The 53,805-nt window shown below is 66.9% G+C and carries 61 protein-coding genes (2 of these 61 running past the window's edge); 38 read left to right on the top strand and 23 right to left on the bottom strand.

Annotated elements, in window-relative coordinates; all coding sequences use genetic code 11:
* The 5 genes from FHW58_RS11195 to FHW58_RS11175 all read left to right on the top strand — a co-directional run.
* Positions 1-477: the 3' portion of a bacterioferritin gene (locus FHW58_RS11195; protein WP_179673067.1), read on the top strand. 69 nt of this gene lie to the left of the window's left edge; the window shows 477 of its 546 coding nt (coding positions 70-546); its start codon lies beyond the left edge, outside the window; the stop codon is at positions 475-477.
* A gap of 61 nt (positions 478-538) precedes the next feature.
* Complete coding sequence (locus FHW58_RS11190; protein ID WP_155466996.1) at positions 539-841, top strand: YqjD family protein; 303 nt, start codon at positions 539-541, stop codon at positions 839-841.
* 6 nt (positions 842-847) lie between these two features.
* On the top strand, positions 848-1,231 hold the full coding sequence (locus tag FHW58_RS11185; protein ID WP_179673066.1) for a phage holin family protein: 384 nt from the start codon (positions 848-850) through the stop codon (positions 1,229-1,231).
* A 9-nt stretch (positions 1,232-1,240) separates the two neighbouring features.
* Entirely contained in the window at positions 1,241-1,648 is a 408-nt protein-coding gene (locus FHW58_RS11180; protein ID WP_179673065.1) for a hypothetical protein, read from the top strand.
* A 32-nt stretch (positions 1,649-1,680) separates the two neighbouring features.
* Positions 1,681-2,808 (top strand): patatin-like phospholipase family protein, encoded by a 1,128-nt coding sequence (locus FHW58_RS11175; protein WP_179673385.1) that lies wholly within the window; start codon positions 1,681-1,683, stop codon positions 2,806-2,808.
* A 15-nt stretch (positions 2,809-2,823) separates the two neighbouring features.
* On the opposite strand, the gene FHW58_RS11170 is transcribed toward FHW58_RS11175, so the two are convergent.
* Genes FHW58_RS11170 through FHW58_RS11160 form a run of 3 tightly spaced genes read right to left on the bottom strand, consistent with a single transcriptional unit; the run spans position 2,824 to position 3,813 of the window.
* Positions 2,824-3,156, bottom strand: a complete 333-nt coding sequence (locus tag FHW58_RS11170) for a hypothetical protein (RefSeq protein WP_179673064.1) — start codon at positions 3,154-3,156, stop codon at positions 2,824-2,826.
* A gap of 17 nt (positions 3,157-3,173) precedes the next feature.
* The gene (locus FHW58_RS11165) at positions 3,174-3,326 is read right to left on the bottom strand and encodes a DUF3309 domain-containing protein (RefSeq protein ID WP_090192273.1); all 153 of its coding nucleotides are present in this window, start codon (positions 3,324-3,326) and stop codon (positions 3,174-3,176) included.
* A 46-nt stretch (positions 3,327-3,372) separates the two neighbouring features.
* Positions 3,373-3,813: a glycine zipper 2TM domain-containing protein gene (locus FHW58_RS11160; RefSeq protein ID WP_179673063.1), complete on the bottom strand. Its 441-nt coding sequence runs from the start codon at positions 3,811-3,813 to the stop codon at positions 3,373-3,375.
* A 222-nt stretch (positions 3,814-4,035) separates the two neighbouring features.
* Here FHW58_RS11160 and FHW58_RS11155 point away from each other — a divergent pair, with 222 nt between their 5' ends.
* Together FHW58_RS11155 and FHW58_RS11150 are read left to right on the top strand one after the other, a co-directional pair.
* Positions 4,036-4,350, top strand: a complete 315-nt coding sequence (locus FHW58_RS11155) for a BON domain-containing protein (protein WP_179673062.1) — start codon at positions 4,036-4,038, stop codon at positions 4,348-4,350.
* A 54-nt stretch (positions 4,351-4,404) separates the two neighbouring features.
* Positions 4,405-5,577, top strand: coding sequence for an AI-2E family transporter (locus tag FHW58_RS11150; protein ID WP_179673061.1), 1,173 nt, complete (start codon positions 4,405-4,407; stop codon positions 5,575-5,577).
* Here FHW58_RS11150 and FHW58_RS11145 read toward each other — a convergent pair.
* Both FHW58_RS11145 and FHW58_RS11140 read right to left on the bottom strand, forming a co-directional pair.
* Positions 5,563-6,426: a YihY/virulence factor BrkB family protein gene (locus FHW58_RS11145; RefSeq protein ID WP_179673060.1), complete on the bottom strand. Its 864-nt coding sequence runs from the start codon at positions 6,424-6,426 to the stop codon at positions 5,563-5,565. The two genes, FHW58_RS11150 and FHW58_RS11145, sit on opposite strands and share 15 nt — an antisense overlap.
* 143 nt (positions 6,427-6,569) lie before the next feature.
* Positions 6,570-7,616, bottom strand: a complete 1,047-nt coding sequence (locus tag FHW58_RS11140) for an OmpA family protein (RefSeq protein ID WP_179673059.1) — start codon at positions 7,614-7,616, stop codon at positions 6,570-6,572.
* Between the two features lie 379 nt (positions 7,617-7,995).
* Between FHW58_RS11140 and FHW58_RS11135 the strand changes: the two genes are divergently transcribed.
* The gene (locus FHW58_RS11135; protein ID WP_373996671.1) at positions 7,996-8,532 is read left to right on the top strand and encodes a winged helix-turn-helix domain-containing protein; all 537 of its coding nucleotides are present in this window, start codon (positions 7,996-7,998) and stop codon (positions 8,530-8,532) included.
* A 116-nt stretch (positions 8,533-8,648) separates the two neighbouring features.
* Positions 8,649-9,518, top strand: coding sequence for a zinc-dependent peptidase (locus tag FHW58_RS11130; protein WP_179673058.1), 870 nt, complete (start codon positions 8,649-8,651; stop codon positions 9,516-9,518).
* On the opposite strand, the gene FHW58_RS11125 is transcribed toward FHW58_RS11130, so the two are convergent.
* From FHW58_RS11125 to FHW58_RS11110, 4 genes are read right to left on the bottom strand one after another with little or no spacing between them, the layout of a single operon-like run.
* Positions 9,519-10,019, bottom strand: a complete 501-nt coding sequence (locus tag FHW58_RS11125) for a response regulator (RefSeq protein ID WP_179673057.1) — start codon at positions 10,017-10,019, stop codon at positions 9,519-9,521.
* A complete protein-coding gene (locus FHW58_RS11120; RefSeq protein WP_179673056.1) occupies positions 10,016-11,392 on the bottom strand; it encodes an ATP-binding protein in 1,377 nt (458 codons plus the stop codon). Before FHW58_RS11120 ends, FHW58_RS11125 begins: the two co-directional genes overlap by 4 nt.
* Positions 11,389-12,216: an HDOD domain-containing protein gene (locus FHW58_RS11115; protein WP_179673055.1), complete on the bottom strand. Its 828-nt coding sequence runs from the start codon at positions 12,214-12,216 to the stop codon at positions 11,389-11,391. Before FHW58_RS11115 ends, FHW58_RS11120 begins: the two co-directional genes overlap by 4 nt.
* Positions 12,213-13,712 carry an EAL domain-containing protein gene (locus tag FHW58_RS11110; protein ID WP_179673054.1) on the bottom strand — a complete coding sequence of 500 codons (1,500 nt, stop codon included), beginning with the start codon at positions 13,710-13,712 and terminating at the stop codon, positions 12,213-12,215. Before FHW58_RS11110 ends, FHW58_RS11115 begins: the two co-directional genes overlap by 4 nt.
* 161 nt (positions 13,713-13,873) lie before the next feature.
* Here FHW58_RS11110 and FHW58_RS11105 point away from each other — a divergent pair, with 161 nt between their 5' ends.
* Both FHW58_RS11105 and FHW58_RS11100 read left to right on the top strand, forming a co-directional pair.
* Complete coding sequence (locus FHW58_RS11105) at positions 13,874-14,425, top strand: glycine zipper domain-containing protein (protein ID WP_179673053.1); 552 nt, start codon at positions 13,874-13,876, stop codon at positions 14,423-14,425.
* A gap of 130 nt (positions 14,426-14,555) precedes the next feature.
* Positions 14,556-14,918 carry a hypothetical protein gene (locus FHW58_RS11100; RefSeq protein WP_179673052.1) on the top strand — a complete coding sequence of 121 codons (363 nt, stop codon included), beginning with the start codon at positions 14,556-14,558 and terminating at the stop codon, positions 14,916-14,918.
* A gap of 141 nt (positions 14,919-15,059) precedes the next feature.
* Here the strand turns inward: FHW58_RS11100 and FHW58_RS11095 are convergent, their stop codons facing one another.
* From FHW58_RS11095 to FHW58_RS11070, 6 genes are all read right to left on the bottom strand, one after another.
* The gene (locus tag FHW58_RS11095; protein WP_179673051.1) at positions 15,060-15,434 is read right to left on the bottom strand and encodes a TraR/DksA C4-type zinc finger protein; all 375 of its coding nucleotides are present in this window, start codon (positions 15,432-15,434) and stop codon (positions 15,060-15,062) included.
* 45 nt (positions 15,435-15,479) lie between these two features.
* Positions 15,480-15,905, bottom strand: a complete 426-nt coding sequence (locus FHW58_RS11090) for a hypothetical protein (RefSeq protein ID WP_179673050.1) — start codon at positions 15,903-15,905, stop codon at positions 15,480-15,482.
* 9 nt (positions 15,906-15,914) lie between these two features.
* Positions 15,915-16,685: a hypothetical protein gene (locus tag FHW58_RS11085; RefSeq protein ID WP_179673049.1), complete on the bottom strand. Its 771-nt coding sequence runs from the start codon at positions 16,683-16,685 to the stop codon at positions 15,915-15,917.
* A 67-nt stretch (positions 16,686-16,752) separates the two neighbouring features.
* The gene (hyi, locus tag FHW58_RS11080; RefSeq protein ID WP_179673048.1) at positions 16,753-17,532 is read right to left on the bottom strand and encodes a hydroxypyruvate isomerase; all 780 of its coding nucleotides are present in this window, start codon (positions 17,530-17,532) and stop codon (positions 16,753-16,755) included.
* Positions 17,533-17,669: 137 nt separating this feature from the next.
* Positions 17,670-19,028, bottom strand: coding sequence for a DEAD/DEAH box helicase (locus tag FHW58_RS11075; protein WP_179673047.1), 1,359 nt, complete (start codon positions 19,026-19,028; stop codon positions 17,670-17,672).
* A 198-nt stretch (positions 19,029-19,226) separates the two neighbouring features.
* Positions 19,227-20,009, bottom strand: coding sequence for an inositol monophosphatase family protein (locus FHW58_RS11070; protein WP_179673383.1), 783 nt, complete (start codon positions 20,007-20,009; stop codon positions 19,227-19,229).
* 156 nt (positions 20,010-20,165) lie between these two features.
* On the opposite strand from FHW58_RS11070, the gene FHW58_RS11065 reads away from it, so the two are divergent.
* From FHW58_RS11065 to chrA, 13 genes are all read left to right on the top strand, one after another.
* Positions 20,166-20,963, top strand: coding sequence for an RNA methyltransferase (locus FHW58_RS11065; RefSeq protein WP_179673046.1), 798 nt, complete (start codon positions 20,166-20,168; stop codon positions 20,961-20,963).
* A complete protein-coding gene (locus FHW58_RS11060) occupies positions 20,960-21,394 on the top strand; it encodes a thioesterase family protein (RefSeq protein WP_179673045.1) in 435 nt (144 codons plus the stop codon). The genes FHW58_RS11065 and FHW58_RS11060 overlap by 4 nt, the downstream gene beginning before the upstream one ends.
* A gap of 81 nt (positions 21,395-21,475) precedes the next feature.
* Positions 21,476-22,003: a hypothetical protein gene (locus tag FHW58_RS11055; RefSeq protein WP_179673044.1), complete on the top strand. Its 528-nt coding sequence runs from the start codon at positions 21,476-21,478 to the stop codon at positions 22,001-22,003.
* Positions 22,000-23,619, top strand: coding sequence for a GMC family oxidoreductase (locus FHW58_RS11050; RefSeq protein ID WP_179673043.1), 1,620 nt, complete (start codon positions 22,000-22,002; stop codon positions 23,617-23,619). The genes FHW58_RS11055 and FHW58_RS11050 overlap by 4 nt, the downstream gene beginning before the upstream one ends.
* An 18-nt stretch (positions 23,620-23,637) precedes the next feature.
* Positions 23,638-24,582, top strand: a complete 945-nt coding sequence (locus tag FHW58_RS11045) for a triacylglycerol lipase (protein ID WP_179673042.1) — start codon at positions 23,638-23,640, stop codon at positions 24,580-24,582.
* A gap of 73 nt (positions 24,583-24,655) precedes the next feature.
* Positions 24,656-26,131: a PAS domain-containing sensor histidine kinase gene (locus FHW58_RS11040; protein ID WP_179673041.1), complete on the top strand. Its 1,476-nt coding sequence runs from the start codon at positions 24,656-24,658 to the stop codon at positions 26,129-26,131.
* A gap of 16 nt (positions 26,132-26,147) precedes the next feature.
* Positions 26,148-29,801 carry an EAL domain-containing protein gene (locus FHW58_RS11035; protein WP_179673040.1) on the top strand — a complete coding sequence of 1,218 codons (3,654 nt, stop codon included), beginning with the start codon at positions 26,148-26,150 and terminating at the stop codon, positions 29,799-29,801.
* Between the two features lie 79 nt (positions 29,802-29,880).
* Positions 29,881-31,764 carry a S9 family peptidase gene (locus FHW58_RS11030; protein ID WP_179673039.1) on the top strand — a complete coding sequence of 628 codons (1,884 nt, stop codon included), beginning with the start codon at positions 29,881-29,883 and terminating at the stop codon, positions 31,762-31,764.
* Positions 31,765-31,857: 93 nt separating this feature from the next.
* On the top strand, positions 31,858-32,220 hold the full coding sequence (locus FHW58_RS11025) for a phasin family protein (RefSeq protein ID WP_179673038.1): 363 nt from the start codon (positions 31,858-31,860) through the stop codon (positions 32,218-32,220).
* Positions 32,221-32,329: 109 nt separating this feature from the next.
* On the top strand, positions 32,330-32,995 hold the full coding sequence (locus FHW58_RS11020) for a TetR/AcrR family transcriptional regulator (protein WP_090192246.1): 666 nt from the start codon (positions 32,330-32,332) through the stop codon (positions 32,993-32,995).
* 16 nt (positions 32,996-33,011) lie between these two features.
* Positions 33,012-33,812, top strand: coding sequence for a hypothetical protein (locus FHW58_RS11015; RefSeq protein ID WP_179673037.1), 801 nt, complete (start codon positions 33,012-33,014; stop codon positions 33,810-33,812).
* A complete protein-coding gene (locus FHW58_RS11010) occupies positions 33,793-34,347 on the top strand; it encodes a TIGR00730 family Rossman fold protein (protein ID WP_373996654.1) in 555 nt (184 codons plus the stop codon). The genes FHW58_RS11015 and FHW58_RS11010 overlap by 20 nt, the downstream gene beginning before the upstream one ends.
* A gap of 3 nt (positions 34,348-34,350) precedes the next feature.
* Positions 34,351-35,535 carry a chromate efflux transporter gene (gene chrA / locus FHW58_RS11005; RefSeq protein WP_179673036.1) on the top strand — a complete coding sequence of 395 codons (1,185 nt, stop codon included), beginning with the start codon at positions 34,351-34,353 and terminating at the stop codon, positions 35,533-35,535.
* 213 nt (positions 35,536-35,748) lie between these two features.
* On the opposite strand, the gene FHW58_RS11000 is transcribed toward chrA, so the two are convergent.
* The 3 genes from FHW58_RS11000 to FHW58_RS10990 are packed head-to-tail and all read right to left on the bottom strand — an operon-like array spanning position 35,749 to position 37,703.
* Positions 35,749-36,258 carry a M48 family metallopeptidase gene (locus FHW58_RS11000; protein WP_179673035.1) on the bottom strand — a complete coding sequence of 170 codons (510 nt, stop codon included), beginning with the start codon at positions 36,256-36,258 and terminating at the stop codon, positions 35,749-35,751.
* 39 nt (positions 36,259-36,297) lie between these two features.
* Entirely contained in the window at positions 36,298-37,254 is a 957-nt protein-coding gene (locus FHW58_RS10995) for a retroviral-like aspartic protease family protein (RefSeq protein ID WP_179673034.1), read from the bottom strand.
* The gene (locus FHW58_RS10990; protein WP_179673033.1) at positions 37,254-37,703 is read right to left on the bottom strand and encodes a hypothetical protein; all 450 of its coding nucleotides are present in this window, start codon (positions 37,701-37,703) and stop codon (positions 37,254-37,256) included. The genes FHW58_RS10995 and FHW58_RS10990 overlap by 1 nt, the downstream gene beginning before the upstream one ends.
* A gap of 152 nt (positions 37,704-37,855) precedes the next feature.
* On the opposite strand from FHW58_RS10990, the gene modA reads away from it, so the two are divergent.
* Genes modA through FHW58_RS10970 form a run of 4 tightly spaced genes read left to right on the top strand, consistent with a single transcriptional unit; the run spans position 37,856 to position 40,763 of the window.
* Positions 37,856-38,599 carry a molybdate ABC transporter substrate-binding protein gene (gene modA / locus FHW58_RS10985; RefSeq protein WP_179673032.1) on the top strand — a complete coding sequence of 248 codons (744 nt, stop codon included), beginning with the start codon at positions 37,856-37,858 and terminating at the stop codon, positions 38,597-38,599.
* A gap of 3 nt (positions 38,600-38,602) precedes the next feature.
* Positions 38,603-39,283: a molybdate ABC transporter permease subunit gene (gene modB, locus FHW58_RS10980; RefSeq protein WP_179673031.1), complete on the top strand. Its 681-nt coding sequence runs from the start codon at positions 38,603-38,605 to the stop codon at positions 39,281-39,283.
* Positions 39,280-39,969 (top strand): ATP-binding cassette domain-containing protein, encoded by a 690-nt coding sequence (locus FHW58_RS10975; protein WP_179673030.1) that lies wholly within the window; start codon positions 39,280-39,282, stop codon positions 39,967-39,969. The genes modB and FHW58_RS10975 overlap by 4 nt, the downstream gene beginning before the upstream one ends.
* Before the next feature lie 2 nt (positions 39,970-39,971).
* Positions 39,972-40,763: a TOBE domain-containing protein gene (locus tag FHW58_RS10970; protein WP_179673381.1), complete on the top strand. Its 792-nt coding sequence runs from the start codon at positions 39,972-39,974 to the stop codon at positions 40,761-40,763.
* Here FHW58_RS10970 and FHW58_RS10965 read toward each other — a convergent pair.
* Positions 40,760-41,593 carry an oxidoreductase gene (locus FHW58_RS10965; protein WP_218892658.1) on the bottom strand — a complete coding sequence of 278 codons (834 nt, stop codon included), beginning with the start codon at positions 41,591-41,593 and terminating at the stop codon, positions 40,760-40,762. The genes FHW58_RS10970 and FHW58_RS10965 overlap by 4 nt on opposite strands.
* A 113-nt stretch (positions 41,594-41,706) precedes the next feature.
* Between FHW58_RS10965 and FHW58_RS10960 the strand changes: the two genes are divergently transcribed.
* On the top strand, positions 41,707-42,627 hold the full coding sequence (locus FHW58_RS10960) for an AraC family transcriptional regulator (RefSeq protein WP_179673028.1): 921 nt from the start codon (positions 41,707-41,709) through the stop codon (positions 42,625-42,627).
* A gap of 8 nt (positions 42,628-42,635) precedes the next feature.
* Here FHW58_RS10960 and FHW58_RS10955 read toward each other — a convergent pair whose 3' ends face one another.
* Positions 42,636-43,421 carry a helix-turn-helix domain-containing protein gene (locus FHW58_RS10955; protein WP_179673027.1) on the bottom strand — a complete coding sequence of 262 codons (786 nt, stop codon included), beginning with the start codon at positions 43,419-43,421 and terminating at the stop codon, positions 42,636-42,638.
* A gap of 97 nt (positions 43,422-43,518) precedes the next feature.
* Here FHW58_RS10955 and FHW58_RS10950 point away from each other — a divergent pair, with 97 nt between their 5' ends.
* On the top strand, positions 43,519-44,196 hold the full coding sequence (locus FHW58_RS10950) for an inositol monophosphatase family protein (RefSeq protein WP_179673026.1): 678 nt from the start codon (positions 43,519-43,521) through the stop codon (positions 44,194-44,196).
* 10 nt (positions 44,197-44,206) lie between these two features.
* On the opposite strand, the gene FHW58_RS10945 is transcribed toward FHW58_RS10950, so the two are convergent.
* The 3 genes from FHW58_RS10945 to FHW58_RS10935 all read right to left on the bottom strand — a co-directional run bounded on the left by FHW58_RS10945 (position 44,207) and on the right by FHW58_RS10935 (position 46,142).
* Complete coding sequence (locus FHW58_RS10945; RefSeq protein WP_179673025.1) at positions 44,207-44,527, bottom strand: KGG domain-containing protein; 321 nt, start codon at positions 44,525-44,527, stop codon at positions 44,207-44,209.
* 86 nt (positions 44,528-44,613) lie between these two features.
* The gene (locus tag FHW58_RS10940) at positions 44,614-45,057 is read right to left on the bottom strand and encodes a phasin family protein (protein WP_179673024.1); all 444 of its coding nucleotides are present in this window, start codon (positions 45,055-45,057) and stop codon (positions 44,614-44,616) included.
* A 65-nt stretch (positions 45,058-45,122) separates the two neighbouring features.
* Positions 45,123-46,142, bottom strand: coding sequence for an NADP-dependent oxidoreductase (locus FHW58_RS10935; protein WP_179673023.1), 1,020 nt, complete (start codon positions 46,140-46,142; stop codon positions 45,123-45,125).
* A gap of 157 nt (positions 46,143-46,299) precedes the next feature.
* Here FHW58_RS10935 and FHW58_RS10930 point away from each other — a divergent pair, with 157 nt between their 5' ends.
* The 8 genes in view from FHW58_RS10930 to FHW58_RS10895 are tightly spaced (at most 25 nt apart) and all read left to right on the top strand, a layout consistent with a single transcriptional unit that may run on beyond the window.
* Positions 46,300-47,145, top strand: coding sequence for an AraC family transcriptional regulator (locus FHW58_RS10930; RefSeq protein WP_179673022.1), 846 nt, complete (start codon positions 46,300-46,302; stop codon positions 47,143-47,145).
* Positions 47,146-47,170: 25 nt separating this feature from the next.
* Positions 47,171-47,734 carry a gluconate 2-dehydrogenase subunit 3 family protein gene (locus tag FHW58_RS10925; RefSeq protein ID WP_179673021.1) on the top strand — a complete coding sequence of 188 codons (564 nt, stop codon included), beginning with the start codon at positions 47,171-47,173 and terminating at the stop codon, positions 47,732-47,734.
* Position 47,735: 1 nt separating this feature from the next.
* Complete coding sequence (locus tag FHW58_RS10920; RefSeq protein WP_179673020.1) at positions 47,736-49,475, top strand: GMC oxidoreductase; 1,740 nt, start codon at positions 47,736-47,738, stop codon at positions 49,473-49,475.
* Positions 49,476-49,484: 9 nt separating this feature from the next.
* Positions 49,485-50,333: a sugar phosphate isomerase/epimerase gene (locus FHW58_RS10915; protein WP_218892657.1), complete on the top strand. Its 849-nt coding sequence runs from the start codon at positions 49,485-49,487 to the stop codon at positions 50,331-50,333.
* 4 nt (positions 50,334-50,337) lie between these two features.
* On the top strand, positions 50,338-51,828 hold the full coding sequence (locus FHW58_RS10910; RefSeq protein ID WP_179673018.1) for a sugar ABC transporter ATP-binding protein: 1,491 nt from the start codon (positions 50,338-50,340) through the stop codon (positions 51,826-51,828).
* On the top strand, positions 51,806-52,807 hold the full coding sequence (locus FHW58_RS10905; RefSeq protein WP_179673017.1) for an ABC transporter permease: 1,002 nt from the start codon (positions 51,806-51,808) through the stop codon (positions 52,805-52,807). Before FHW58_RS10910 ends, FHW58_RS10905 begins: the two co-directional genes overlap by 23 nt.
* A 25-nt stretch (positions 52,808-52,832) precedes the next feature.
* A complete protein-coding gene (locus tag FHW58_RS10900) occupies positions 52,833-53,783 on the top strand; it encodes a substrate-binding domain-containing protein (protein WP_179673016.1) in 951 nt (316 codons plus the stop codon).
* Positions 53,784-53,796: 13 nt separating this feature from the next.
* Positions 53,797-53,805 carry the 5' end (the start) of a sugar phosphate isomerase/epimerase gene (locus FHW58_RS10895; RefSeq protein WP_179673015.1) on the top strand. Its footprint extends 1,047 nt past the window's final position, so the window shows 9 of its 1,056 coding nt (coding positions 1-9); its start codon is at positions 53,797-53,799; its stop codon lies beyond the right edge, outside the window.

Below are 53,805 nucleotides of genomic sequence, written 5' to 3'. Positions count from 1 at the left end.
CTGGAAGACGGTCCGGTGACGGCCGGCTACCAGGGCGACCGCGAGGCGGTCATCAAGATGCTGAACGACGCGCTGGCGACCGAACTGGTGTGCATCAACCGCTACAAGCGCCACTACTACACGGTGAGCGGGCGCGAGAACGCGGCCATCAAGGCCGAGTTCCTGGAGCACGCGCAGGAGGAGCAGGAGCACGCCGACTGGCTGGCCGAGCGCATCGTCCAGCTGAACGGCGATCCTGATTTCAATCCAGCAACATTGCTTGAGCGCAGCCATGCCGAGTATGATGCGTCGGAAGACGTGCAGTCGATGGTGCGCGCCAACCTGGTGGCGGAGCGCGTGGCGATCGAGTCGTATCGTCAGATGATCCAGCAAATCGGCGACAGCGACCCGACCACGCGTCTTCTTTTGATCAAGATCATGGCGGTCGAAGAGGAGCACGCGGACGATATGCGTGACATGATGACCGAACACGGTTGACACGTGCTTTCGCGATTTGCTGTAAAGTTTTCACATCAACAACCAAAACAGGAGCTCCATCATGCTGGAACAAAACATCAGTACCGTGAACAATGACGTGAAAACGCTGGTGAAAGACGCCCAGGCACTGTTCACCGCGGCCACCGCGCTGACCGGTGAAAAGGCCGAGGAACTGCGCGGCCGCGGCATGCGCGCGCTGGACACCGCGCTGGCCAAGGCCCACGAAGCCCAGGTCAGCGCCGTGGCCGCCACCAAGGAAGCCGCCAAGCAGGCGGACGAGTACGTCAAGGAAAACCCTTGGCGTTCGATCGCTGCGGCGGCCGGCATCGGCCTGCTGATCGGCGTCATCATCGGCCGCAAGTAAGCCACCGTGACGCAAGAAGACGATCCACGTCCGCCAGGGCTGATCGCATCGCTGGGTCTGGTGACCCGCAATGCGATCGCCCTCGTGCTCAACCGGCTGGAGCTGGCCGCGCTGGAGCTGGCCGAGGTGCGCAACCATTTGCTGCAACTGGTGCTGGTGTTCGCGCTGGCTGTACTGCTGGGCGGCTTCGCCCTGATCTACGCTTCGGTCACGCTGGTGTACCTGGCGTGGGCGGCCATTGGCTGGGTCATCCTGCCGATCATCACCGTCGTGTTCCTGCTGGTGGCCATCGGTCTGATGCTGTATGCGCGCGCGCTGATCCGCAGCGGCAAGCTGGCGCTGCCGGCCACCATGGCGGAACTGAAGTCCGACCGCGACATGCTGTTGTAAGGAGAGGCCGTGAGCAAACATGAAGACGCGGCCGCGCTGGCGGCCGAGAAGCAAAGACTGATACGCGAAGGCGAACTGCTGCGCATCAAGGTGGTCCACGCCAAGGCCCTGACCGGCCAGGCGCTGCACCCGGAGGCGCTGATGCACGGCGCCATGGACCACGTGGTCGGCCTGGCGCAGGCGCGGCTGGGCGGGCTGCTGCACGGCGGCCCCGGCGGCGGCTTCAGCTTCAAAGCACTGGGGTCGCTGGCCTCGTTCGGCACGCTCAAGTCGCTGATGCCGTATGCGCTGACGGTGGGCTCGTTCATCGCCCGCAAGCGGCTGATCAAGCCGGCGCTGGCGCTGGCCACGGTGGCTGGTGTGGGCGCGGCCTGGCTGCTGCGCCGCAAACCCACGCAGCAACACGAATTGCCTTGAGCACGCCACCCCATCCGCTCAATCCCGCAGGCATGCGCGTCGTGCTGGTGCTGCAGGGAGGCGGCGCGTTGGGGGCGTACCAGGCCGGCGTGTTCCAGGCGCTGCACGAGCACCAGCTGGCGCCGGACTGGATCGTCGGCACCTCGATCGGCGCCATCAACGCCGCCATCCTGGCCGGCAATCCGTTTGAACAGCGGCTGACGCGGCTGCGCCAGTTCTGGCAGGGCATCGCCCACCGCGACAGCTACGACATGCGCCGCGTGCCGGACGCGCAGCGCCGCTCCAACATCGTGCTGCAAACCTGGGACACGCTGCTGCGCGGCGTGCCGGGCTTCTTCACGCCGCGCCTGTTCAACGCCTTTGCCACCGGCGCGCCGGTCGATCCGGAACTGGCCAGTTTCTACGACACCGCCGAGCTGCGCGACACGCTCAACGACCTGATCGATTTTGACTACCTCAACGCGCCGGGCGGCATCCGCCTGACCGTCAACGCCCTCAAGGTCACCTGCGGCACGCTGCGCAGCTTCGATAACCGCGAGCTGACCATCCACGCCGACCACATCCGCGCCAGCGGCGCGCTGCCGCCGGGCTTCCCGCCGGTGCGTATCGATGGCGACCTGTACTGGGACGGCGGGCTGTATTCGAACACGCCGCTGGAAACCGTGCTGGACGAGAGCAAGCAGGTCGACACGCTGTGCTTCATGGTCGACCTGTGGAGCGCCGACGGCGAGGAGCCGCGCACGCTGGACGAGGTGCAGACGCGGCAGAAAGACGTCACCTTCGCCTCGCGCTCGCGGCGCCACCTGGCCGACTATGTGGCCACCCACCAGCTGCGGCAAAAGCTGCGCGAGCTGTACTCGGCGTTGCCGGCGGACCAGCGCACGCCCGAGCAGACGCGCGAGCTGGAGGCGCTGGGCTGCGGCAGCACGCTGCACGTGGTGCGCCTGCCGTACGCCGGGCGCGACTGGAACATGGCGGCCAAGGACATCAATTTTTCCGAGGGATCGATCAACTGGCGCTGGGACCAGGGCTATCAGGACGCGCTGCGCGCCATCAAGGCGGCCGGCTGGCTGGGCGTGGTGTCGGAGGATACGCCGCTGGTGGTGCACGAATTGCCGCCGCTGGCGGTGCAGGGCGGCGACAGCGCGCGGGCCGCCTGAGCGGCCCGCCGGGCGTTACTTTGCCGCCACCAGCTGCGGCACTTTGGCCATGTCCTGCTGGTAGATGCGCTGCGCCTCTTGCATGCAGGCGCCGCGTTCGCTGGCCGGACCCTTCTGGCAACCCTGTTTGGCTTCCGCCAGTGCCGCGCCGATTTCCTTGCGCAGCGTGCGCGCGCGGTCGGCGGTGGTGACGTCGCCCTGGGTCCAGCGCGCCGGCTCGCCACGGGCGATTTCCTGGCGCTGCAGCGCGGCGTTCTGTGGTGGCGTGGTGTCGGTGACTTCCTGCGCCTGCGCGGCCAGCGCCGCGCAGGCCAGCATCACGCCGGTAACGATGCGATGATGAACCATGATGTCCTCCTCACGTTTTACAACCTGCCGGTCAGCAGCATGATCAGCAGGATCACCACGATCAGGCCAGTAATGCCGCTGGGCGCGTAGCCCCAGTTACGGCTGTGAGGCCAGGTCGGCAGCGCGCCGATCAGGGCCAGGACCAGGATGATCAGAATAATGGTACCCATGGCATTCTCCTTGTTATCAGTGGTGATGGTTAAATTTAGTTAAGACTTAGTAACGGTACAGGCGGCCGTCGATCAGACGCACGCGGTTGCCGACGCGCAGGTCATACACGCTGTCCTGCTGGATGATGCGGGTGTCGCCGTTATCCATGCGCACGGTGATCTGGTATTCCTCCTTGCCGGCGTTGCGGTTGCTCTCGACATTGTTGCCGACCACCGCGCCGCCAATGGCGCCGGCCGCCGTGGCCACCGCGCGGCCACCGCCGCCGCCCACCTGGTTGCCCAGCAGGCCGCCGATCAAACCGCCAGTGACCGCGCCGACGCCGGACGTGCCGCGCGGCTGCATGACGACGATCTGGTCGATGGTGCCGTAGGTGGACGAGTCATTGCTGATATAGCCGATCTGTTGCGGCTGCTGGTTGCTGGCGCAGCCGCTCAATGCGGCGACGCCGGACAGCACGGCGGCGGCAAGCATGGTTGAGCGTTTCATGTTGTTCTCCTGAAAAAGTGTGAGTCCAGCATAAACAGCGGGCCGGGCCGGGTCTGTGCGCTTACGCACCGTGTCGCGTGGTGGCGATTTTTGTACGCTACCGTACAGAGGCCGCGCGGGAAGCGGCGTTTAATGGCGACATCGGTAGCAGAGACGGCACATTCCAAAACGTCCCGCTGGCTGACAACCCATTGTTACTAATTACTCCAAGGAGAAATCGCCATGAAAATCGCACATAAAATCGCTACTGCCCTGTTCACCGTCTCGCTGCTGGGCGCCATGACCGGCTGCGCCTCCACCGCAAGCAAGGAAGGCACCGGCGAGTATGTTGACGATTCGGTCATCACCACCAAAGTCAAAGCCAGCATCTTCAACGAGCCGACCCTGAAGTCGACCGAGATCAACGTTGAGACCTTCAAGGGCACCGTGCAGCTGAGCGGCTTCGTGGCCCAGCCGCAAGACATCGCCAAGGCCGGTGAAGTGGCCCGCGGCGTCAAGGGCGTAACCGCAGTGAAGAACGACCTGCACGTCAAGTAATTCCCCCGGCCGGCGCGCACCTTGGCGCGCCGGCGCTTTACCCTGTGAGTCATCATGAACCAGCCTGTCGATCTTCCACGGACTCACGCACAGGCGGTTGCCGCCGATGGCGAGATTCCTCGCGAACCTTCCCGTATTCCAATTCATGTCAACGCGCGCGGCCTGGCGCTGGGTGTGATTGCGACCGTCGCTTTCATCTGGGCGCTGCAATGGTCGCGTAATTTCCTGGTCCCCTTATTGCTCGGCATCCTGATCACCTACACCCTGAGCCCGCTGGTGTGCTGGCTGGAGCGCATCCGTGTGCCGCGCGTGATCGGCGCCACGCTGATCACCGCCGCCATCCTCGGCGGCTCGGTGGTGGTGATCGAAAAGCTGCAGGGCGAGTTCCAGTCCATCATCGACGAATTGCCGACCGCCGGCCACAAGCTGTCCAAGCTGGTCGCCGAACACCTGCACAGCGGCGGCCCGAGCGCCTTGCAGCGCATCCAGGACGTCGCCACCGAGCTGCAGCAGGCCACCGCCGGCGCCCAGGAACGTCGCGCCGCGCGCCGTGCCGCCGCCGCCGCGCCGCCGGACACGCTGCCGGTGATGAACTGGGTGTGGGCCGGCTCGATGGGCGTGATGGGCTTTCTGAGCCAGGCGACGATGGTGATCTTCCTGGTGTTCTTCCTGCTGCTGTCGGGCGACACCTTCAAGCGCAAGCTGGTCAAGCTGACCGGGCCGTCGCTGACCAAGAAGAAAATCACCGTCCACATCCTGGAGGACATCAACAGCTCGATCCAGAAGTACATGCTGATGCTGCTGGTGACCAACAGCGCGCTGGCGCTGCTGATGTGGATCGCGCTGCGCTGGATCGGGCTGGAAAACGCCGGCGCCTGGGCCATCGTGGCCGGGCTGCTGCACCTGATGCCGTATTTCGGCCCGCTGCTGATCATGCTTGCCACCGGCGTGGTCGCCTTCCTGCAGTTTGAATCCCTGCAAATGAGCTTCCTGGTGATGGGCGCGTCGCTGGCCATCGCCACGCTGATCGGCACCGTGGTGGCGACCTGGATGACCGGCCGCTTCGCCCGCATGAACGCGGCGGCGGTGTTCGTCAGCCTGCTGTTCTGGGGCTGGTTGTGGGGCGTGTGGGGCTTGCTGCTCGGCGTCCCCGTGATCGTCATCATCAAGGTGGTCGCCGAGCGGGTGGAAGGGATGGAAGTGGTGGCCGAGCTACTCGGCGAGTGAACTCTTGCGCAAGCTGCCCAGCTGCAGCGCATATTGCCGCGCGAACTCGGCGCCGAGGAAGAAAATCTGCGCCGAGTAATACACCCACAGCAGCAGGGCGATCATTGAGCCGGCCGCGCCAAAGCTGCTGGCCACGCCGCTGTTGCCGATATACGCGCCGATCGCATATTTCCCCAGCGTGAACAGGGCCGCGGTGCCGATGGCGCCGATGGTCACGTCATGCCACGACAGCTTGACGCGCGGCAGCATCTTGAAGATCACGCCGAACAGCGCGGCGATCACCACGAAGCTGATCGCCATGTTGATGATGGTGAGGACGACGCCGGCGTCGCTCCAGTAATGGCCCCAGAATTTCTCCAGCAGCGTCAGTGCGGCGCTGACCACCAGCGACACCATCAGCAGGAAGGCCAGCACCAGCACCATGCCGAATGACAGCAGGCGGGTGCGGACGGTGTCCCACATGGTGCCCTTGGTCAGCGGCGGCACTTGCCAGATGGCGTCGAGGCTGGCCTTGAGTTCGGCGAACACGGTGGTGGCGCCGAACAGCAGCAGGGCGCCGGCTGCGATGGTGGCCAGCCGGCCTTCCTCCTTGTTCTTGGCGCCGGCCAGCACGGCCTGGATGGCCTCCGCGCCCTGGGTGCCGACCAGGCCGCGCAACTGGGCAAACAGCTCGCCCTGGGCCGCTTGCGGACCGTAGAACCAGCCGGCGATGGCCAGCACCAGGATCAGGATCGGGGCCAGCGAGAACAGCGTGTAAAACGCCAGCGCCGCGCCCATGCTGCTGCCGCGGTGTTCGAACCATTCGAGGACGGTGCATTTCAGCACCGAGAAGATGTTTTTGGATTTCATGATGTAGGCTTAAGCGGCACCTGTACACCCCGCAAACCGCTGCGCCAGGGTCTGACCCCGTACGGGGGCAGACCCTTCCGTTTGGGGGTGCTGCAAATAAAAAAGCCCCGCAACCAAGGTTGCGGGGCCCCCCATCAAGCCGCTTACTGCACGCGGCGTTCGATGGTGATCTGTTCCACTTCCACGCGGCGGTTCGGCTCCAGGCACTTGATCAGGTCGGCGCGTTTCTTGTCGTGGCATTCCACCACGGGATTCGCTTCACCCTTGCCCACGGCGTTCAGGCGGTTGGCCGAGATGCCCTTGCCCACCAGGTAGTCCTTGACCGCGTTGGCGCGGCGCTCGGACAGCTTCTGGTTGTACTTCTCGCTGCCCAGACGGTCGGCGTAGCCGGTGATGACCACGTTGTCGATGCCGCTGTTGGTGTTCAGCACGTTGGCGATGTCGTCCAGCTTAGGCTGGTTCGGGTTCAGCTTGGCGCTGTCGAACGCGAACAGTTCGGTGGCCGACATCGTCACTTTTTCGAAGCGCGCTGGCGGTGGTGGCGGCGGCGCTGGTGGGGCTGGTGGCGGTGGTGGCGGTTCGGCCACTGGCGGCGCTGGCGGCGGTGCCGGCGGGGCAGGGCGCGGTGGCGCGTCGAAGGCGATGTTCAGGCCCACGGTCAGCAGGTAGTTGTTGCTCTTGCTGCTAGGGAAGGTGTCGCCGCGCAGGAAACCGTGCACGTCGCGGATGTCGGCTTGCAGCGCGACACGCTCGCTCAGGTCGGCCTGGAAGCCCAGGCCGGCGCTCAGGTAGGGCGAGTTCTTGCGGCGCTCGACGTAGTTCGGCAGGTTGGCGGTATCGCGCTCGGCGCCGATACCGATCAGCAGGAACGGACGGAACGATTTACGCGAGAACATGTACAGGCCGTCCACGCCCAGCGTGTCCTGCTGGTAGCGGTAGACGCCATCCTTGGAGCGGCTGTAGGTGTAGCCCCCCTGCACGTCCCAGCTTGGGTTGATGGCTTTGCCGAATTTCAGGCCGGCGCCGTAGCCGTGCTTGTCGGTGGTGCCGAAGTCGGAATCCGGCTTGATGGCGTTGACGCTCGGCTGGATGTACCACGATGGGTTGATGACCGGATCTTGTTGGGCCATTGCGGAGAACGACGCGCAGAGAGCTGCGACGGCGAGGGCGATTTTCTTGGATTTATTCACAGGGTGGCTCCCGATGGTTTAAAAAATGTTTCACTGCCAGCAATGTTGTTGCATCGCTGTTGGACCGAAGATTAGGCGACAAGGTGCCGTTCTTCCGTTCGCTACCGCACCAAACTTTGTGCTGTATCAAATTTGTCACAAATCCCAGAACTTATGCGCCTCTCCTTTGTCCGATCGTAAAGCAATAGATGCATCAATAATGTTCGTTGCCGCACAGACTGAGGGCGCCGAAACGGGCATTCTTCATCCAAGCCGTACCACTTCAGGCATTGTTTAAAGGAGCGTTCTCATGCATGCAGTCAGCAAACAACAAACCATGGTCCAAAACGAGATGAAAGCCTCGCCGGAGATGCAGTCCACCACGGCTCGCCTGACCCTGATGGACCGCTCGACCCCGGCGCCGCTGGACCGCAAGCCGGCGCTGTCGATGGCCTCGATCGAGCGCGTGCGCTCCACCTCGGCCACCCTGCGCCGCATTGAAAACATGCAAAAGCTGATCGGCGAACTGTCGATGCACGAGATGCTGGCCGATGAAATCGCCTGGTTCCTGAAATTCTCGCCGTCCGGCGCCCGCAAATACATCCGCGACCTGCGCGAAGCCGGCGTGATCGAACTGGCGCGCTATGTCGAGGGCACCGCCACCTACCTGGGCAAGGCGGTTTACCAGCTGACCCCCGATCCGGAACGCATCGCCGCCTTCCTGGCCGCCATCGCCCAGCCGAAGCGCGAAGGCGCGCCGCCACGCAAGGAACGCCCAGGCCTGCGCGAGCAGGCGATGGCCGGCAGCGGCCGCCACTTCCACATCCTGGCCGACGACACCCATTACGCCATCCGCGTCAACCGCGGTCCGGTGATGCGCGACCCGCTGGTCGCCGCCCTGTTCGGCAGCGCGCCATCGCAGCAAAAAGCGGAATAAATCTTCCTGTAGGGGTATCATCAGACAGCCGGCGCTTGCGCCGGCTGTTTGCGTATTGAAATGTTGTTATCTCGCCCCATCTAGGCTGGCATGACATCTTACGGACCCCGCTGCCCATGGAAGCTTTGATCTGGATCGGCCTGACGGCGCTGGCGATCGCGCTGCCCTTCATCTACCCGCGCTGGCGGCTGCGGCGGGCGCTGGCCCGGCCGCTGCCGGCCGAGGCCGAGGCGGTCCTGCAGCGCAATATCTCGGTCTACCGGCACATGCCGGCCGAGCTGCAACAGCAGTTGCGGCAACTGGTGGTGCAGTTCCTGCATCAAAAAAAGTTTATCGGCTGCGCCGGGCTGGAAGTGACCGATGAAATGGCGGTCACCATCGCCGGCCAGGCCTGCCTGCTGCTGCTGAACCGGCCCAGCAAGGTGTATCCGGCGCTGCACACCATCCTGGTCTATCCGTCCGAATTCGTTGCCCAGCGCGCCGAGGTGGGGCCGGGCGGCGTCATCACGCCGGGCCGCCAGAGCATGCTGGGCGAGTCGTGGGACGATGGCCGGGTGGTGCTGTCGTGGGAGGATGTGCGGCGCGGCGCCGGCGACTGGACCGACGGCCACAACGTCGTGCTGCATGAATTCGCCCACCAGCTGGACAGCGAATCGGGCCGCGCCAACGGCGCGCCGTATCTCGGCGATCCGGCCAGCTACGCCGACTGGTCGGAAGTGCTGTCACGCCACTACGACAACCTGCGCATGCGCGCCATGTACCGCATGGAGACGGTGATGGACCCGTACGGCGCCACCAATCCGGCCGAGTTTTTTGCCGTGGCCACCGAAACCTTCTTTGAAAAACCGTACCAGATGGCCGAGCACCACGCCGAGCTGTACGCGGAATTCCTCAAGTACTACCGCGTCGACCCGCGCCAGTGGATGTCGCCGCCGCCACCGCCGGCGCCGCCCCAGCAGCCGGTGTCGTTCGCCTACGGCTGGTGATCACAGGATGATGGAGCCGTCGTCGCTGCGCCTGACGTGCAGCAGGCCGGGTTCCTCCTGCTCCAGCCGGCGCGCCTCCAGCTCCTGGGCCGTCGGCCGCTGCCCGGCCTCGGCCAGCAGGCGCTGACGTTCCTCCAGCCCTTGCAGGATATTCTGCTCCAGTTCCGCTTGCTGCCACGGCTTGCTGATGAAGCGGAACACGTGCGCCTCGTTAATCGCCGTCATCGCCGTCCTGAAGTCGTTGGAGGCGGTCAGCATGATGCGCACGGTGGTCGGCGCCACGTCCTTCAGCGCCTGCAGGAAGTCGCCGCCGGTCATTTCCGGCATCATGAAGTCGGACACCACCAGGTCGAATTCGCACACGCAGATGCGGTTCAGCGCGTCGAACGGGTTGGTGAAGGTTTCGATCTGGGCGCCGGCCAGCGCCTTGCTTTGCCGCAGCGCCCGCTGCAGCGCGCTCAGCATGTTGGGTTCGTCGTCCACCAGCAGTATGCGGCTCATGTTTGCTCCTCGTTGTGGCGGACCGGCAGCAGCACGCGGAAGCAGGTGCCGCGCCCCAGCTCGGTGTCGACCTCGATCCGCCCCTTGTGTTTCTGCACGATGCCGTAGGCCAGCGACAGCCCCAGCCCGGTGCCCTTGCCGACCGCCTTGGTGGTGAAGAAGGGATCGAAGATGCGCGACAGCGTGTCCGGCGCGATGCCGTTGCCGGTGTCCTCCACCTCCAGCTTGACGGTCTGCTGGTCGGCCATGCCGGTGCGCAGCGTGATGGTGCCGCGCTGCTCGCCCATGGCCTGGGCGGCGTTGACCACCAGGTTCAGCACCACCTGGTTGATCTGCAGCGGCAGGCAGTCGATCGGCGGGATGTCGCCGTAGGCCTTGACCACGTCGGCCCGGTACTTGACCTCGTTGGCGACGATATTCAGCGTCGAGTCGATGCCCTGGTGCAGGTCGGCGCGGCTCCATTCCTGGGTGCTGTCGGCGCGCGAGAAGTCCTTGAGGTCGTCGACGATGTGGCGCACCCGCACCAGGCCCTCGCCCGATTCGCGCATCAGCGCCGGAATGTCCTCGCGCAGGAAGTCGAGGTCGATGCGCTCGCGCATCGCGCGCAGCTGGCTGGTGACGGCCGGCTGGGCGATGCTGGCCTCGGCCGCCTGGTAGGCGTCCAGCATCTCGAACAGCTGCGCCAGGTAGTTCTGCAGCGTGCCGACGTTGGAGAAAATGTAGCCGATCGGGTTGTTGATCTCGTGCGCCACGCCGGCCGCCAGCTGGCCGATCGAGGCCATCTTCTCGGACTGCACCAGCTGCTGCTGGGCGGTCGACAGCAGGTCGTTCAGCTCGGTCAGCTGGCGGATGTCGTCTTCCAGCTTGTCGTTGGCCTGCGCCAGCTGGGCGGTGCGCTTTTCGACGATGTGCTCCAGGCTGTCGCGCGACTTGCGCAGCGCGTTCTCGGCCACGCGACGCTCGGTGACGTCGCGCAGGGTCTCGATGGCGCCCACCACATTGCCGTGGGCGTCGCGCAGCGGCGCGGCGGTGAAGTGCAGCCAGTGGCCGCTGGCGCCGATGTTGGGAAAGAAGTCCTCGGACTCGTAGGCGCCCGGGATCAGCGCCGACGGGTGGCTGTGCCCCGGATAGTGGGCGCTGATATTGGTGTCGCCGGCAACGATCAGGTCGCACAGCAGCGGCCGCTCCTTGATGTAGAACGGCTGCCACTGGTTGCGGGTGCCGACCATGCAGGCGCGGGTCCAGCCCAGCAGTTGCTCGCAGGCGCGGTTCCAGTGGGTGATGACGTGGTGGCGGTTGATGGCGAAGGTGGCCACCGGATGGCCGTCAAAGAATTCGTCCAGCGCCACTTCGGCTTGCGAGGGCAGTTTCATGGGGACTCCTGGTTGACGAGGATCTGGCACATGTCGCTGACCAGCCGCGGGCAGCTCTCGCTCAGTTGCTGGCGCTGCGCGTCGTCGACGGCGAGGGTGGTCCAGGCCTGCTCGCGCCGGGCGTCGCCGTCCGCCGCCGGCACGGCCAGCTGGTGCGCCAGGCCGACCGCCAGCGCCAGGCCGCTGGCGTTGGCGCGGTGCTGGTGGCAGATGGCGTCCTGGATCGTCGCCGGGAATTTCCAGTGCGCAGCCAGCGCGCCGCCAGCCTGGGCGTGGTCGACGCCGAACACGGCCAGCTCGGCCTCGGCCACGCTGGCGTCCACGTGCGCGGCGCGCCACTGCGGCACCGCCGCGTATTCCGCCGGGAAGCGGGTGGCCAGCACCAGCGTGCCGAGGTTGTGCAACAGGCCGGCGGTGAAAGCGGTGTCGGGACTCTGGCGCAGCTGGCGCGCCAGCGCCCGCGCCCACACCGCAGTGGCGATGGCGTGGCGCCAGAACTGGCCGAAGTCCAGCGCCGGCCCGGCCGCCGGCGGCACCGCGCCGATCACGCCGCAGGCGGTCACCATGGTGCGCACGCTGTGCAGGCCCAGCACCGACATCGCCTGCTGGATGCTGGTGACCCGGGACGGCATGCCGTAGAACGAGGAGTTGGCCAGCCGCAGCGTCTTGGCGGTCAGCGCCTGGTCGAGCGCGATGCGGCCGGCCAGGTAGCCGAGGTCGATGTCGTCGCGCTCCATGCAGCTGAGCAGCTCGGCCACCACCGCCGGCAGCGACGGCAGGTCGCGTACGTGGCGGATGACGTCGTCCAGCGCGATCTGGTTCATGATGCCTCCCGCGGGCTGAGCGTGATCAGGCTGCCGCGCGACGCCGAGTGCAGGCCCATCGGGTAGGCGGTGACGCTGTAGCGGCGGCTGCCGATGTCGGCATGGTGGCCGGCCGGCGGCAGGCAGTCGCCGCCGGGGAACAGCTGCGGCAGCACGGCGCAGGCGGCGTTGCCCAGCAGCGCGCCGGCGCCCTCGAACACGCGGCTGGCGGCGCCGTTGACGAAGGCGATCATGCCGTCGTCATCCATGCCGATCACCGGCAGCGGCAGCTGCTGCAGGATCTCGCGCGCCACGCCGAGGCTGATCTCGTCGCGGTCGATCTGGCGCTGCATCTGGTGCAGCAGCTGCTCCATGCGGCGGTTGGCACTGGCCAGCTCGTGGTTGGCGTTGCGCACCTCCATGTTCAGGCGCGCGTTGTCGTCGGCGATCTCCTTCAGGCGGAAGGCGTCGCGCAGGTGGGCGCGCAGCTGCTCGTCGTTCCATGGCTTGGTGAGGAATTTGTAGATTGCCCCCTCGTTGACGGCGTCGGTCACCGACTGCAGCTCGGTGTAGCCGGACAGCATGATGCGGATGGTGTCCGGCCGCAGCGTGCGTGCCTGGCGCAGGAAATCGGCGCCGTTCAGGCCCGGCATGCGCTGGTCGGAGATGATCACGTCCACCGGCTGCTGGGCCAGCAGTGCCAGCCCCTGCTCGCCGGAGTGGGCGGTCAGGATGTCGTAGCCGTCCGGGCGCAGCAGGCGCTTCAGCGCCGACACGATGTTGACCTCGTCATCGACCAGCAGCAGGCTGCGGCGCCGCGCCTGCACCCGCAGCAGGTGCGGCGGCAGGCGGCGGTCGTCGCGCAGCAGCGCGCCAAGCTGGTCCGGCGGCTGCGGCGCGGCGTACAGCTCGCCCTGGATCAGGTCGCACAGATTGTCACGCAGGAAGGCGCACTGCGCCTCGGTCTGGACGCCGTCGGCCGCCACCCGGATGCCGAGGTGCAGCGCCATCGCCATCAGCGCCTGGCACTGGGCGGCGGCGGCCTCGTTGTCGGTGACCGCGCGCACCACCGCGCTGTCGAGCTTGATGTAATCGAAGGGATAGCGCTGCAGGTTGCGCAGGCAGGCCGGGCCGGCGCCGAACTGGTCCAGCGTCAGGCACACGCCGAGTTGCTTGAGGAAGGCCAGCGTGCTGGCGCTGGCGGCCGGGTCGTGCAGCAGCGCCGCCTCCTCCAGCTCCAGCGTCAGCGCGGCCGGCGCGATCGCGTGCTGTTCCAGCAGCGCTGCCACGCCGGCGCCGAAGTGCGGATCGTGCAGCTGGCGCTGGGGCAGGTTGAGCGCCAGCTGGATGTTGTCGCCGTTCAGCACGCCACCGCGCCACAGCTGGCGGTCGGCGCAGCTGCGGCGCAGCAGGGCGAGGCTGTCGCCATCGGCCGACCACGCTTCGACGCCGGCCACCGCGCCGTTGCGCAGGTCGACCAGCGGCTGGTAGCGCGGTGGCGGCGGAGCGAATTTCATCAGGCGTTCCTATCGAAATGGAAGCTTGCTGCTCGAAAATACTATCGGCTGATTATTACGGATAAGCCCGTCGCGTTCAACCTTTTTCACGGTGCGCGCGCGAACGGAAGCCGCTGTCCATGCGGGTCACACTGGGGGCACGTTAATCCAGGAGAAGAACAATGAGCACGATTATTGCGGGCCATTTTCAATTGCAGGATGAAATTGCCGATGCGCGCCTGGCCCTGCTGGGCGCCGGTTTTGCGGCAGCGCGTATCAGTTCCTTTTACGTCAATCCGCCCGGACAGCACGATGTGCACGAACTGGGCGGCGACCACGACAAGTCGCCCGGCGCCAAGGAGAGCGACGAGGGCGTGGTCAAGGGCGGCGCCACCGGCGCCGTGGCCGGGGCGGTGGTCGGCAGCGCCACCATCCCGATTGCCGGGCCAGTGGGGCCGGTGGTGGGGGCGCTGGTCGGCGCCCACGTTGGTTCGCTGTACAGCCTGCACAAGATGAAGGAAGCCGGCGAGCCGGACGAGGATGGCAGCAATGTGCGGCCGCCGCGCAAGTCCGGCATGCTGATCGCGGTGGCGGTGGACGACGCCGCCCAGGCCGACCAGGCGGTCGCCATCCTGCGCCGCCTGAACGCGCACGACATCGAGCGTGCCGAGGGCAGCATCAGCGGCGGCGACTGGCGCGACTTTGATCCCAACTCGCTGCCGCTGTTGCTGTAAGCCCTGACCAGTGGGGCGGCCGCTGATCTGCCATTTGGCCGGCGCTGTTGCTTATCCGAGACTATCCCTGCGCGGAAGGCAATTTTCGGTATGATAGTCAGCACAGATCAACCGAAGAGCGGAGGCGGCAATGACACAGGCATGGCTGGTACTCACTCGTGCGGATGGGCGCGACGTGAGCGCGCCGTCCGAGGCCCAACTGGCGGCGGCGCTGGCCGACGTCTACGGCGGCAAGGCCGTGACGGCGGACGGCGCGCCCGGCAGCGCGGTGCTGCGCTTCGGCTATGACGACGGCCTGATGTACGAAATGGAAGTGTCGAGCGGCGGCGCGGTGCGCTTTGCCGAGTGGTCGGACCGCGATTGCGAGATCGCGCTGGCTTCGCCGCGCACCATGACCGTCAAGAAGCAGGCCGACGCGCTGCAACTGTGGCGCCTGATGGCGCAGCGCCAGGTGGCCAAGATCCGCAGCCAGCCCTGGCTCAGCGACGACTAGCGCCGCCCGTCGTCCCGGCGCAGGCCGGGACCCATGCTGAGCTGGCCATGGGATGCTCGGCATGGATTCCGGCCTGCGCCGGAATGACGAATGACGCGTGACGCATGACGCACGACGCGCGCGCGGGGCGGGGCGGGGCGCTCAGCGGACCTTTTGCTCCAGCCGCGTCTGGCAATTGATGCACAAGCGCGCCTCCGGCCGCGCGTTCAGCCGCGAATAACCGATCGCCTCGCCGCAGCGCTCGCACAAACCGTAACTGTGGTCGCCGAACTTGGCCAGCGCGTGGCGCACGATGTCCAGCTGGCGCGCGGTCAGCGTGGCCGCCTCGTGCACGGCAGCGTGCAGCGTGCGCTGGCTGGCGTTGTCGGCCGGCGAGGCTTCCGCCACGTGCGGCTGCGGCAGGCGCAGGTCGGTGCCGCGGTCCAGATCGTCCGCCAGCTGGCTCAGCAGCGCGGCGCGCGCGTGTTCCAGCCGCGTGCGCAGGGTCTGCCATTGATCCTCATCCAGTCCGTTCATGCCGCGCTCTCCTTACGGCTTGGACCCGGAAGCCGGCGAATCGTTCTACAGCGCTTCGATGTGCTGCTTGAGTTTTTCCAGCGGCTTCAGCACCTGGTCCGGCTTGCCGGTGGCCACCGCCGCGCCCAGCGTCAGCAGCTCGGCGGCCAGGTCGACCAGGTCCTTCAGGCGGTCGATGCGGTCGATCTTGTCCTGCGCGCGCGCGGTCAGGTCCAGCAGTTGCTGCTGCTGCGGACCGAGGCCGGCGGCCGCCAGCAGCGCTGCCTGCAAATAGAGGCTATTGGCGCGCTGGCGCAGCGCCACCTCGTCATCGAACAGCGCCTGCGCCGTCGCCTGCGTGATGCCGGGCAGGGCGCCGTCCGCGGCCGGCTGGCGCAGCGCGCGCATCAGGCGCCGGTGCAACGCGTCGGCACTGGCCGACAGATGATCGGCCAGCGCCTCGATCTGGGCTTGCTGAGTAGGGTTTGCCATGGCCACTCCTTACGGTTTGCTCGGGATCTGCGCGACCAGCGCGCGGTGCTGCCGCTCGATGGCGTCCAGGTTGTTGCGCGCCAGCGTAAAGCGCAGGCCGATCAGGCGGTACTCGGCCTGCTTCTCCTGCTGCCGCGACTTGGCGAGCGCCAGCAGCAGGCGGTCGCGTTTGGGATCGAGGAAGGGGAGCTCCGACTCCAGCATGCCGATGACGATTTTCTGCTCGTTGTCGCTGCTTTTATCGTACAGGCGCAACAGCGTGCGCATGGCGTCCAGTACCTCCTGCACCGGCTGCTGGCCATCGCGCAGGATGTCGTTGACGGCGTTTTCCTGCAGCGGCGCGGTGATGCCGCGCGCGACCAGCCGCGTCAGGCCGGCGAAGGCGTTGACGTGGCGCGGCTCCAGGCCGGAATCGGGCCATTCCTTGATGCCGCCGCTGACCGCCTTGATCTGGTCCTCCAGGTCGTAGCGGTTGTCGCCGGCCAGCTTGCCCAGCGTTTGCATGTAGGCCTGCAGACCGTACTGCAACTTGACGAAATCGTCGCAGGCCTGCTGGCGCTGGGCATCCAGCGCGCGCTCGCGGGCGTCGGCCTCGGGCGACAGGAAGGGCTGCTCGCGCTGGTAGGTATTGCGGTAGCGCTCGGTGAGTTCATGGTAGGCGCCCAGCTTGGGCGACTCGGCGGCGAAGGTGCGCACGTCCGCCATGCGCGGCGTGCTGCTGGCGCAGCCGGTGAGGATGGCCAGCATCCCCAGGATCAGGAACAAACGGGACAGTTTCATGGGCACTCCGCGGTTGGTGGGACGATTGTTGCCGGTGGTGGCTCTCTCCGTGTTGCGCGGGCGCAGACTATGTGGCCAGCGCCTGCCGCCAGGCCAAGCCGGCGATGGTGTCGCCGGCCGGCAGGTACTCGCAGCCGATCCAGCCGTCGTAGCCGAGCTGGTCGATGAAGGCGAACAGGTGGCGGTAATTGATCTCGCCGGTGCCGGGCTCGTGGCGGCCGGGCGTGTCGGCCGCCTGCATGTGGCGGATGAGCGGCAGGCTGGCGGCGATGGTGTTGGACAGCTCGCCCTCCATGCGCTGCATGTGGTAGATGTCGTACTGCAGGAACAGGTTGGGCTCGCCGGCCTCGGCGATGATCTGCAAGGCCTGGCTGCTGTGCTTGAGCAGGTAGCCGGGCATGTCGTAGTGGTTGATCGGTTCGATCAGCACGTCGATGCCGGCCGGCCGCAGCTGGCGGGCGGCGTAGCGCAGGTTGTCGAGGTAGGTGGCGCGGGCCAGGTCGGGCGCGATGTCGGCGGGCAGCTTGCCGGCCATGCAGTGCAGCCGGGGGACGCCGAGGGCGGTGGCATACGCCAGCGCGCTGGCGACGCCGTCGCGGAACTCGTGGACGCGGCGCGGATCGCAGGCCATGCCGCGGTCGCCGGCGGCCCAGTCGCCGGCCGGCAGGTTGAACAGCACCAGCGCCAGTTGATGGCGGTGCAGCTGGTCGGCGATCTGCGCGACGTCGTAAGAATAGGGAAAGAGGCATTCGACCGCGTCAAAGCCAGCCTGGCGGGCGAGGGCGAAGCGGTCGAGAAACGGCGCGTCGGTGAACAGCATCGACAAGTTGGCGGCGAACTTGGGCATGGGATAGCGGGGTGCGCGTTGACGAAGTTGCTATCCTAGCCCAAATGCCGGTGGGGCGGCGTTCGTTCACCCCGCACGGCGAACTGCCGGGGTCAGACCCCGTACGGGGTCTGACCCCTTGCTGCTGGGGGGGGCGCTTAGCGGCCGCGGCCGCCGGAGCGGTGTTGCGCGGCGGCGCGTGGCGCGCCGCCACCGCCATTACCGCCGCCGGCCGGACGCGGCTTGCCGCCGCCGTTGCCGCCGCCATTGCCCGGCTTGCGCGGCGCCCCGCCGGGACGGCCCGCGCCATTGCGATGCCCCGGTCCGCCGCTGCGCAGCTGGATCGGCTGCGGACGCGCGGTCGGATCCGGCTCAAAGCCCGGAATCACGTCGCGCGGCAAGGTCTGCTTGATCAGCTTCTCGATATCCTTCAGCATCTCGTGCTCGTCCACGCACACCAGCGACACCGCTTCGCCGGTGGCGCCGGCGCGGCCGGTGCGGCCGATGCGGTGCACATAATCCTCCGGCACATTCGGCAAATCGTAGTTGACCACGTGCGGCAGCTGGTCGATGTCGATGCCGCGCGCGGCGATGTCGGTGGCCACCAGCACCTGCAGCTTGTTGTCCTTGAACTCGGACAGCGCCTTGGTGCGCGCCGACTGGCTCTTGTTGCCGTGGATGGCCATGGCCTTGATGCCATCCTTGTCCAGCTGCTCGACCAGCTTGTTGGCGCCGTGCTTAGTGCGGGTGAACACCAGCACCTGGCTCCAGTTGTTGGACTTGATCAGGTGGGCCAGCATCGGGTGCTTCTTGTCGCGGTCGACCGGGTGGATCTTCTGCGCGATGATTTCCGAGGTCGAATTGCGGCGCGCCACCTCGATGGTGGCCGGCTTGTTCAGCAGGCCATCTGCCAGCGCCTTGATCTCGTCCGAGAAGGTGGCCGAGAACAGCAGGTTCTGGCGCTTCGGCGGCAGGCCGGCCAGCACCTTGCGGATGTCGCGGATGAAGCCCATGTCGAGCATGCGGTCGGCTTCGTCCAGCACCAGGATCTCGATCTTCGACAGGTCGACCGTGCCCTGGTCCATGTGGTCCAGCAGGCGGCCCGGCGTGGCCACCAGGATGTCGACGCCGTGCTTGAGCTGCTTGATCTGCGGGTTGATGCCGACGCCGCCAAAGATCACGGCCGAGTTCAGCCTGGTGTACTTGCCGTAGGTGCGCACGCTTTCCTCGACCTGCGCCGCCAGTTCGCGGGTCGGGGTCAGGATCAGCGCGCGGATCGCGCGCGGCGAGGTATTGCTGGTCAGCTTGGCGCCGACCGCGTCGGTCGACAGCCGGTGCAGCAGCGGCAGCGTGAAGCCGGCCGTCTTGCCGGTGCCGGTTTGTGCGCCCGCCAGCAGGTCGCCGCCGTTCAGCACGGCCGGGATGGCCTGCTGCTGGATCGGGGTGGGCGTGGTGTAGCCGGTGTCGGCAACTGCGCGCATCAGCGCGTCGGACAAACCGAGGGAGGAAAAGGACATATTAACTTTTTGTTATGATCCGCCTGTCGCCGCCAAGGGCGCCAGTCGCAGGCAATCGATTGTTCTTGGAGTGTGCGGCGCCGGGACTGGGCCAGGCCGCAGCTTTCAGTATAACAGCTTGGCCCAATTATTGTTGCGCGAAGGAAAGAAAAAGGGCGCCGTGGCGCCCTTAATTTTGTAACAAATTGTCTGACTGGCTTAAGCGAACGGCGTCAGCAGGCCCAGCATCTGGCCAAACACCTTCGGGCTGCCGGCGATGATGTCGCCCTTGTACAGGTAATCCGACTCGCCGTTGAACTCGGCGACAATGCCGCCCGCCTCGGTCACCAGCAGCGCGCCGGCGGCGATGTCCCACGGCTTCAGGCCTTTTTCGTAGAAGCCGTCGAGGCGGCCGCAGGCCACGTAGGCCAGGTCCAGCGCGGCGCTGCCGGCGCGGCGCACGCCCTGGGTGCGCTCGGCCATGATGCCGTACATCTCCAGGTACTGGTGCAGCGCTTTCGGGTTGCCGGTCTGGTAGCCGGTGGCCACCAGCGCATTGTTCAGGCGGTCCAGCTTGCCCACGCGGATGCGCTTTTCGTTGAGGTAGGCGCCGGCGCCCTTGGTGGCGGTGAACAGGTCGTTGTGGACCGGGTCGTAGATGATGGCCTGGGTGATCACGCCGCGGTGCGACAGGGCGATCGAGATGCAGTACTGCGGGAAGCCATGCATGAAGTTGGTGGTGCCATCGATCGGGTCGATGATCCAGGTGTATTCTGCCTCGTCGTGGGCGTTGGCGGAGGCGCCGGATTCCTCGCCCAGGAACGCGTGGTCCGGGTAGGCTTTCGACAGCACTTCGATGATGGCTTGCTCGGCGGCCTGGTCGACGTCGGTGACGAAGTCCTTGTTGTTCTTTTCGGTGACGATCAGGCGATCGAGGTCGAAGGAAGCGCGGTTGATGACGGCGGCGGCGCGGCGGGCGGCCTTCACGGCCGTGTTAATCATGGGAGATTGCATGGGCTATTCCGTAATAAAAATGCTAACGCCCACCGGGGGATTTCCAGCCCGGCGGCACGACAGGAGACAAAATGACAAAGAGCGGGGCGGCTCCGACAAGGTAAAATCCTCATGTCTTGAAACCGCGCAATTCCGCTATTTTAAATGAACCAGCCCCAAATCAACACCCATCTTTTCAAACATCTGCGATTTATTCTGGTGGAGACCAGCCGCGCCGGCAATATCGGGGCGGTGGCGCGGGCCATGAAGACCATGGGCTACAGCGACCTGGTGCTGGTGACGCCGCGTTTCGAGCAGGCGCTGCAGGACCCCGAGGCGGTGGCCTTCGCCAGCGGCGCCCAGGACATCCTGGCCGGCGCGCGCGTGGTCGGCAGCATGGCCGAGGCGCTGGAGGGGATCAATTTCGCCGCCGCCGTGTCGGCCCGGCTGCGCGAGTTTTCGCCGCCGGTGCTGTCGCCGCGCCAGATCGCCGGGCAGCTGGTGGCGCAGCCGGAGCTGCGCGCGGCGCTGATCTTCGGCAATGAGCGCTTCGGCCTGCCCAACGAGCTGGTGGAAAAATGTAATGTGTTGATCAACATTCCCGCCAATCCCGAGTATTCGTCGCTGAACCTGTCGCAGGCGGCCCAGGTGCTGGCCTACGAGTGCCGCATGGCGGTGCTGGAGGGGGCCGGCGTGATCCACACGCCGCGCCTGCCGGTCGGTGACGCCAGCGAGGTCGGCTTTCACGGCGAGGCCGCCAGCATCGAGCAGATCGAGGGCATGTACGCGCACCTGGAGCAGGCGCTGGTGGCGATCGGCTTCCTCGACGCCAGCAACCCGCGCAAGCTGATGCCGCGCCTGAAGCGCCTGTTCGCGCGCGCCCAGCTGGAGAAGGAGGAGGTCAACATCCTGCGCGGCATCGCCCGCCACATGCACGGCCGCGCCGGCAAGGACGGGCCATGAACTGGGACCATCCGCAGCCGTTCACCCTGGCACTGTCGCCCGCGGCCGCCGACATCGACGGGCTGGACCACACCAACAACGCCGTCTACGTGCAGTGGTGCGAAAAAGCCGGCTGGGCGCACTCGGAGGCGCTGGGCCTGTGCCTGGCCGACTACCGCCGGCTCGACCGGGCGATGGCGATCCGCCGCTCCGAATACGACTATCTGCTGCCGACCGCCGCCGGCGAGCAGCTGGTCCTCGGCACCTGGCTGTACAGCACCGACGGCAAGCTCAACATGGAACGCCGCTTTCAGTTGCTGCGCGCCAGCGACGGCGCCACCGTGCTGCGTGGCCGCTGGCAGCTGGTGTGCATCGAGATCAGCAGCGGCCGCGCGCGCCGCATGCCGCAGGAATTCTGCGACGGCTATCTGCCGGCGGTGGTGGCAACTTAGACGCGCTCCTCTATTTTTTGCCGGCAAGCGCGCAGGCGCTTTCGCTTACACTGCAAAAAACCATAAAAATGGACGGAGACAATGCAATCATCCCGCAGATCTTTCCTGAAGATCGGCGTGGCCGGCGCGTGTACGCTCGCAGCCGGCGGCGCCCTCTATCGCCTGGCCAACCCGGCCGCTTCGCCGCACCGCTTCGCCCTTGACGGCCCGGCCCTGGCGGTGCTGCACGCCATCATCCCGGTCATGCTGGGGCCGGTGCTGCCAGCCGCGGACGCGGCCCGCGCCGACGCGCTGCGCGCTGCCAGCCAGCGCGTGCGCGACGCCGTGCGCGGGCTGCCGCTGGCGACGCAGCAAGAGGTGCAGGACCTGTTCGGCCTGCTGGCGCTGGGGCCGGTGCGGCGGCTGCTGGCCGGCGTCGCCGGCGGCTGGGAGCAGGCCGATCCGCGCCAGGTGGCGGCCTTTCTCGACCACTGGCGCACGCACAGCCTGCAAACGCCGCAGGTGGCCTACCATGCGCTGCACGACCTGATCATCGGCGCCTGGTACGCCGATCCATCGACCTGGCCATCGATCGGCTATCCGGGACCGGTGAAGGAGCTGCTGGCATGAGCCTCATTCCCGATCCGATCGCGGCCGGCCTGGCGGCCGGCTGGCAGGTCAGCGACGGCGCGCGGCTGAGCGCCGACCAGACGCTGGAGGCGGACGTGGTCATCGTCGGCAGCGGCGCCGGCGGCGGCGTCAGCGCCGAGATCCTGGCGCTGTCCGGCCTGAAGGTCATCATCGTGGAGGAGGGCGCGCTGAAGTCGTCGCGCGATTTCAAGATGCGCGAGGCCGAGGCCTACCCGTCGCTGTACCAGGAATCGGCCGCGCGCAAGACCCGCGACAAGAGCATCACCATCCTGCAGGGCCGCACCGTCGGCGGCAGCACCACCGTCAACTGGACCAGCAGCTTCCGCACGCCGGACAGTACGCTGCGCTACTGGAATCAGCATTTCGGCTTGAGCGACTACACGCCGGAAGCGCTGGCGCCATGGTTCGGCATGATGGAACAGCGCCTGCACATCAGCGACTGGCCGACGCCGCCCAACGAGAACAACGACCTGCTGCGCCGTGGCGCCGCCGCGCTCGGCATTCCCACCGCGCTGATACGGCGCAACGTCAACGGCTGCTGGAACCTCGGCTACTGCGGCATGGGCTGCCCGACCAACGCCAAGCAGTCGATGCTGGTGACGACGATTCCGTCGGCCCTGCGGCACGGCGCGCGGCTGCTGACGCGCGTGCGCGCCGAGCGGCTGGTGATCCGCAACGACCGCGTGACCGAGCTGGCCTGCGTGGCGCTGGCCGAGGACGGGCTGAGCCCGAACGGCCAGCGCCTGACGCTGCGCGCGCGCCACTTCGTGCTGGCCGGCGGCGCCATCAACACGCCGGCGCTGCTGCTGCGCTCGACCGCGCCCGATCCGCACGGCCTGCTGGGCAAGCGCACCTTTCTGCATCCGACCGTGATCTCGGCCGCCGTCTTCGCGCAGCGCGTGGACGGCTACGTCGGCGCGCCGCAGACGGTGTACTCGGACCACTTCCTGCACACCGGGCGCATCGACGGCCCGATCGGCTACAAGCTGGAGGCGCCGCCGCTGCATCCGCTGCTGTTCTCGACCACGATGGCCGGCTTCGGCGCGCAGCACGCGCGCATGATGCAGCAGTTCCCGCACGTGCATGCCTTGCTGGCGCTGCTGCGCGACGGTTTTCACCCGGAGGCGCCGGGCGGCAGCGTGGCCTTGGCGCATGGCGCGCCGGTGCTCGACTATCCGTTCAGCGCGGCGCTGTGGGACGGCGTGCGGCGCGCGCTGCTGAGCATGGCAGAGATCCAGTTTGCCGCCGGCGCGCGCAGCGTGACGCCGGTGCACGAGCGCGCCGCAGCCTACGGCAGCTGGGCGCAGGCGCGCGCCGCCATCAACGCGCTGCCGCTGAAGCCGCTGCAAACGCGGGTGGTGTCGGCGCACGTGATGGGCGGCTGCGGCATGGCCGACGACGACCGGCTGGGCGTGACCAGCGCGCGCGGCCGCTATCACGGCCTGACGAACCTGTCAGTACACGACGGCTCGCTGTTCCCGACCGCGATCGGCGCCAATCCGCAGCTGTCGATCTACGGCATCGTTGCGCGGCTGGCCAGCGGCCTGGCGCAGGAACTGGGCGGGCGCCCGGCGGCGCGACCCACGGCCGCCTGATCTTGGTATCATGCGGTCATGATCAAACGACTGCTGATACTGCTGCTGGTGCTGCAAGCCGCCTGCATGGGGCTGCTGGCGACCGGTCTTTACTACTGGTGGCGCCCGGCGTGGGAAGCGCGCCTGAGCGCGCCGGCCACGGCGCTGTTCTACCTGGCCGGCGGCCTGCTGGCGGTGCTGCTGGTGCGGCTGCTGATCTCGGCCAACAACTTTTACCTGAGCTGGCGCGCCGGCAGCGCCACGCCGCCCGGCCACGCGCTCAACCTGCTGAGCGCGGCCAATCTGTTCTGGCACGAATTCCACGCGTCGATGCTGACCTCGTCGTACTACATGCTGCGGCCGATCGGCCTGCAGCTGCAGCCGCGCGATCAGCAGCAGGGCCTGCCGGTGCTGCTGATCCACGGCTACGCCTGCAACAGCGGTTACTGGATACCAATGAGCAAGCTACTGAAGCAGGCGCGCATCAGCCATTACGGCATCGACCTCGAACCGCCGGGCGCCTCAATCGACGACTTCGTGCCGCAGGTGCGGGCGGCGGTGGAACGGTTGCAACGCGAGACTGGCAGCGCGCAAGTCATCATCCTGGCGCACAGCATGGGCGGCCTGGTGGCGCGCGCTTATCTGCGCCGCCATCCGGACGCGCCGATCGCGCGCGTGGTCACGCTCGGCACGCCGCATCACGGCACCGCACTGGCCTCGTTCGGCCCCGGCAGCAACGCCGCGCAAATGCGGCGCGCCAGCGCGTGGCTGGACGCGCTGGCCGCATCTGAGGCAAATACGCAACGGAAGTTGTTCAGTTCCATTTACTCTGTCCATGACAACATCATCGCGCCGCAGGATTCCAGCGCGCTGCCGGGCGCCCGCAATCTGGTGTTCGGCGCCATAGGCCACGTGGCGCTGGGACGCCACCCGCGCATCCTGCGTTGTGTACTACAAGAGATCAGCGCCGCCACCCCCACGTGATTTTGTGTGAGGATGTTGCTGCCGCCTTGCTGTATGGTGAGTCCTATACGCATGGCAAGACTAAGGCGAGGCGATGACGACCGATTTCGGCACCCTGATACTGCAGCAGACGCCCGACGCCGTGGTGGTCACCACCACCGGCGGCGAAGTGGCGTGCTGGACCAACGGCGCCCAGGCCGTGTTCGGTTATACGAGCGAGGAGGCGGTGGGCCGCCAACTCGACGCGTTGATCGTGCCGCCCGGCGACGCTGCCGGTCCGGCGCGGCAGACGCTGGCGCGCGACCAGGGCAGCTACGAATCGATGCGCCAGGCCAAGGATGGCACGCTGATCTACGTCGACAGCTCATACAAGCTGATCCCCGGCGACGGCAGCCGTCCCGACTACATTTTGTGGAGTAAAAAAGACGTCACCGCGCTGAAGGTGCTGCGCGACGCCAAGCTGCTCGAGGCGCGCTACGATGGCATCCTGGAGTCGATGCCGGACGCCATCATCATCGCCAACGCCGCCGGCCGCATCGTGCTGGCCAACGGCCAGGCCGAGGCGCTGTTTGGCTATCCACGCCACGCGCTGCGCGGCATGGTGCTGGAAAACCTGATGCCGGCGCGTTACCGCAGCGCCCACCTGCACTACCGCGCCGGCTTTGCCGCGCAGCCGCTGGTGCGGCCAATGGGGCGCGGGCGCGAACTGTACGGGCTGCGCAGCGACGGCGTCGAGTTCCCGGTGGAGATCAGCCTCAGCCCGGTCGGCACCGAGGAGGGCACGCTGGTGATGAGCGCCATCCGCGACATCTCGGAACGTAAACAATTTGAATTGGCGCTGCAAGAAAAAAATGTCGAACTGGCAAAGGCGGTGGCCGCCAAGGACCGCTTCCTGGCCGGCATGTCGCACGAATTGCGCACGCCGTTGAACGCGATCATCGGTTTTACGGGTACTATGCTGATGAAATTGCCTGGACCCATCAATGATGAACAAGCGAAACAGCTGCGCATGGTGCAAAGCAGCGCCCGCCAGTTGCTGTCGCTGATCAATGACTTGCTGGAGCTAACCCGCATCGATTCGGGCAAGATCGAGCTGGACCGCGCGCCGCTGTCGTGCAAGCCACTGATCGACGAGGTGCTCAACTCGTTCAAGTCGCAGGCGCGCAGCAAGGGGCTGGCGCTGGAGTTCGAGCTGCCGCCGGAGGAGGTGACGGTGGCGGGCGACCGCCGGGCGGTGCAGCAGATCCTGATGAACCTGGTGCACAACGCCATCAAGTTCACCAACAACGGCAAGGTGCTGGTGCGGCTGGCGAAGTCGGTGGTGGGCGAGCGCGCGTGCGCCACCATCAGCGTGGCCGACACCGGCATCGGCATCGGCGACGAGCAGCGCGGCACGCTGTTCCAGGCGTTTTCCCAGCTGGACGGTAACGCCCTGCGCCAGTTCGAGGGCACCGGCCTGGGCCTGCATCTGAGCCGCAAGCTGGCGGCGCTGCTGCACGGTGAGATTTTGTTTGATAGCGAGTACGGCAAGGGCAGCGTGTTCACGCTGGCCCTGCCACTGGAAGAATAGGAAGGGGAGATCAAACGTGTCAGCACGGATCCTGATCATAGAAGACAACGCCACCAACATGGAGTTGATGGTGTATTTGCTGCACGCCTTCGGCTACGAGCCGCTGTCGGCCAGCGACGGCGAGGCCGGCGTGGCGGCGGCGCGCAAGGAGCAGCCGGACCTGATCATCTGCGACGTCCACCTGCCCAAGCTGGACGGCTACGGCGTGGTGGCCGCGCTCAAGGCCGATCCCGCGGTGCGCCACATCCCGGCGCTGGCGGTGACCGCGCTGGCCATGGTCGGCGACCGCGAACGCCTGCTCGAGGCCGGCTTCGACGGCTACATCGGCAAACCGATCGAGCCGGACACCTTCGTGGCGCAGATCGAGTCTTTCTTAAGCGGGGTAGTATCGTCCCCGAGTAACAAAAACGATACCGCCACGATCCTGATCGTGGACGATCATGTGCTCAACCGCGAATTCCTGATGACGCTGCTGAGCTACGGCGGCCACCGGCTGCTGGAGGCGTCGAACGGCGCCGAGGGCCTGAAGATGGTGCTGGCGGAAAAGCCGGACCTGGTCATCTCGGACATCCTGATGCCGAACATGGACGGCTACGAGTTCGTCACCCGCATGCACGCGCACGCCGAGACGGCCGACGTGCCGGTGATTTTCTACACCGCCACCTACCGCGAGCGCGAGGCGGTGGCGGTGGCGCAGTCGTGCGGCGTGCGCTGGGTGCTGCCCAAGCCGTCCGACCCGGAGGTGATCCTGCAGACGGTGCAGGAGGCGCTCGGCCTGGCCGACGCCGCCACGCCGGCCGAGCCGCTGCCGGCCTTCGCGCCCGCGCCGCCGGCCGAGGGCCGGCTGCACGACATCGACCACCAGGTGGCCGAGTACCTGGACGAGCTGGAATCGAGCAGCCAGCTGATGACGCTGCTGGCCAGCGACAGCATCGAGGCCTCGCCGGAAAACCTGTCCAACATGACGCAGCGGCTGTCGCACTCGCTGTCCAGCCTGCAGGCGGTGAGCCTGCGGCTGACCGCGCTGATCGAACTCGGCATCGAGCTCGGCGCCGAGCGCGACGCGCAGGCGTTGATGGACATCGGCTGCCGCGTGGCGCAGAACATCGGCGTGTCGAAATACGCCTGCATCGGCGTGCTGGAGCCGGGTGCCACCGAGCTGAGCTACTTTGCCAGCGCCGGCGCCGGCATGCCGCTGCGGCAGATCGCCCAGAGCCCGCGCGCCGGTGTGCTGCGCGGCCTGCTGGACCAGCGGCTGCCGTGCCGCATCAACGACCTCAACGGCGACCCCGGCACCATCGGCCTGCCGCCCACCCATCCGCCGGTGCATTCCTTCCTGGGCGTGCCGATCGCCTCGCGCGAGCGCACCCACGGCTGGCTGTACCTGGTCGACAAGCTGGGCGCCGACGGCTTCTCCGAGGTCGACGAGCGGGTCGCCGCCACGGTGGCGGCGCAGGTCGCGGTGGCGTTCGAGAACTTGCTGCTGTACGAGGAAATCAAGCGCCACCACGCGCAGCTGACGCTGGACATGAATGCCCGCATCCGGCTCGACGAGGACCTGCGCCGCTTCCGCCTGGCGATGGACGCCACCGCCGACGCCATCTTCCTGGTCGACCGCGCCGGCATGTGCTTTGTCGACGTCAACGCCACCGCCTGCCGCATGCTGGGCTTCGAGCGCGAGGACTTCCTGCAGGTCGGTCCCAACCGCTCGCTGGAAGGCGAGCTGCACAAGCTGGAAGAACTGTACGACAAGCTGCTGGCCGGCGACCAGAGCGGCGCCATGACCGAGCTGCTGTTGCACTGCAAGGACGGCACGCCGCTGGCGGTCGAGGTGCAGCGGCGCACGCTGCGCTCGGGATCGAGCTGGATCCTGGTGGCGGTGGCGCGCGACATCACCGAGCGCAAGGAGGCCGAGCAGCGCCTGCTCAAGCTGGCCCACTTCGACACCCTGACCGGCCTGCCCAACCGCAGCCAGTTCCACGACTCGCTGGTGCACTCGCTGCGCCAGGCGGCCGAGCACAAGTGGTCGCTGGCGGTGCTGTTCCTGGACGTTGACCGCTTCAAGAACGTCAACGACACGCTCGGCCACACCATCGGCGACGAGCTGCTGCGCCAGTTCTCCAGCCGGCTGGTCGACTGCCTGCGGGTGCGCGACACCATCGGCCGCTTCGGCGGCGACGAGTTTGCCGCCATCCTGATGCTGCCCGAGGGCGCGCAGAACGCGGTGGCGGTGGTCGACAAGATCCGCGACGCGCTGCGCCGGCCGTTCGACCTCAAGGGGCACGAGGTGACCGTCACGGCCAGCATCGGCATCGCCGTCTACCCGGACGACGGCGCCGCGCCGGACACGCTGATCCAGTACGCCGACACCGCCATGTACCGCGCCAAGGAAGCCGGGCGCGACGCCTTCCGCTTTTTCACCGCCGAGATGAACGCGCAGTCGCTGGCGCGGCTGGACCTGGAAAACGCGCTGCGCCGGGCCATCGAGAACGAGGAATTCGTGCTGCACTTCCAGCCCAAGGTGCACATCGGCAGCGGCCGCGTCAGCGGCGCCGAGGTGCTGATCCGCTGGCGGCGGCCGGGCCACGGCATGGTGTCGCCGGCGCTGTTCATCCCGCTGCTGGAGGAAACCGGGCTGATCGTGCGGGTCGGCACCTGGGTGATCCACGAGGCCTGCCGCAAGATCGCCCAGTGGCAGCGCGCCGAGGCCGGCGCCGTGCCGCTGTCGGTCAACGTCTCCGGCATCCAGTTCTTCGTTGGCGGACTGGAGGAGGAGGTGCTGAAGGCGATCCGCGAGCACGACATCGCGCCCGAGCTGCTGGAGCTGGAGCTGACCGAGAGCTCGCTGATGTCCAACGCCGAGGAAACCATTACCGTGCTGCAAAACCTGAAGGCGCTGGGGATCCAGATTTCCATCGACGACTTCGGCACCGGCTACTCGTCGCTGGCCTACCTGAAGCGCTTCCCGATCGACAAGCTGAAGATCGACATCGCCTTCGTGCGCGAGGTCACCAGCAATCCGGACGACGCCGCCATCGTGCTGGCCATCATCAACATGGCGCACAGCCTCAAGCTGAGCGTGGTGGCCGAGGGCGTGGAGAAGGAGGCGCAGCTGGCCTATCTGCACCGCCACAACTGCGACGAGATGCAGGGCTACTATTTCAGCCGGCCGCTGCCGGAGGACGAGTTCGAGGCCATGCTGCGCGAGGGGCGGCGGCTGCAGGCGCCGGCCGACGAGCGCGAGACCGACCAGCAGACCCTGCTGATCGTCGACGACGACGCCTTCATGCTGGACGTGCTGACCGACTTCCTGTCACAGGACGGCTACCGCATCCTGACCGCGCAGACCGCCGCCGAGGGCTTCGACATCCTGGCGCGGCACCGGGTGCAGGTGATCCTGTGCGACCAGTGCATGCCGCTGATGAGCGGCACCGAGTTCATGGAGCGGGTCAAGAACCTGTGTCCGGACACCTTCCGCATCATGCTGTCGGCCTACGCCGACCTGACGCCGATCATGGCCGCCATCAACCACGGCGCCATCGACCGCTTCTACACCAAGCCGTGGAAGGGCGCGATCTTGCGCGAAAACATCCGCGAAGGCTTCCGCCTGCACGCCCAGGCGCACGGGCCGCTGGCGGTGCGCAAGGAAGAGGCCAACATCGCCGAGTGAAGGGATAGCAAGGGAAAGCGTGACAGCGGAAGATGTCAAGTTTATAATTTCCCTGTTCCAACATTCCATTTCTTGCAAGATGCGATTTTTCTTCTGCCGCTGCGCGCTGCTGTGGGCGTGGGCCTGCACTGCGACGGCCGCGCCGTTGAGCGTCATCGAGGCCATCAATCCGCTCGGGGCCGTGAGCGCCAGCCTGGCGCCGGACGGCCGCCACGCCGCCATGATTTTCTTCGACGGTTTCACCTATGAATTGCAGGTCTACGACGTGGCGAGCCACGCCAGCAAGGTGCTGTACAGGAGCCAGCGGGTGGAAGAGGGTTACTGGCGCTTCACCAAGTCGCCCACCCGCGTCACCTGGGCCGGCAACGATTTGCTGGCGGTCGATTTCGGCATCGAGGCCGAGTCGATGGACCTGGACGGCAACAAGGTGGCCGACCTCGGCGAGGAGGTCATCGGTCGCGCCGAGGCAGGCAAGCCGGACTCGCCGTGGTTGCTGGTCTACACCGACGTCGAGGATGGCGACATCGCCCGCGTCAACGCCCGCACCGGGCAGCGCAAGAAGCTGCGCTACCCCAGCGGCAAGGTGACAAACTGGGCGTTTGACAGCCGCGGCGAACTGCTGGCCGTGACGCTGGTCAATTCGGCGTTCTGGCGCGATGTCTCGACCGTCAGCAACTGGTACCGGCCGAGCGCCGACGCCGAGTGGCAGAAACTGGCGGAGTTCGGCATCGGCGATGACTACTGGACGCCCGCCTTCGCGCCCGACGAACCGCACACCCTGGCGATCTGGTCGCGCCAGGGACGCGACACCTACGCCTTGTTCCGCTACGACACCGCGCGGCGCGAAATCGGCGAGCTGATGGCGGGCCATCCGACCCAGGACATCCTCAGCGCGGACGGCATCGACCCCTCGGCCTTCGAGCGGGTCACCACGCGCGGCATGCGCGTCGAGGAGGTGTGGTTCAATCCGGCGTGGGGCGGCGTGAAGACGGTGGTGGACCAGGCGCTGCCGAACCGCATCAACCGCCTCAGCGGCAATCCGCGCGGCATGGTGATGGTGTATTCCTACAGCGATGTCGAGCCCGGCGAATGGTATTTGCTCGACACCCCCAAGGGCGCGCTGCTGCGCCTGACCCGGCGCCGGCCGCTGCTGGACGAGGTGCCGATGCGGCCGATGGAAATCATGCAGTACCCGGCGGCGGACGGCCTGACGGTGCCGGCCTTCCTGACGCGGCCGGCCGACGGCGCCCACGGCGTGCCGCTGGTGGTGCTGATCCACGGCGGCCCGACCGCGCGCGACTATTGGGGCTGGAACGAGGAAGTGCAGCTGCTGGCGGCGCGCGGCTATGCCGTGTTCCAGCCGCAGTTCCGCGGCTCCAGCGGCTTTGGCAAGCGCTTCGAGCAGGCCGGCTACGGGCAGTGGGGCTTGTCGATGCAGGACGATGTCAGCGCCGGCGTGCGGCAGCTGATACGCCAGGGCGTGGCCGATCCGCAGCGCATCTGCATCGTCGGCGCCAGCTATGGCGGCTACGCGGCCTTGTGGGGGCTGGTGAAGACGCCGGAGCTGTACCGCTGCGGCGTCAGCTTCGCCGGCGTGACCGACATCGAATTCATGATGCACGACAGCTCCGACAGGGCCGGCAGCAAGGTCGCCCGCGAACTCATGCTGACGCGCATCGGCGACGCGCGCGTCAACCAGGAAAAATTCGATCAGGTCTCGCCGCTGAAGCAGGCCGCCCGCATCCAGGCGCCGGTGCTGCTGATGCACGGCGAGCAAGACCGGCGCGTGCCGATCGCCCACGGCGAAAAAATGAAGAAGGCACTGGAGGCGCAGGGCAAGCCGGTGCAGTGGCTGCAATTTCCCGAGGAGGGCCATGGCCTGCACTACCTGGCCAACGAGAAGAAGTACTACGACACGCTGCTCGAATTCCTCGACAACCACATCGGCGCGCCTGAGCGCTGAAGTTGGCCGACGTCGCGCCCTCCCATTAGTAAGCATTCTCTAGTCGGGCTGGCTTAGAATAAAATACCGGCAAACAGCACTGACAGGATGGAAATGGCTAAGAAGTTGAAGAAGAGCGACGACCAGCTGGCCGACGCGGTACGCATGTCGTCGCAGGAAATTTGGCAGGCCGGTCTGGCCGCCTTTGCCAAGGCGCAGGAAGAGGAGGGCAAGTTCTTCTCGATGCAGCTGTTCGAGGAACGCGTGCTGCGCGCGCTGAGCTCGATCGGCGTGCCGACCCGGCAGGAGGTCGACGCCCTGCGGCAGCGCATCGACGAGCTGACCCAACAGGTGGCGGCGCTGGGCGGCCAGCCGGCGGCGAAAAAGCGCGCGGCCAAGGCCGACAAGCCGGCCGCCGCCAAGCCGGCAGCCAAGAAAGCCGCCGCGAAAAAGCCTGCCGCCAAGAAAGCGAAATAGCTATCTGGCGGCATCTGGCCGTCATGTGCGCCTAACAGCAGCCGTGAGTGTTCCTCTGTGACGTGCATCGGTGTTATGCTTGCGCGAGAATAAACAGAGGTTCCTTGCTATGCTACAAAAAGCTCCCCGTCGCACCCGTGAACGCATCCTTGAACTGTCCTTGCGGCTGTTCAACGAGTTCGGCGAGCCCAACATCACTACCACGGTGATCGCCGAGGAGATGAACATCTCGCCGGGGAACCTGTACTACCATTTCCGTAACAAGGACGACATCGTCAACTCGATCTTCGTCCAGTTCGAGGCCGAGATCGAGCGCATCCTGACCGTGCCCAACGGCCGCCGCTCCAATATCGAGGACGTCTGGCTGTACCTGCACCTGATGTTCGAGCTGATCTGGCGCTACCGCTTCTTCTACCGCGACCTCAACGACCTGCTGTCGCGCAACCGCAAGCTGGAGCTGCACTTCAAGCAGATCCTGGCGCACAAGATCAAGGTCGCCAAGCAGCTGTGCGAGGACTTGCGCAGCGAAAAATCGCTGGAGGCCTCGGACACCGCCATCGACGCCATGGCCACCAACATGGTGGTGGTGGCAACCTATTGGCTGTCGTACGAGTACGTGCGCAATCCGCGCAAGTACAGCGAGCAGCAGTCGATGGCCGACGCGCTGGCGCGCGGCTGCTACCAGGTGCTGTCGCAGATCGGCCCGTATTTGCGCAACGAAACCGCGCTGCTGTTCCAGAAACTGTCCGAAGAATACCTGAAGAAACTCAAGTGAACTGAAGGAGGCCTTGATGGCGTGGACCGCTTTTCCGTACCCCGACCCGGCGTTTCGCTACACGCCGGAAACGCTGCAGGCGGCCTGGCCGCACTTGCACGGCGGCGACCGCGAAGCGTTCCCGAGCCATCCGGCGCTGGTGCAGGCGTGGATCGCCTTCCACGCCGGCGAGTTCGAGCGCGCCGCGCGGCTGGGGCTGGATGTCGGCGTCAACGGCTACGCGGTCGCCCACAAGGCCATCTGCATCTACACCACCTACCTGGAACCGAGCGACAAGCGGCGCCTGGCGACCTTTGAATGCGTGGCCGAGCGCTGCGAACGCCAGCAACTCGAGCAGCCCGGCAATCCGGCCGGCTACTACTGGCACGCCTACGCGCTCGGCCAGTATGCGCAGGGCATCTCGGTGGTCAAGGCGCTGGCGCAGGGGCTGGGCACGCGCATCAAGCGCAGCCTGGACATCGCCATCAAGCTGGAACCGCAGCGCGCCGACGCCCACATCGCGCTGGGCGTCTACCACGCCGAAATCCTGGACAAGGCCGGCGCCGTGCTGGCCGGCCTGACCTACGGCTGCCGCAAGGAAGAGGCCTACCGCCAGTTCGAGCTGGGCATGCAGCTGAATCCGGATTCGGCCATCGCCCGCATCCAGTACGCGCGCGCGCTGCTGATGCTGGACAAGAAAAACCGCCTGGCGCAAGCCCGGGATTTGTACGAGCAGGCCGCCTGCTGCAACGTCCGCGACGCAACCGAGCGGCTGGACCAGGAAGCGGCGCAACAAGCATTGGAAGAGGAAAAACTCGGTGGCTCAGTTGTTAAATAAAGCGATTTGCGTGTACTGCGGCGCCAACGCCGGCACGTCCCCCCGTTACGCCGAGGCCGCCCGCGCGCTGGGCCGGGCGCTGGTGGCGCGCAACCTGTCGCTGGTGTATGGCGGCGGCAAGGTCGGCCTGATGGGCATCATCGCCGACGAGGTGCTGCGGCTGGGCGGCGAGGTTACCGGCGTGATTCCCACCGCGCTGGTCGAGCGCGAGGTCGGCCACACCGGCCTGACGCGCCAGTTCATCGTCAAGGACATGCACGAGCGCAAGGCCATGATGGCGCAGCTGGCCGACGGCTTCATCGCCATGCCCGGCGGCATGGGCACGCTGGAGGAACTGTTCGAAATGCTGACCTGGTCGCAGCTGGGCATCCACGCCAAGCCGGTCGGGCTGCTGAACGTGGATGGCTTTTACGACAGCCTGATCGGCTTCATCCAGCACGCCAGCGAACAGGGCTTCATCCGCCCGCAGCACGTTGGACTGATGCAGGCCGACCGCGAACCGGAAGCGCTGCTCAGCCGCCTGGTCAGCCTCTGATCCATGGCCGAGCGCGCGCCGGCCTGGCACATCTTCCTGGTATTTCTGCGGCTGGGGCTGACGTCCTTCGGCGGCCCGATTGCCCATCTCGCCTATTTCCGCACCGAGTTCGTCGACCGCCGCCGCTGGCTGGGGGAAGGCGCCTACGCCGACCTGGTGGCGCTATGCCAGTTCCTGCCCGGCCCGGCCAGCAGCCAGGTCGGCATGGGCCTGGGGCTGATGCGCGGCGGCTACGCCGGCGCGCTGGCCGCCTGGGCCGGCTTTACGCTGCCGTCGGCGCTGCTGCTGACGCTGTTCGCACTGGGCATCGCCCACCACGCGGCCGCCGTGCCGGCCGGCGCACTGCACGGCCTCAAGGTGGTGGCGGTGGCGGTGGTGGCGCAAGCGGTGTGGGGCATGGCGCGCAACCTGTGCACCGACGTGCCGCGTGTCAGCGTCATGGCCGTGGCCACGTGCGCCGCGCTGATGCTGCCGGCCGCGCTGGCGCAGGTTGGCATCATCGCGCTGGCCGGCGTGGTCGGCCTGCTGCTGTTCCAGCCGCCGCCGGTGGCCGAGTACGCGCCGCTGGCGGTGCCGGTCGGGCGGCGCGCCGGCGTGGTGTGGCTGCTCGTCTTCTTTGGCTTGCTGGCCGCGCTGCCGGCGCTGCACGCGGCGCTGCCGTCGCAAGCGCTGGCGCTGGTCAACGCCTTCTATCGCGCCGGCGCGCTGGTGTTCGGCGGCGGCCACGTGGTGCTGCCGCTGTTACAGGCCGCCGTGGTCACGCCCGGCTGGGTCGACAACGACGCCTTCCTGGCCGGCTACGGCGCCGCGCAAGCGATCCCCGGTCCGCTGACCAGTTTCGCCGCCTTCCTCGGCGCCTCCCTCCACGGCGCGCCGACCGGCTGGAGCGGCGCCATGCTGTGCCTGGTGGTGATCTTCGCGCCGTCGTTCATGCTGGTGATGGGCGCCTTGCCGTTCTGGGAGCAGTTGCGCCGCCAGCGGCGCACCCGCGCGGCGCTGGCCGGCATCAACGCCGCCGTGGTCGGCCTGCTGCTGGCGGCCCTGTACCAGCCGGTCTGGACCAGCGCGGTGATGCGGCCGCGCGACTTCGGCATGGTGGTCATCGCGCTGGTGGCGCTGATGCACTGGCGCGTGCCGCCATGGCTGGTGGTGCTGGCCAGCGGCGTGGCCGGCTGGCTGCTGGCCTGACTGGTGCTGTGCGACGGCGCCGACGGTCCCGCCTGGGGCACCATGGATGTGGTGGAGCAGGTGGTGGCGCCACTGGTGCGTAATGTGCATCATCGGCCATCCGGTTGCCGCGCGGCGTGAGGCGGACTGTACGCCAAAGCAGGCTGCGGTGCTCGTTCCGCAAGTAGCGCTGCACGGCGCCCGCCCGTGCACCGACTCACCGACCGGTACTGTTTAGGCCCACAAGCGCTGGCCGCCGGCGTCGAGCGACGTCAGATACAAGCGCAGGTCGAATTCGTACTGGTGGTAGTTCGGTTCCATGTACGTGCACAGCTTGTAGAACGCCTTGTCGTGCTGCTTTTCCTTGATGTGCGCCAGCTCATGCACGGCGATCATGCGCAGGAATTCCAGCGGCACTTCCTTGAACATGGTGGCCACGCGGATCTCGTGCTTGGCCTTCAGCTTGCCGCCCTGGACGCGCGAGATCGCGGTGTGCAGTCCCAGCGCGTGGTTGATCACGTGGATCTTGCTGTCGTACTCGACCTTGTTGATCGGTTCGGCGTTGCGCAGGAATTCCGACTTCAGTTCCTGCACGTACTGGTACAGCGCGCGGTCGGTGCGCAGGTCGTGGGCTTTGCTGTAGCGCTTGCGCAGCACCTCGCCCAACTGGCCCTTGGCGATCAGTTGGGAGACTTGCTGCTGCGTTTGTTCGGAGTAGGCGCTGAGGTACTTCAGGTGAGACATGACGGCGGCGGAAAAGTGGCGAACCGCGAATGTATCACATCACGCGTCCGGCTCCGCAAACACGCGTCCACCCAGATAAGTGAAGTACACCCGCTGCTGGCTGTTGGCCAGCAGGACGCGGTGCGTTTTCAGGAAGTCGCGGCCCAGCACCATGTCGTAGTCCAGCTGGCGCGGCAGGCCGGCGTCATCGGTGCGGTCCACCACGGTCAGGGTGGGATGCTGGATCTGTTCCTCGCCGATGGCGAAGCTGTCGAAGGTGGCGCGCCACAGTGGCCGGCTGCCGGCGCCGACGCCTGCAGTCTTGCCGGCTGGCCGGCTGCCGGGAGAGTCGGGCTTGACGCCCAGCCGCTCGGCCGCCCGCTGGTCCAGGATCGAGACGGTGGCGCCGGTGTCGATGGCGGCCAGCATGGACTGGCCGTTGACGCGCACTTCCACCAGCGGCACCTTGCTGTAGGGGCGCGCTTGCAGCGCCACGCGGTCGGCGTCGGTCGACCAGTAGGCCAGCGTGTGGTCGCCGCAGTCGTGGAAGCGCAGGAAGCGGATGCGGTTGTCCGCCAGTTCCAGTTCCAGGTCGGCCTGCGTCAGGAAGTCGGCGCCGACCAGCGCGCCGAAACCGGACCATTCCAGCGCGTCGAGCACGGCAAAGTCGGCCTGCTTCACGCGGGCCGGGCCGACCGCCACTTCCTTCAGCCTGGCCGTAAAGGTGGCGGCCTTGCCGCCGATGCCGGCGGTCGTCTGGCGCAGCAGGCGCATCTCCACAAACTGGCGCTCCATCTCCGAGCGCAGCATGAAGGTGCGGTAGGAGCCGGTGTCGAGCACCATGTTGACTTGCTTGCCGTTGATCTCGCCCTGGATGGCCGGCAGGTTCTGGTTGCCCGGATAGCTGACCTGCATCGCGGCCAGTTCGGTGTATTCGCAGCCGGCGCGGGCCGGTGTCAGGGCAAAGGCCAGCAGCAGGCCGAGGGTGGCGTGCAGGGGGAGGGGGCGTGTGGTCATCAGTCGGTGGTGGTCAGGTTGTGGAAGGTGTTGTCTTTGAAATAGATGATCTCGCAGCTGGCTTCGCCATGACAGAGGCCGATGGCGTCAGTGGCAATGTCGACCGCCGCGCAGTAGCCGCCGTCGTGGCACGCCGGCCGGTAGCTGCCTGGATGAACCAGGGACAGCTGCGGCGGATTGGCCGGGCCGGCGCCGAAGGTGCGCACCACGCTGGCGTTGCCGCCGCTGGCGTCGCCGGGGAGGAGCAGCACACCGTAAGCGGCGCCGTTTCGCGCCAGCATGGTGATGTCTTGGTGGCCGGCGTGGCGGAAGTTGCCGTGCAGCGCGGATGCCGCCACGGGTGTCCACCCCGGCGGCAGCGTGGCGCCGGCTTCGGCGCCGCTGCCGGCGTGGACAATGCGGGCTGCCAGCAGCAGCGCGGCCAGCGATAACGAGCAAAGGGAACGCATGGTGTACCTCCTTGCGTACATTCTAAGGCGAATGCCAATTCGTTAAGCATTACGATTTGGTAATAAGCCGGACCTCATTCTTCCGGACAGTACCCGGATTGCCTTAGCGCTATATAATTGAGTTTATTGCGATAGCCATCAGGGGAGTGCGTATGTTGAAAGCGGGTGTAGCGATCATTCTGGCGGCGCTGGGCGCCTCGGCCTCGGCGGCGGACATCACGGTGTCTGCGGCGGCCAGCCTGACCAATGCCTTCAAGGAGATCGGCGCGGCGTACGAGAAGGAGCACGCCGGCGACAAGGTGCAGTTCAACTTTGCCGCCTCCGATCCGCTGGTGCAGCAGATCAGCCAGGGCGCGCCGGTGGACGTGTTCGCCTCGGCCGACCAGGACGCGATGGACAAGGCCGACCACCAGAAGCTGCTGGCGCCGGGCACCCGCAGGAACTTCGCCAGCAACAGCCTGGTGCTGATCGCGCCGCAGGGCGGCAAGGCGCCGGTCCGCAGCCTGAACGACGTGACGCAGGCGGCCGTGGCGCGCATCACCATTGGCAATCCGGCCAGCGTGCCGGTGGGGCGCTACACGAAGGCCGCGCTGGAGAACGCCAGGCTGTGGACGGCGGTGGCGCCCAAGCTGATCCTCGGCACCTCGGTGCGCCAGTGCCTGGACTACGTGGCGCGCGGTGAAGTCGACGCCGGTTTCGTCTACGCCACCGACGCCGCCATTGTCAGGGACAAGGTCAACCTGGTAGCCACGGTGCCGACCGACACGCCGGTGACCTATCCGATCGCGGTCATCGCCGCCGGCCCGCAAGCCGCCGCCGGCCGCAGGTTCGCCGATTACGTGCTGTCGCCGGCCGGCCAGGCGATCCTGGCCAAGTACGGTTTCGGCCGTCCGTAAAGCGTGGACACGTTCGATCCGGCCTGGGTGGCGCTGCGGCTGTCGCTGAAGGTGGCCTGCTGGGCCACGCTGATCGACCTGGTGCTGGGCGTGGCGCTGGGCTACCTGCTGGCGCGCACGCGCTTTCCGGGCCGCGAGCTGCTGGACGCCGTGCTGACGCTGCCGATGGTGATGCCGCCGACGGTGCTCGGCTACTATATGCTGGTGATCATCGGCCGCAACGGCGTGGTCGGCGCGTGGTTGCAACAGCACTTTGGCATCAACCTGATCTTCACCTGGCAGGCGGCGGTGATCGCCGCCGCCGTGGTGGCGTTTCCGCTGGTGCTGAAGGGCGCGCGGGCGGCGTTCGAAGGCATCGACACCCAGTTCGAGCAGGCCGCGCGCGTGCTGGGCGTGTCGTCGTTCGGCGTGTTCCTGCGCGTGACGCTGCCGCTGGCCTGGCGCGGCGTGCTGGGCGGCACCTTGCTGGCCTTCGCCCGCTCGATGGGCGAGTTCGGCGCAACGCTGATGGTGGCCGGCAGCATCCCCGGCAAGACGCAGACGCTGTCGATCGCCGTGTACGAGGCCGTGCAGGCCGGGCAGGACGACCACGCCAACCTGCTGGTGATCATTACCTCCGTGGTGTGCGTGGCCGTGCTGGTCGCCGCCAACAAACTGACGCCTAACCGCAATCCGCAAGCATGAGCACCCAATTCAAAGTCGACCTCCAGAAAACCCTGCGTTCCGGCGAGCGGGTGTTCCAGCTGCGGGCGGCGTTCGAGTCGTCCAGCCAGCGGGTGGTGGTGTATGGCGCATCTGGCGCCGGCAAGAGCCAGATGATGAAGGCGGTGGCGGGCCTGATGACGCCCGACCGCGGCCGCATCGAGCTGGCCGGCCGCTGCCTGTACGACAGCGCCGCCGGCGTCAACCTGCCGGCGCAGCGGCGCAAGGTGGCCTATCTGTTCCAGGACTACGCGCTGTTTCCGCACCTGAACGTGCGGCAGAACATTGGCTTCGGCCTGCAGCGCGGCTGGCGCAATCCGCTGGCGCGCGTCGACGGCGAGGCAATCCGCTACTGGCTGGCGGCGTTCGAACTGGAGCAGGTGGCCGACCAGTATCCGCACCAGTTGTCCGGCGGCCAGCGGCAGCGGGTGGCGCTGGCGCGCGCGCTGGCGCCGCAGCCGGACGCGCTGCTGCTGGATGAACCGTTTGCCGCGCTCGATCCCGGCCTGCGCGAACGCATGCGCTCCGAGCTGGGCGCGCTGCAGCGCCGGCTGGCCATCCCGATGCTGCTGATCACCCACGATCCGGAGGACGTGCGCGCCTTCGGCGACCACGTGCTGCGCATGGAAAATGGTAGCATCTTCCAGGTGGAGGAAAACGCGGCATGAGCATGGAATTGCAGGGCAATGTGTGGATGACTGTCGACGGCCAGAAGCTGGGCGGGCAGGACCGCGTGGCGCTGCTGGCGGCGGTGGCGGCGGAAGGGTCGATCACGGCGGCCGCCAAGGCGGTCGGCATGAGCTACAAGGGCGCGTGGGACGCGATCGAGGCGATGAACAACCTGGCCGGCGAACCGCTGGTCGAGCGCGCGGCGGGCGGCAAGGGCGGCGGCGGCACGCGGCTGACCGCGCGCGGCGCCCAGCTGGTGGAAAATTTCCGCAAGATCGATGCCGCGCACCAGGAGTTTGTCGCGCATCTGAGCAGCCAGTCGCACGCGCTGGCGGACGATTTCTTGCTCATACAAAGGATGAAGATGAAGACCAGTGCGCGTAACCAGTTCAGCGGCAAGGTGGTGGCGTTGAAGCAGGGCGCGGTGAATGACGAGGTGGTGCTGGAGATCGCCGGCGGCCAGCAACTGGTGGCCACCATCACGCGCGACAGCAGCGCCAGCCTGGGGCTGGCCGTCGGCGTGGAGGCGTTTGCCCTGATCAAGGCCTCGTCGGTGATCGTCGCCACCGAACTGGGCGACGTCAAGCTGTCGGCGCGCAACCGCCTGACGGGCCAGGTCAGCCGGGTGCAGCAGGGCGCCGTCAACACCGAAGTCAGCATCGAGCTGCCGGGTGGCGCCACCATCGCTGCCATCGTCACCAAGGACAGCAGCGATGCGCTGGCGCTGGCGGTCGGCGCCGAGGCCAGCGCCATCTTCAAGGCCTCCAGCGTCATCATCGGCACGCCCGCCTAATTGGCCTGGTCGTCGGTGGAGCGCGTCAGCGCTTCCCAGGCGCCGATGTCCTGCTCCATCTGCGCCAGCTTGGCGCGCACCAGGCCGAGCGCGTCGCTGCCCAGCAGCAGGTGCGCCGGCGGTTGCGCCAGCCCGGTCAGCGTCAGGATGGCTTGCGCGGCCTTGGCCGGATCGCCGGGCTGCTTGCCGCTGCGGGCGGCGCGGGTGGCGCGGATCGGATCGAACAAGGCGTCGTAATCGGCGATGCTGCGCGCCGAGCGCACCATCGAGCGGCCGGCCCAGTCGGTGCGGAACGAACCCGGCGCCACGGCGGTGACGTGAATGCCGAACTGGCGCACCTCCTTGCCCAGCGTTTCGGAGATGCCTTCCAGCGCGAACTTGCTGCCGGCGTAGTAGGCGATGCCCGGCATGGTGATGAAGCCGCCCATCGACGTGATGTTGATGATGTGGCCGCGCCGGCGCTGGCGGAACAGCGGCAGGAAGGCCTTCATCATCGCCACCGCGCCAAACACGTTGACGTCGAACTGGCGGCGCATCTCGTCCAGCGGCGATTCCTCCATCACGCCCTCGTGGCCATAGCCGGCGTTGTTGACCAGTACGTCCACCGGGCCGACGCTGGCCTCGGCCCGGGCCACGGCGGCGTCGATGGCGCCGAAGTCGGTCACGTCCAGCACGCTGGCGTGGGCCTGGGGATGCAGGGCGTCGAATTCGGCGCGCGCCTGCTCGTTGCGCACGGTGCCGATGACGGTGTGGCCGGCGGCCAGCGCCGCTTCCGCCAGCGCGCGGCCGAAGCCGCTGCTGACGCCGGTGATAAAGAAGGTCTTGCTCATGGTGATTCCTTTGCAGTCAGTCGAGGCTGCCATGGTAGGTGCGGCGACGGCTGGCGGCCATGCCGGAAGCTCTGCTTCATTTGCCTGATTCTCTGAGCGGGTACAATTCCCCCATGAAAAATCGCATCGTCACCCTGATGGAGCGCCTGGCGCCGGTGGAGGGCTACAACCTGTCCGCCTTGCCGGATGTGCGCTTCCTGCGCTCTAACCGCCCGCTGGACCGGACCCCTGTGTTGTACGAGCCCGGCATCGTGATCGTCGGCCAGGGGCGCAAGCGCGGCTTTCTGGGCGGGCAGGAATATGTCTATGACGCCCGGCATTGCCTGGCGGTGTCGGTGCCGGTGCCGTTTTCCATGGAAACCGAAGCCAGCGCGGAGGCGCCGCTGCTGGCGATGTACCTGCGGCTGGATTTCCAGCTGACCGCCGATCTGCTGCTGGAACTGGAAGCGCAGGGGCAGTCCGTGCAGGCCGAGCCGCGCGGCATGCTGTCGACGCCGATGGACGCGCGCCTGACCGCGTCGGTGCTGCGCTTCCTGGAAGTGCTGCCGGAGCCGCTCGATCTGGCCATGCTGGGCCCGGCCTTGCTGCGCGAAATCTACTACCGCGTGCTGACCAGCGCGCAGGGCGCCGCCATGCGCGCGGCGCTGATGCAGCAGGGCCGCTTTGCCGCCATCTCGCGCACGCTGCGCAAGATCCATGCCGCGTTCAGCGAGGAGCTGGATATCGGCCAGCTGGCAAGCGAGGCCAACATGAGCGTGGCGACCTTCCATCATCACTTCAAGGCGGTGACCAGCACCTCGCCGATCCAGTACCTGAAGTCGACCCGGCTGCACCAGGCGCGCCTGCTGATGCTGCGCCACGAGATGTCGGTGGCCGCCGCCAGCGCCGAGGTTGGTTACGAGAGCGCGTCGCAGTTCAGCCGCGAGTTCAAGCGCCTGTTCGGCCTGAGTCCGGCCAAGGAGGTGGAGCGCATGCGGCAAACCTTTGCCATGCCGGACCCGCAGCCGTCGCCGGCATGGGTGGCGGCCCATTAGGCAGACCGTCAGGCGGCGAAGCGCGCCGGCGTGGTGCCGAGAATCCGGCGGAACAGCGCGATGAAGCTGCTGACGCTGTCGTAGCCGAGGCTGAGCGCCACCGTGGTGACGGAGGCGCCGCCGTTCAGCAATTCCATGCCTTTCTGCAGGCGCGCCACCTGGCGCCACTCGACCACCGACATGCCGGTTTCGTTGCGGAAATGGCGGGTCAGGCTGCGGCGCGACCAGCCCAGCTGATCCGCCCAGGCGTCGAGGTCGGTTTCATCGGCCGGGTCTTGCGCGATCGCCGCCGCCATCGCCAGCAGACGCGGGTGGCGCGGCATGGTCAGGTGCAGCGGATCGGGCTGCGCCGCGCGCATCTCGTCGAGGAACACCGTCATCAGGCGCAGGCCGGCGGCGTCGGGCGGCGTGCCGTGCGGCCAGCGGCACATGCGCTCCAGCAGCGATACCGCCAGCGGCGACATGCGCAGCGCCAGCGATTGCTCTGGAAAGCCGGCGCACAGCGATGGCGCGATGTGGATGGTGTGGCCGGCCAGGCCGGGCTTGAGCGTGTTGCCGTGTACGCTGGCGGTGTGCGGCATGTAGGGCGGAATCCAGCCCAGCCGTCCGGGGGGCAGCACCTGGCGGTTGCCGCCGGCCTCGACCAGGATCACGCCCTGCGCCGGAATGTACATCTGGCCTTCCGGATGGTGGTGTGTCAGCTTGGTCTTGCCGATGCCGCCGTCGGTATGCTGGGCGGCGACGTAGATGGGCAGGTCGTCGCTCAGCCGTTTATCGCCATAGTAATTGCTCATGTTGTGGCCCGATCGCGTTATCAGTTGTCCTCTGGCGGTTAGCTGTGGTGGCATTTTACAGGCAATCTACAGCTTTCATCCAGCGCGGGGAACACGCATGACTGCAATCGATACGGAAGGCGTACTGGAACTGGTACGCGAGCTGGGCGCCGACCTGTGCGCCAGCTTCTGGCGCCGCGCGCCGGCATTGACCATGCGCGAGGTGCTGGCCGCCAGCGACCGCCTGCAGCGCGCGCTGGCGGCCGACTACCCGGACATCGCCTGGGCCGACGGTCAGCTCAGCGAGGAATACGCGCGGCGCGGCGAATACTGGATCGGCGACGCCGTCGACGGCGCCGCGCACTTCCTGCGCGGCATTCCCAACTGGTGCATGTCGCTGACGCTGATGCGCGAGGGTGTGCCGGTCTTCACCGTGATCCACGACGCCATGCATGACGAGCTGTTCCATGCGTTGCGCGGCCATGGTGCCTGGTACAACGGCCAGCCGCTGCGCGTCAGCGCCGACCGCCAGCAGGGGCTGATCGCCACCCGCAGTCTCGGCCCGACCTCGCTGCAACTGGCGTACGTGGCGGCCGGCCGGCTCGACGGTTTCTGGCAATACGGCGCGGACGGTTGTTACAGCATCGGCGGCACGCTGCTGCTGCACGAGGCGGGCGGGTTGGCGACGCAGGCCGATGGCCAGCCGTACCGCCTGACCTCGCCGAGCATTGCCGCCGCGCCGCCCGGCGTCCACGCAGCGGTGCTGCGTTGCCTGCGCGGGCGCCTGGCGGCATAGCACGTCCGGCTCACTGTTTGTTGCCGCCCTTGGCCGATTGCTCGGCGCCTGTGCCGCGGATTCTTTCCGCATTGGCGCGGGCGGCGGACTGGCGGCTCTCGCCGCCCTTGCGGCCGATGGCGGCCATGTGCTCGCGGTCGCGGCTGACGGCCTCGCCGCCTTTCTGCCCGGCGCGGCGCGCCTCCTCGGAATCGAATTCGTGCGCCGTGCCTTTCTGGTGGGCGGCCTGGCCGCCCTTGCTGGCGATGGCGCGCTGGGTGGCTTCGTCCATGGCGGCGAAGCCGCGCTTGGCCGCGCCCTTGGGTTTGTCGTTTGTCGTGTTACTGGCCATATAAACCTCCGTCTGAAAGGAAAAGAAAACAGCAGCGCGTCTGCTGTTCTGTGTGGTTAGAGTTGCAAGGTTGACGGAAGTTCCAGTTAGTGACGCAGCTGGCTGCCCGGCTGGAAGCGCGCCAGTTGCTCGGCGGCGCGGGCGGTCTGGGTGGCGGCCTCGCGCAGCATGTTGTCGGCCATGGCGCTGGCGGACTTGCGCACGGCCGGCATGCGGTCGGCGGCGGTTTGCGAGGTGGCGGCGTGACAACGGCTCAGCACCTCGGACACGCGGCGCTGGTAGGTGGTGAACGCCGGGCTGCCGGGCGTGAACTGGGCCGCCATGGCCGAGCCCAGCTGGCTGGTGTCCCTGCTGGCCATCAGGCGCTGGGTATTGGCGCCGGCCTCGGCAATCAGGTCGCGGCCCAGTTGCAGATTCAGCTCGGTCAGGCTTTGCGTGGCGTCGAACCAGCACTGCGCCATGCCGACGTAGAGGTCGATCAGGTTGTCGCAGTGGGTGCGGAATGCGGGATTGGGGAGATGGGGAAACATGTGGAGTCCTCGGCGTGTTGGCGGTACAGGAATAGACGCCGAGGCGGGCGGAAGGTTCCGCAGTTTTACGGCGTGGCCACCTGCAGCACCAGCTTGCCGAAGTTTTTCCCTTCAAACAGCATGTTCAGCGCCGACGGGAAGTTTTCCAGGCCCTGCACCACGTCTTCCTTGCTCTTGATCTTGCCGTCCTTCATCCAGCCGGCCAGCGCGGCCACGCCGATGGGGTAGCGGTCGGCGTAATCGAAGACCACGATGCCTTCCATGCGCGCGCGGTTGACCAGCAGCGACAGGTAGTTGGACGGCCCCTTGACCGCCGTGGTGTTGTTGTACTGCGAGATGGCGCCGCAGATGACGATGCGCGCCTTCATGTTAATGCGGGTGAGCACGGTGTCGAGGATGTCGCCGCCGACATTGTCGAAGTAGACGTCCACGCCCTGCGGGCAGTGTTGCTTCAGGCCGTCCTTGACCGATGCGTTCTTGTAGTCGATGCAGGCGTCGAAGCCCAGTTCGTTGACGACGAAGTCGCACTTCTCCTGGCCGCCGGCAATGCCGACCACGCGGCAGCCGAGCTGCTTGGCGACCTGGCCCACGGTCTGGCCGACCGCGCCGGCCGCGCCCGACACCACCACGGTGTCGCCGGCCTTGGGCTGGCCCGATTCGATCAGGCCGAAGTAGGCGGTCATGCCCGGCATGCCCAGCGTGTTGAGGTAGGTGGTCAGCGGCGCCAGCTTGGGATCGACCTTGTGGAAAGCAGCGTGCTTGTCGTCGCCGGGGCCGGTCCAGTAGCGCTGCACGCCGGTGCCGCCCTGCACGTAGTCGCCGACCGCAAAGCGCGCCGATTTCGACTCGGTGACGATGCCGACGCCGCCGGCACGCATCACCTCGCCGATGTTGACCGGGCGGATATACGATTTGCCCTCGTTCATCCAGCCGCGCATGGCCGGGTCGAGCGACAGGTACAGCACCTTGATGCGGACCTCGCCGTCGGCCAGCGCGCGCAGCGGCTCCTCGACCTGTTGCCAGTCGCTGTCCTTGACCATGCCGACCGGGCGCGCAGCCAGGCGGAATTGCAGATTTGTCTCCATAGTTCCTCCTTGTAGTTCTACTATCATACCTAAAAAAGTACGTCCGTGCGGTTTATTTGCGTTTGCCGATTTTGTTATAAATTTTTCCGATTTTTTGCTACTTCGGCATTGTTGCTGGTGCTACCATCGTGGCCAGACTAGCGAATGGCGAAATGCGATGAGCACAAGGATGATCGGGCTGGGCATGGCGGTGGCAAGCGCCGACGGGCCAGCGGAAAATGACCAAAAAACGCAGCCCCGGGCGGCCTCGGTCGCCGATTGCGCCGGCTTTTTTCAGCAGCACGGCATCTCCACGCCCAGCGTGCTGTTCGACGACCTCCAGGACACCTATTATTTCGCCAAGAACCGCGCCGGCCAGTTCGTCTGGGGCAACCGGTTGCTGCAGGAGCAGCACGGCGTGGCCAGCGTGATCGGCCGTTCCGACCACGACTTCTTCCGCCACGACATCGCCGACCGCATCCGCGCCGACGATCTGCGGGTGATGGACAGCGGCGAGGCGGTCAAGAACAAGCTGGAGGTCATCGGCGGCAACAACGGCACGCTGACCTGGCTGCTCACCACCAAGGCGCCGCTGCGCGACCGCCATGGCGAGATCGTCGGCGTGGAAGGCTTCAGCCGCGACGCCCGCCGCTCGGAAGCGGCGCTGGCGCCGTTCCACGTGTTCAAAAGCTGCATCGAATACCTGCAAGCCCATCTGACCGAGGACATCAGCATCGAGCACCTGGCCAGCCTGTCGTGCATGTCGCTGTCGACCTTCGAACGCAAGTTCAAGCAGCATTTCTCGCTGACGCCCAAGCAATACATCCTGCGCATGAAGATCCACGAGGCCTGCCGCCTGCTGCCGGGCAACCAGAGCATCGCGCGCGTGGCGCTGGCCACCGGCTTTGGCGGCCAGAGCTATTTCACCAAGATTTTCCGCAGCGTGGTTGGCATCACGCCCAAACAGTACCAGCTGTCCCTGATCGCCTCCGGGCGCATGGGGACGGCCCGAAGGAGCAGTTGACCGCATAAACATCCCTGGAGGAGACATGTTGCATACCGAACGAGAGGCAAACGGACGCAGAGCCGCTCTCATCAAACTGGCCGCGCTGTCCGGCGTGGCCCTGTCCGGCGACGCGCTGGCGGCGCTGGCGCAGGCGCAAGACCCGTCGATGGCGCCGGGATTATTGAGCGGCGACGCGCTGGCGCTGACCGCCGTGCTGGTGGATCACATCATTCCCGCCACCGACACCCCGGGCGCGCTGGCGGTGGGGGCGCACCGCACCATCAGCCATCTGCTGCAGGCCTGCGCCACGGTGCAGCAGCGGCAGTCCTTTATGGCCGGGCTGGCGCGCGTCGACGCGCGGGCGGGGCAGCGCTTCGCCGCGCTGCCGGCCAGCCGCCAGGTGGCGCTGCTGCGCGCGATGGACGAGGGCAAGCCGCCGTTCGCCGCCGAGGACCGGCAGTTCTTCCGCGAACTGAAGTCCTACACGCTGTTTGCCTACTACACCTCGGAGGCGGGCGCCACCCGCGAGCTGGCATACCTGCCGGTACCCGGCGGATTCAAGGGCAATGTCCCGGTCCGCAGCACCACCCGCACATGGGCGATCTGATATGAGCCAGACAGCCTCTTTCTACATCAAGCAGAGCGCCGAGGTGTTTGACGCCATCGTGGTCGGCTCCGGCATCACCGGCGGCTGGGCCGCCAAGGAATTGTGCGAGCGCGGATTGCGCACGCTGATGGTCGAGCGCGGCCGCCCGGTCGAACACCGCAGCGACTACACCGGCGAAGGCGTGGACGAGTGGGCGCTGCCCAACCGCGGCCTGGTCGATGAAAAACTGGCGAGCGAACAGTTCTTCGAACAGCGCAAGTGCTATGCCTTTGACGACCACACCAAGCACTTCTTCAACAACGACCGCGATATGCCGTACAGCACGCCCGACGGCCGTCCGTTCAGCTGGATACGCGGCAACCAGCTGGGCGGCAAGTCGCTGATGTGGGCGCGCCAGTCCTACCGCTGGAGCGACCTTGACTTCGGCGCCAACGCCAGGGATGGCCATGGCGTCGACTGGCCGATCCGCTATGCCGACCTGGCGCCGTGGTACAGCCACGTCGAAAAGCACGTCGGCATCAGCGGCGCGCGCGAAAACCTGGCGGTGCTGCCGGACAGCGAATTCCTGCCGGCCTTCGAATTCAACACCGTCGAGGCGGCGATGAAGAAGAAATTCGATGCCGCCTTCGCGCCGGCGCGCATGATCATGGGCCGCTGCGCTCACCTGACCCAGCCGACGCAGCAGCACCTCGACGCCGGACGCGGCCAATGCCAGGCGCGCAGCATGTGCCAGCGCGGCTGCTCCTTCGGCGCCTATTTCTCGACCCAGAGCTCGACCTTGCCGGCCGCCGCCGCCACCGGTCGGCTGAGCATCGCCACCAATGCCATCGTCCACAGCGTGCTGTACGACCCGAACACCAACCGCGCCACCGGCGTGCGCGTGATCGACGCCGAGACCATGGAAAGCCGCGAGTTCCACGCGAAGGTGGTGTTCCTGTGCGCTTCGACGCTGGGCAGCACCCAGGTGCTGCTGAACTCGACGTCGGCAGCCTTCCCGACCGGCCTGGGCAACTCTTCCGGCGTGCTGGGCCATTACCTGATGGACCACCTGTTCGGCGCCGGCGCCCATGGCCGCGTGGAAGGCTTCGAGCACGATTACTACTCGGGCCGGCGGCCGACCTCGCCGTACATCCCGCGCTTCCGCAACGTCACGGACCAGCATCCCCACTTCCTGCGCGGCTACGCGCTGGCCGGCGGCGCCGCGCGCGAGGGCTGGCAGTCGCAGGGATGGAAGCCCGGCTTCGGCAAGGAATACAAGGCCATGATACGCAAGCCGGGGCCGTGGCATTTCGGCCTGTCCGGCCAGGGCGAGATGCTGCCGCGCTACGAAAACATGGTCAGCCTGCATCCGACCAGGAAGGACAAGTGGGGCATGCCGCTGCTGCACATCGACTGCGCCTACTCGGACAACGACAACAAGATGCGCGAGGACATGGCTGACACCGCCGCCAACATCCTGGAGTCGCTGGGCGTCAAGGACGTCAAGAAGTCCGTCAAGCCGGCGGAGGAGTGGGCGCCGGGCCTGTCCATCCACGAGATGGGCACGGCGCGCATGGGACGCGACCCGCGCACCTCCATGCTGAATGGCCACAACCAGTCGCACGACGTGCCCAACCTGTTCGTGACCGACGGCGCCAGCATGTGCTCGGGCGCCTGGCAAAACCCGTCGCTGACCTTCATGGCGATCACCGCCCGCGCCTGCGCCTATGCAGTCGATCAACTCAAGCTTGGCAATATTTAAGGAATGACGATGAACGCAATCCAACGCAATGCCCTGACGCTGTGCCTGCTGATGGCGACCGGCGCCGCGCAGGCCGCCACCAATCCGCGCCTGGCGGTGCAACTGTGGTCGGTCAAGGACGAGATCAAGCAGGACTACGAGGGCACGCTGACCAGGCTAGCCGGGCTGGGCTTCCAGGGCGTGGAGTTTGCCGGCGAGTTCGGCAAATACAAGGACGATCCGGCCGGCCTGGCGGCTTTCCTGAAGAAAACCGGCCTGCAATGTGCCGGCGCCCACATGCATGTCGATAAACTGGACGCGGCCAATTTCAAGGCCACCACCGATTTCTACCGCGCGCTCGGCTGCAACCGCCTGATCATCTCGATGGACAAGCGCGGCGCCAGCAAGGACGGCACGGCCGACCTGGCCAAGGAACTGAGCGCCGTGTCGGCCAGGCTGGCCGGGCAGGGCATGCAGCTCGGCTATCACAATCACGAGCAGGAGATGCTGGGCCAGCGCGACCAGACCAACTGGGATTTGCTGGCCAAGAACACGCCATCCAACTTCGTGCTGCAGCAGGACGTCGGCTGGACCACCTATGCCGGCCAGGACCCGGTCTACTACGTGGACAAATATCCCGGCCGCACCGTGACCACGCACTTCAAGGCCAAGCTGGCCAAGGGCACCAGCGGCACGCCGATCATCGGCCAGGATCGCACCGACTGGAGCGGGCTGGCCAAGGCGGTGCGCAAGGTCGGCGGCACCGAGTGGATCATCATCGAGCAGGAGGAGTACCCGAACGGCATGGGCCAGCTGGACACGGTGGCGGCGTCGATGCGCGGCCTGCAGGCGGTGCTGGCCAAGCTGCCGGCGCAATAAGCGTATGAGCCTGTCCGTACGTTTCCAGCATATCGTCAAGGAGTTCGGCCCGGTGCGCGTGCTGCACGGGGTCGACTTCGCGCTGGCGGCTGGCCGGGTGTATGGCCTGCTGGGCGAGAACGGCGCCGGCAAGTCGACGCTGATGAAAATCCTGGCCGGCTACGAGCTGCCAAGCGGCGGCCAGTTGCTGGTCGATGGCGTCGAGCGGCGCTTTGCCGATGCGCGCCAGGCGGAGGCGCTGGGCATCGCGCTGATCCACCAGGAATTCAACCTGGCCGAGCACCTGACGATTGCGCAGAACATCTTCCTCGGCCACGAGCCGCGCCGGCACGGGCTGCTGGATCTCCAGGCCATGCACGCGGCGGCAAGCGCCTGCCTGCAGCAGGTTGGCCTCGACATCAGCCCCGATACGCGCGTGGCGGACCTGATCGTCGCTGAAAAGCAGCTGGTGGAAATCGCCAAGGCGCTGAGCCGCAAAGCGCGGCTGCTGATCATGGACGAGCCGACCGCCAGCCTGTCTGCCGGCGAGACGCGCAAGCTGTTCGCGCTGATGGCGCGGCTGCGCGCCGAGGGCGTCACCATCATCTACATCTCGCACAAGCTGGACGAGATGGAGCAGCATACCGACGAGGTGGTGGTGATGCGCGACGGCCGTTTCGTCAGCCGCGCGGTCACCGCCGACATCGACCGCCACCAGATGGCCAACCTGATGGTGGGGCGCGAGGTGTCCGACATGTTCCAGCCCAAGCGCTTGCCGGCGGCGGACGCGCCGGTGCTGCTCAAGGTCAGCGGACTGAGCGCGCCAGGCTGGGTGGACGACCTGAGCTTCGAGGTACGCGCCGGCGAGATCCTCGGCTTCGGCGGCCTGGTCGGCGCCGGCCGCACCGAGGCCTTTGAGGCGCTGCTGGGCTTGCGCGCCCGTTCCTCGGCGCAGATCGTGCTGGGCGGCGAGCAGGTCGACATCCGCAATCCGCGCCAGGCCATGCAACACGGCCTGACCTACCTGAGCGAGGACCGCAAGGGCAAGGGCCTGCACGTCAACCTCGGCCTGCGCGAAAACCTGACCATGATGACGCTGGAGCGTGACGCCAGGCCGTGGCTGGACCTGAAGGGCGGACGCGCCGCGCTGGAACAAGCCATCGCGCAATTCGGCATCCGCCTGCGCGATATCGATTGCAAGGCCGGCGCGCTATCCGGCGGCAACCAGCAGAAGCTGGCGCTGGCCAAATACCTGCACAGCGATCCGCGCGTGGTGGTGCTGGACGAGCCGACGCGCGGTGTCGACGTCGGCGCCAAGCGCGACATCTACCAGCTGATCCACAGCCTGGCGGCGGAGGGCAGGGCGGTGATCGTCATCTCCTCCGAACTGATCGAACTGATCGGCCTGTGCCACCGCGTGGCGGTGCTGCGCGGCGGCCGTCTGCAAGCCATGCTGGACCACGACCATCTCACTGAAGAAGAACTGATTTCCCATGCCACCGATACTCACCACTAAACTTCCGTTCACCCTGCCGCTGCTGACGCGCCTGCGCGGCTACGGCCCGGTGCTGGCGCTGTTCCTGCTGTGCGTCGCCGGCGGCCTGCTGAACCCGGACTTCGCCACCCTCGACAACCTGATGAACGTGCTGACGCGCACGGCCTTCATCGGCATCATCGCGGTCGGCATGACGTTTGTGATCGTCTCCGGCGGCATCGACCTGTCGGTCGGCTCGATGGCGGCACTGATCGCCGGCGCCATGATCGTGCTGATGAACGCGGCGGCCGGCGCCGCGCAGCCTGTCAGCCCGCTAGTGACGGTGCTGCTGGGCGTGGCGCTGGCGTTGCTGCTCGGCGGTGCACTGGGCGGCGCGCACGGCCTGCTGGTGACGCGCGGGCGCATCGAACCCTTCATCGTCACGCTGGGTACGCTGGGCATCTTCCGCGCCACGCTGACCTGGCTGTCCGATGGCGGCGCGCTGACGCTGGAGAGCGGCGTGGCCGACGTCTACAGCCCGGTCTACTACCAGAATGTGCTGGGCGTGCCGGTGCCGGTATGGATCTTCCTGCTGGTGGCGGCTGGCGGCGCCGTGATCCTCAACCGCACTGCCTTCGGCGCGCACGTGCAGGCCATCGGCTCCAACGAGCAGGTGGCGCGCTATGCGGCGATCCGCGTCGACCGCGTCAAGGTCTGGACCTATCTGCTGTTGGGCGTGTGCGTGGCGATCGCCACCATCCTCTATGTGCCGCGCCTGGGCTCGGCCACGCCGACCACCGGCATCCTGTGGGAGCTGGAGGCGATCGCTGCCGTGGTGGTGGGCGGTACCTCGCTCAAGGGCGGCTCGGGCCGCATCCTCGGCACGGTGGTGGGCGCCATCCTGCTGTCGGTGATCGGCAACATCGTCAACCTGACCAGCATCATCAGCGTCCACCTGAACGCCGCCGTGCAGGGCGTGGTGATTATCGCCGTGGCCTTCATGCAGCGCGGCCGCCGCTAATTCTTTTCAACACAAGGAAGCTTCTATGATTTCGATGAAACGTCTTGCCGGCGCCTGCGTGCTGGCGCTGCTGGCCGGCACCGCGGCCGCCGCCGAGAAAGTCACGCTCGGCGTGGCGATCCCGACCGCCACCCATGGCTTTACCGGCGGCATCGTCTGGTGGGCCAACCAGGCCAAGAAGGAACTGGAGGCGGCCAATCCCACGCTGAAGATCATCATCAAGACCGCCGCCAGCACGCCGGAACAGGCCAACCAGTTGCAGGACATGCTGGTGGTGAACAAGATCAACACGCTGGTGATCTTCCCGTTGGAATCGGCATCGCTGACGCAGCCGGTGGCGCAACTGAAGAACAAGGGCGTGTACGTGACCGTGGTGGATCGCGGCCTGACCAACCCGGCCGCGCAGAATGCCTATGTGGCCGGCGACAACACCGCCTTCGGCAAGCTGCCGGCGGAATACCTGGGCAAGAAGCTGGGCGGCAAGGGCAATATCGTCGTGCTGCGCGGCATGCCGAGCACGCTGGACAACGAGCGTGTCGATGCCTTCCACGCCGCGCTCAAGGCCTATCCCGGCATCAAGGTGCTGGACACCAAGTACGGCAACTGGAACCGCGACGACGCCTTCAAGGTCATGCAGGACTACCTGACCCGCTTCAAGCAGATCGACGCCGTGTGGGCGGCCGATGACGACATGGCGATCGGCGTGCTGAAGGCCATCGAGCAGGCCAAGCGCACCGACATCAAGGAGGTGTTTGGCGGCGCCGGCTCGAAGAGCGCGGTGAAGAAAATCATCGATGGCGACAAGCTGGTGCAGGCCGACGTGTCCTATTCGCCCAAGTTCATCTACGACGCCATCAAGATGACCGCCACCGCGCGGCTGAAGGGCGAGGCCTTGCCGGCCAAGACCATCATCCCGTCGACGCTGATCACGCGCGACAACGCCAAGCAATTCTACTTCGCCGATTCGCCATACTGAACAGGAGCCGCGCATGAAAACC

Source organism: Duganella sp. 1224, assembly GCF_013408245.1.
Classification (GTDB): domain Bacteria; phylum Pseudomonadota; class Gammaproteobacteria; order Burkholderiales; family Burkholderiaceae_D; genus Rugamonas.
The sequence above is the reverse complement of the archived record's forward strand: the minus strand, read 5'-3'. Positions and strand labels throughout refer to the sequence as shown.

Excerpts from the sequence above, each read along its gene's own strand:
- FHW58_RS10935 (WP_179673023.1), bottom strand. The coding sequence starts at position 46,142 with ATGGAGACAAATCTGCAATTCCGCCTGGCTGCGCGCCCGGTCGGCATG.
- FHW58_RS11025 (WP_179673038.1), top strand. The coding sequence starts at position 31,858 with ATGGCTAAGAAGTTGAAGAAGAGCGACGACCAGCTGGCCGACGCGGTA.
- hyi (WP_179673048.1), bottom strand. The coding sequence starts at position 17,532 with ATGCCCAAGTTCGCCGCCAACTTGTCGATGCTGTTCACCGACGCGCCG.
- FHW58_RS10920 (WP_179673020.1), top strand. The coding sequence starts at position 47,736 with ATGAGCCAGACAGCCTCTTTCTACATCAAGCAGAGCGCCGAGGTGTTT.
- FHW58_RS11065 (WP_179673046.1), top strand. The coding sequence starts at position 20,166 with ATGAACCAGCCCCAAATCAACACCCATCTTTTCAAACATCTGCGATTT.
- FHW58_RS11055 (WP_179673044.1), top strand. The coding sequence starts at position 21,476 with ATGCAATCATCCCGCAGATCTTTCCTGAAGATCGGCGTGGCCGGCGCG.
- FHW58_RS11120 (WP_179673056.1), bottom strand. The coding sequence starts at position 11,392 with ATGAAACTGCCCTCGCAAGCCGAAGTGGCGCTGGACGAATTCTTTGAC.
- FHW58_RS11125 (WP_179673057.1), bottom strand. The coding sequence starts at position 10,019 with ATGAGCCGCATACTGCTGGTGGACGACGAACCCAACATGCTGAGCGCG.
- FHW58_RS11100 (WP_179673052.1), top strand. The coding sequence starts at position 14,556 with ATGACACAGGCATGGCTGGTACTCACTCGTGCGGATGGGCGCGACGTG.
- FHW58_RS11165 (WP_090192273.1), bottom strand. The coding sequence starts at position 3,326 with ATGGGTACCATTATTCTGATCATCCTGGTCCTGGCCCTGATCGGCGCG.
- FHW58_RS11160 (WP_179673063.1), bottom strand. The coding sequence starts at position 3,813 with ATGAAACGCTCAACCATGCTTGCCGCCGCCGTGCTGTCCGGCGTCGCC.
- FHW58_RS10945 (WP_179673025.1), bottom strand. The coding sequence starts at position 44,527 with ATGGCCAGTAACACGACAAACGACAAACCCAAGGGCGCGGCCAAGCGC.
- FHW58_RS10965 (WP_218892658.1), bottom strand. The coding sequence starts at position 41,593 with ATGAGCAAGACCTTCTTTATCACCGGCGTCAGCAGCGGCTTCGGCCGC.
- FHW58_RS10960 (WP_179673028.1), top strand. The coding sequence starts at position 41,707 with ATGAAAAATCGCATCGTCACCCTGATGGAGCGCCTGGCGCCGGTGGAG.
- FHW58_RS11085 (WP_179673049.1), bottom strand. The coding sequence starts at position 16,685 with ATGAAACTGTCCCGTTTGTTCCTGATCCTGGGGATGCTGGCCATCCTC.
- FHW58_RS10990 (WP_179673033.1), bottom strand. The coding sequence starts at position 37,703 with ATGCGTTCCCTTTGCTCGTTATCGCTGGCCGCGCTGCTGCTGGCAGCC.
- FHW58_RS11020 (WP_090192246.1), top strand. The coding sequence starts at position 32,330 with ATGCTACAAAAAGCTCCCCGTCGCACCCGTGAACGCATCCTTGAACTG.
- FHW58_RS11115 (WP_179673055.1), bottom strand. The coding sequence starts at position 12,216 with ATGAACCAGATCGCGCTGGACGACGTCATCCGCCACGTACGCGACCTG.
- FHW58_RS11190 (WP_155466996.1), top strand. The coding sequence starts at position 539 with ATGCTGGAACAAAACATCAGTACCGTGAACAATGACGTGAAAACGCTG.
- FHW58_RS11075 (WP_179673047.1), bottom strand. The coding sequence starts at position 19,028 with ATGTCCTTTTCCTCCCTCGGTTTGTCCGACGCGCTGATGCGCGCAGTT.
- FHW58_RS10975 (WP_179673030.1), top strand. The coding sequence starts at position 39,280 with ATGAGCACCCAATTCAAAGTCGACCTCCAGAAAACCCTGCGTTCCGGC.
- FHW58_RS11105 (WP_179673053.1), top strand. The coding sequence starts at position 13,874 with ATGAGCACGATTATTGCGGGCCATTTTCAATTGCAGGATGAAATTGCC.
- FHW58_RS10995 (WP_179673034.1), bottom strand. The coding sequence starts at position 37,254 with ATGACCACACGCCCCCTCCCCCTGCACGCCACCCTCGGCCTGCTGCTG.
- FHW58_RS10900 (WP_179673016.1), top strand. The coding sequence starts at position 52,833 with ATGATTTCGATGAAACGTCTTGCCGGCGCCTGCGTGCTGGCGCTGCTG.
- FHW58_RS10940 (WP_179673024.1), bottom strand. The coding sequence starts at position 45,057 with ATGTTTCCCCATCTCCCCAATCCCGCATTCCGCACCCACTGCGACAAC.
- modA (WP_179673032.1), top strand. The coding sequence starts at position 37,856 with ATGTTGAAAGCGGGTGTAGCGATCATTCTGGCGGCGCTGGGCGCCTCG.
- FHW58_RS10950 (WP_179673026.1), top strand. The coding sequence starts at position 43,519 with ATGACTGCAATCGATACGGAAGGCGTACTGGAACTGGTACGCGAGCTG.
- FHW58_RS11050 (WP_179673043.1), top strand. The coding sequence starts at position 22,000 with ATGAGCCTCATTCCCGATCCGATCGCGGCCGGCCTGGCGGCCGGCTGG.
- FHW58_RS11000 (WP_179673035.1), bottom strand. The coding sequence starts at position 36,258 with ATGTCTCACCTGAAGTACCTCAGCGCCTACTCCGAACAAACGCAGCAG.
- FHW58_RS11095 (WP_179673051.1), bottom strand. The coding sequence starts at position 15,434 with ATGAACGGACTGGATGAGGATCAATGGCAGACCCTGCGCACGCGGCTG.
- FHW58_RS11030 (WP_179673039.1), top strand. The coding sequence starts at position 29,881 with ATGCGATTTTTCTTCTGCCGCTGCGCGCTGCTGTGGGCGTGGGCCTGC.
- FHW58_RS11175 (WP_179673385.1), top strand. The coding sequence starts at position 1,681 with ATGCGCGTCGTGCTGGTGCTGCAGGGAGGCGGCGCGTTGGGGGCGTAC.
- FHW58_RS11155 (WP_179673062.1), top strand. The coding sequence starts at position 4,036 with ATGAAAATCGCACATAAAATCGCTACTGCCCTGTTCACCGTCTCGCTG.
- FHW58_RS10925 (WP_179673021.1), top strand. The coding sequence starts at position 47,171 with ATGTTGCATACCGAACGAGAGGCAAACGGACGCAGAGCCGCTCTCATC.
- FHW58_RS11135 (WP_373996671.1), top strand. The coding sequence starts at position 7,996 with ATGGACCGCTCGACCCCGGCGCCGCTGGACCGCAAGCCGGCGCTGTCG.
- FHW58_RS10930 (WP_179673022.1), top strand. The coding sequence starts at position 46,300 with ATGAGCACAAGGATGATCGGGCTGGGCATGGCGGTGGCAAGCGCCGAC.
- FHW58_RS10970 (WP_179673381.1), top strand. The coding sequence starts at position 39,972 with ATGGAATTGCAGGGCAATGTGTGGATGACTGTCGACGGCCAGAAGCTG.
- FHW58_RS10955 (WP_179673027.1), bottom strand. The coding sequence starts at position 43,421 with ATGAGCAATTACTATGGCGATAAACGGCTGAGCGACGACCTGCCCATC.
- FHW58_RS10910 (WP_179673018.1), top strand. The coding sequence starts at position 50,338 with ATGAGCCTGTCCGTACGTTTCCAGCATATCGTCAAGGAGTTCGGCCCG.
- FHW58_RS11130 (WP_179673058.1), top strand. The coding sequence starts at position 8,649 with ATGGAAGCTTTGATCTGGATCGGCCTGACGGCGCTGGCGATCGCGCTG.
- FHW58_RS10915 (WP_218892657.1), top strand. The coding sequence starts at position 49,485 with ATGAACGCAATCCAACGCAATGCCCTGACGCTGTGCCTGCTGATGGCG.
- FHW58_RS11015 (WP_179673037.1), top strand. The coding sequence starts at position 33,012 with ATGGCGTGGACCGCTTTTCCGTACCCCGACCCGGCGTTTCGCTACACG.
- FHW58_RS11170 (WP_179673064.1), bottom strand. The coding sequence starts at position 3,156 with ATGGTTCATCATCGCATCGTTACCGGCGTGATGCTGGCCTGCGCGGCG.
- chrA (WP_179673036.1), top strand. The coding sequence starts at position 34,351 with ATGGCCGAGCGCGCGCCGGCCTGGCACATCTTCCTGGTATTTCTGCGG.
- FHW58_RS10905 (WP_179673017.1), top strand. The coding sequence starts at position 51,806 with ATGCCACCGATACTCACCACTAAACTTCCGTTCACCCTGCCGCTGCTG.
- FHW58_RS11070 (WP_179673383.1), bottom strand. The coding sequence starts at position 20,009 with ATGATTAACACGGCCGTGAAGGCCGCCCGCCGCGCCGCCGCCGTCATC.
- FHW58_RS11060 (WP_179673045.1), top strand. The coding sequence starts at position 20,960 with ATGAACTGGGACCATCCGCAGCCGTTCACCCTGGCACTGTCGCCCGCG.
- FHW58_RS11145 (WP_179673060.1), bottom strand. The coding sequence starts at position 6,426 with ATGAAATCCAAAAACATCTTCTCGGTGCTGAAATGCACCGTCCTCGAA.
- FHW58_RS11110 (WP_179673054.1), bottom strand. The coding sequence starts at position 13,712 with ATGAAATTCGCTCCGCCGCCACCGCGCTACCAGCCGCTGGTCGACCTG.
- FHW58_RS11045 (WP_179673042.1), top strand. The coding sequence starts at position 23,638 with ATGATCAAACGACTGCTGATACTGCTGCTGGTGCTGCAAGCCGCCTGC.
- FHW58_RS11040 (WP_179673041.1), top strand. The coding sequence starts at position 24,656 with ATGACGACCGATTTCGGCACCCTGATACTGCAGCAGACGCCCGACGCC.
- FHW58_RS11150 (WP_179673061.1), top strand. The coding sequence starts at position 4,405 with ATGAACCAGCCTGTCGATCTTCCACGGACTCACGCACAGGCGGTTGCC.
- FHW58_RS11090 (WP_179673050.1), bottom strand. The coding sequence starts at position 15,905 with ATGGCAAACCCTACTCAGCAAGCCCAGATCGAGGCGCTGGCCGATCAT.